General features: G+C 64.1%; 62 protein-coding genes, 1 tRNA gene and 1 pseudogene (1 of these 64 running past the window's edge). 38 read left to right on the forward strand and 26 right to left on the reverse strand.

Features of this window, described 5'->3' with window-relative positions:
- The 21 genes from sphantq_RS00005 (at window position 1) to sphantq_RS00105 (ending at window position 18601) form a co-directional block, all read left to right on the forward strand.
- On the forward strand, window positions 1-888 hold the full coding sequence (locus sphantq_RS00005; RefSeq protein ID WP_272799250.1) for a replication initiator protein A: 888 nt from the start codon (window positions 1-3) through the stop codon (window positions 886-888).
- Between the two features lie 208 nt (window positions 889-1096).
- Window positions 1097-1735 (forward strand): ParA family partition ATPase, encoded by a 639-nt coding sequence (gene parA / locus sphantq_RS00010; RefSeq protein ID WP_272799251.1) that lies wholly within the window; start codon window positions 1097-1099, stop codon window positions 1733-1735.
- Window positions 1732-1983: a hypothetical protein gene (locus sphantq_RS00015; protein ID WP_272799252.1), complete on the forward strand. Its 252-nt coding sequence runs from the start codon at window positions 1732-1734 to the stop codon at window positions 1981-1983. Before parA ends, sphantq_RS00015 begins: the two co-directional genes overlap by 4 nt.
- Window positions 1983-2501, forward strand: a complete 519-nt coding sequence (locus sphantq_RS00020; protein WP_272799253.1) for a DUF2840 domain-containing protein — start codon at window positions 1983-1985, stop codon at window positions 2499-2501. Before sphantq_RS00015 ends, sphantq_RS00020 begins: the two co-directional genes overlap by 1 nt.
- Complete coding sequence (locus sphantq_RS00025; protein WP_272799254.1) at window positions 2498-3043, forward strand: S26 family signal peptidase; 546 nt, start codon at window positions 2498-2500, stop codon at window positions 3041-3043. The genes sphantq_RS00020 and sphantq_RS00025 overlap by 4 nt, the downstream gene beginning before the upstream one ends.
- Window positions 3044-3088: 45 nt before the next feature.
- Complete coding sequence (locus tag sphantq_RS00030; RefSeq protein WP_272799255.1) at window positions 3089-3427, forward strand: DUF736 domain-containing protein; 339 nt, start codon at window positions 3089-3091, stop codon at window positions 3425-3427.
- 3 nt (window positions 3428-3430) lie between these two features.
- Window positions 3431-4195: a lytic transglycosylase domain-containing protein gene (locus tag sphantq_RS00035; RefSeq protein ID WP_272799256.1), complete on the forward strand. Its 765-nt coding sequence runs from the start codon at window positions 3431-3433 to the stop codon at window positions 4193-4195.
- Window positions 4196-4439: 244 nt separating this feature from the next.
- On the forward strand, window positions 4440-6179 hold the full coding sequence (locus sphantq_RS00040) for a relaxase/mobilization nuclease domain-containing protein (RefSeq protein ID WP_091740192.1): 1740 nt from the start codon (window positions 4440-4442) through the stop codon (window positions 6177-6179).
- A 25-nt stretch (window positions 6180-6204) separates the two neighbouring features.
- Window positions 6205-8193 carry a conjugal transfer protein TraG gene (locus sphantq_RS00045; RefSeq protein WP_091740194.1) on the forward strand — a complete coding sequence of 663 codons (1989 nt, stop codon included), beginning with the start codon at window positions 6205-6207 and terminating at the stop codon, window positions 8191-8193.
- 8 nt (window positions 8194-8201) lie between these two features.
- Window positions 8202-8636, forward strand: a complete 435-nt coding sequence (locus tag sphantq_RS00050) for a CopG family transcriptional regulator (RefSeq protein ID WP_091740197.1) — start codon at window positions 8202-8204, stop codon at window positions 8634-8636.
- 217 nt (window positions 8637-8853) lie between these two features.
- Window positions 8854-9789, forward strand: a complete 936-nt coding sequence (gene trbB, locus sphantq_RS00055; RefSeq protein WP_342666787.1) for a P-type conjugative transfer ATPase TrbB — start codon at window positions 8854-8856, stop codon at window positions 9787-9789.
- Complete coding sequence (locus tag sphantq_RS00060) at window positions 9786-10118, forward strand: TrbC/VirB2 family protein (protein WP_091740203.1); 333 nt, start codon at window positions 9786-9788, stop codon at window positions 10116-10118. Before trbB ends, sphantq_RS00060 begins: the two co-directional genes overlap by 4 nt.
- Window positions 10118-10399, forward strand: coding sequence for a VirB3 family type IV secretion system protein (locus sphantq_RS00065; RefSeq protein WP_091740206.1), 282 nt, complete (start codon window positions 10118-10120; stop codon window positions 10397-10399). Before sphantq_RS00060 ends, sphantq_RS00065 begins: the two co-directional genes overlap by 1 nt.
- A gap of 12 nt (window positions 10400-10411) precedes the next feature.
- Window positions 10412-12868 (forward strand): conjugal transfer protein TrbE, encoded by a 2457-nt coding sequence (gene trbE / locus sphantq_RS00070; RefSeq protein WP_091740209.1) that lies wholly within the window; start codon window positions 10412-10414, stop codon window positions 12866-12868.
- Window positions 12865-13641 carry a P-type conjugative transfer protein TrbJ gene (gene trbJ / locus sphantq_RS00075; protein ID WP_091740212.1) on the forward strand — a complete coding sequence of 259 codons (777 nt, stop codon included), beginning with the start codon at window positions 12865-12867 and terminating at the stop codon, window positions 13639-13641. The genes trbE and trbJ overlap by 4 nt, the downstream gene beginning before the upstream one ends.
- A 10-nt stretch (window positions 13642-13651) precedes the next feature.
- Window positions 13652-14041: a putative entry exclusion protein TrbK-alt gene (gene trbK-alt, locus sphantq_RS00080; protein WP_091740215.1), complete on the forward strand. Its 390-nt coding sequence runs from the start codon at window positions 13652-13654 to the stop codon at window positions 14039-14041.
- A gap of 4 nt (window positions 14042-14045) precedes the next feature.
- Window positions 14046-15410: a P-type conjugative transfer protein TrbL gene (trbL, locus tag sphantq_RS00085; RefSeq protein WP_091740218.1), complete on the forward strand. Its 1365-nt coding sequence runs from the start codon at window positions 14046-14048 to the stop codon at window positions 15408-15410.
- Window positions 15410-16093 carry a conjugal transfer protein TrbF gene (gene trbF, locus sphantq_RS00090; protein ID WP_272799257.1) on the forward strand — a complete coding sequence of 228 codons (684 nt, stop codon included), beginning with the start codon at window positions 15410-15412 and terminating at the stop codon, window positions 16091-16093. The genes trbL and trbF overlap by 1 nt, the downstream gene beginning before the upstream one ends.
- Window positions 16090-17139: a P-type conjugative transfer protein TrbG gene (gene trbG, locus sphantq_RS00095; protein WP_091740224.1), complete on the forward strand. Its 1050-nt coding sequence runs from the start codon at window positions 16090-16092 to the stop codon at window positions 17137-17139. The genes trbF and trbG overlap by 4 nt, the downstream gene beginning before the upstream one ends.
- The gene (locus sphantq_RS00100; RefSeq protein WP_272799258.1) at window positions 17136-18359 is read left to right on the forward strand and encodes a TrbI/VirB10 family protein; all 1224 of its coding nucleotides are present in this window, start codon (window positions 17136-17138) and stop codon (window positions 18357-18359) included. The genes trbG and sphantq_RS00100 overlap by 4 nt, the downstream gene beginning before the upstream one ends.
- 2 nt (window positions 18360-18361) lie before the next feature.
- Window positions 18362-18601: a DUF2274 domain-containing protein gene (locus sphantq_RS00105; RefSeq protein ID WP_091740231.1), complete on the forward strand. Its 240-nt coding sequence runs from the start codon at window positions 18362-18364 to the stop codon at window positions 18599-18601.
- Here sphantq_RS00105 and sphantq_RS00110 read toward each other — a convergent pair.
- The 3 genes from sphantq_RS00110 to sphantq_RS00120 all read right to left on the reverse strand — a co-directional run bounded on the left by sphantq_RS00110 (window position 18534) and on the right by sphantq_RS00120 (window position 20937).
- A complete protein-coding gene (locus sphantq_RS00110) occupies window positions 18534-19532 on the reverse strand; it encodes a LysR family transcriptional regulator (RefSeq protein WP_091740233.1) in 999 nt (332 codons plus the stop codon). The two genes, sphantq_RS00105 and sphantq_RS00110, sit on opposite strands and share 68 nt — an antisense overlap.
- A 199-nt stretch (window positions 19533-19731) precedes the next feature.
- Entirely contained in the window at window positions 19732-20223 is a 492-nt protein-coding gene (locus tag sphantq_RS00115; RefSeq protein ID WP_091740236.1) for a DoxX family protein, read from the reverse strand.
- A 99-nt stretch (window positions 20224-20322) separates the two neighbouring features.
- The gene (locus sphantq_RS00120; RefSeq protein WP_272799259.1) at window positions 20323-20937 is read right to left on the reverse strand and encodes a TetR/AcrR family transcriptional regulator; all 615 of its coding nucleotides are present in this window, start codon (window positions 20935-20937) and stop codon (window positions 20323-20325) included.
- Window positions 20938-21036: 99 nt separating this feature from the next.
- Between sphantq_RS00120 and sphantq_RS00125 the strand changes: the two genes are divergently transcribed.
- Genes sphantq_RS00125 through sphantq_RS00135 form a run of 3 tightly spaced genes read left to right on the forward strand, consistent with a single transcriptional unit; the run spans window position 21037 to window position 25208 of the window.
- Window positions 21037-22473, forward strand: coding sequence for an efflux transporter outer membrane subunit (locus sphantq_RS00125; RefSeq protein ID WP_272799260.1), 1437 nt, complete (start codon window positions 21037-21039; stop codon window positions 22471-22473).
- Window positions 22474-22476: 3 nt separating this feature from the next.
- On the forward strand, window positions 22477-23640 hold the full coding sequence (locus tag sphantq_RS00130) for an HlyD family secretion protein (RefSeq protein ID WP_091740245.1): 1164 nt from the start codon (window positions 22477-22479) through the stop codon (window positions 23638-23640).
- A gap of 20 nt (window positions 23641-23660) precedes the next feature.
- On the forward strand, window positions 23661-25208 hold the full coding sequence (locus sphantq_RS00135; RefSeq protein ID WP_272799261.1) for a DHA2 family efflux MFS transporter permease subunit: 1548 nt from the start codon (window positions 23661-23663) through the stop codon (window positions 25206-25208).
- Window positions 25209-25244: 36 nt separating this feature from the next.
- Here sphantq_RS00135 and sphantq_RS00140 read toward each other — a convergent pair whose 3' ends face one another.
- The 7 genes from sphantq_RS00140 to sphantq_RS00170 all read right to left on the reverse strand — a co-directional run bounded on the left by sphantq_RS00140 (window position 25245) and on the right by sphantq_RS00170 (window position 30033).
- Window positions 25245-25886 (reverse strand): DUF1109 domain-containing protein, encoded by a 642-nt coding sequence (locus sphantq_RS00140; protein ID WP_091742613.1) that lies wholly within the window; start codon window positions 25884-25886, stop codon window positions 25245-25247.
- Complete coding sequence (locus tag sphantq_RS00145) at window positions 25886-26419, reverse strand: sigma-70 family RNA polymerase sigma factor (RefSeq protein WP_272799262.1); 534 nt, start codon at window positions 26417-26419, stop codon at window positions 25886-25888. The genes sphantq_RS00140 and sphantq_RS00145 overlap by 1 nt, the downstream gene beginning before the upstream one ends.
- Window positions 26420-26524: 105 nt before the next feature.
- Window positions 26525-27322 carry an SDR family NAD(P)-dependent oxidoreductase gene (locus tag sphantq_RS00150; RefSeq protein WP_272799263.1) on the reverse strand — a complete coding sequence of 266 codons (798 nt, stop codon included), beginning with the start codon at window positions 27320-27322 and terminating at the stop codon, window positions 26525-26527.
- A 38-nt stretch (window positions 27323-27360) separates the two neighbouring features.
- Window positions 27361-28089, reverse strand: a complete 729-nt coding sequence (locus tag sphantq_RS00155; protein WP_091740255.1) for a cytochrome c biogenesis CcdA family protein — start codon at window positions 28087-28089, stop codon at window positions 27361-27363.
- A 7-nt stretch (window positions 28090-28096) separates the two neighbouring features.
- Window positions 28097-28513, reverse strand: a complete 417-nt coding sequence (locus sphantq_RS00160) for a thioredoxin family protein (protein WP_091740257.1) — start codon at window positions 28511-28513, stop codon at window positions 28097-28099.
- Window positions 28514-28625: 112 nt separating this feature from the next.
- Window positions 28626-29654: a DUF1611 domain-containing protein gene (locus sphantq_RS00165; protein ID WP_091740260.1), complete on the reverse strand. Its 1029-nt coding sequence runs from the start codon at window positions 29652-29654 to the stop codon at window positions 28626-28628.
- An 82-nt stretch (window positions 29655-29736) separates the two neighbouring features.
- Window positions 29737-30033: a hypothetical protein gene (locus tag sphantq_RS00170; protein ID WP_272800278.1), complete on the reverse strand. Its 297-nt coding sequence runs from the start codon at window positions 30031-30033 to the stop codon at window positions 29737-29739.
- A gap of 24 nt (window positions 30034-30057) precedes the next feature.
- On the opposite strand from sphantq_RS00170, the gene sphantq_RS00175 reads away from it, so the two are divergent.
- The 4 genes and pseudogenes from sphantq_RS00175 to sphantq_RS00190 all read left to right on the forward strand — a co-directional run.
- On the forward strand, window positions 30058-30417 hold the full coding sequence (locus sphantq_RS00175) for a MarR family winged helix-turn-helix transcriptional regulator (protein WP_272800265.1): 360 nt from the start codon (window positions 30058-30060) through the stop codon (window positions 30415-30417).
- Between the two features lie 2 nt (window positions 30418-30419).
- Window positions 30420-30875, forward strand: coding sequence for a DUF1772 domain-containing protein (locus sphantq_RS00180; RefSeq protein WP_218054348.1), 456 nt, complete (start codon window positions 30420-30422; stop codon window positions 30873-30875).
- Window positions 30876-31836: 961 nt separating this feature from the next.
- The gene (locus sphantq_RS00185) at window positions 31837-32088 is read left to right on the forward strand and encodes a helix-turn-helix transcriptional regulator (RefSeq protein WP_245620230.1); all 252 of its coding nucleotides are present in this window, start codon (window positions 31837-31839) and stop codon (window positions 32086-32088) included.
- Window positions 32089-32191: 103 nt separating this feature from the next.
- A pseudogene (locus sphantq_RS00190) lies at window positions 32192-32356 on the forward strand (JAB domain-containing protein); the annotation flags it as partial.
- A 224-nt stretch (window positions 32357-32580) separates the two neighbouring features.
- Here sphantq_RS00190 and sphantq_RS00195 read toward each other — a convergent pair.
- Window positions 32581-34011, reverse strand: coding sequence for a DEAD/DEAH box helicase (locus sphantq_RS00195; protein WP_066601627.1), 1431 nt, complete (start codon window positions 34009-34011; stop codon window positions 32581-32583).
- A 125-nt stretch (window positions 34012-34136) separates the two neighbouring features.
- Window positions 34137-34571: a hypothetical protein gene (locus sphantq_RS00200; RefSeq protein ID WP_272799264.1), complete on the reverse strand. Its 435-nt coding sequence runs from the start codon at window positions 34569-34571 to the stop codon at window positions 34137-34139.
- A gap of 78 nt (window positions 34572-34649) precedes the next feature.
- Between sphantq_RS00200 and sphantq_RS00205 the strand changes: the two genes are divergently transcribed.
- The 5 genes from sphantq_RS00205 (at window position 34650) to sphantq_RS00225 (ending at window position 38827) form a co-directional block, all read left to right on the forward strand.
- On the forward strand, window positions 34650-36089 hold the full coding sequence (locus tag sphantq_RS00205; RefSeq protein WP_272799265.1) for an FAD-binding oxidoreductase: 1440 nt from the start codon (window positions 34650-34652) through the stop codon (window positions 36087-36089).
- 135 nt (window positions 36090-36224) lie between these two features.
- Window positions 36225-37025, forward strand: coding sequence for a SapC family protein (locus sphantq_RS00210; protein WP_066601620.1), 801 nt, complete (start codon window positions 36225-36227; stop codon window positions 37023-37025).
- Window positions 37026-37343: 318 nt separating this feature from the next.
- A tRNA-Glu gene (locus tag sphantq_RS00215) sits at window positions 37344-37418 on the forward strand.
- 441 nt (window positions 37419-37859) lie between these two features.
- Window positions 37860-38486, forward strand: a complete 627-nt coding sequence (locus tag sphantq_RS00220; RefSeq protein WP_272799266.1) for a hypothetical protein — start codon at window positions 37860-37862, stop codon at window positions 38484-38486.
- Window positions 38487-38500: 14 nt separating this feature from the next.
- Complete coding sequence (locus sphantq_RS00225) at window positions 38501-38827, forward strand: hypothetical protein (protein ID WP_272799267.1); 327 nt, start codon at window positions 38501-38503, stop codon at window positions 38825-38827.
- Between the two features lie 29 nt (window positions 38828-38856).
- On the opposite strand, the gene sphantq_RS00230 is transcribed toward sphantq_RS00225, so the two are convergent.
- From sphantq_RS00230 to sphantq_RS00260, 8 genes are all read right to left on the reverse strand, one after another.
- On the reverse strand, window positions 38857-39033 hold the full coding sequence (locus sphantq_RS00230; RefSeq protein WP_272799268.1) for a hypothetical protein: 177 nt from the start codon (window positions 39031-39033) through the stop codon (window positions 38857-38859).
- 65 nt (window positions 39034-39098) lie between these two features.
- Window positions 39099-39281 carry a hypothetical protein gene (locus tag sphantq_RS00235; protein WP_272799269.1) on the reverse strand — a complete coding sequence of 61 codons (183 nt, stop codon included), beginning with the start codon at window positions 39279-39281 and terminating at the stop codon, window positions 39099-39101.
- Window positions 39278-39724 (reverse strand): hypothetical protein, encoded by a 447-nt coding sequence (locus tag sphantq_RS00240; RefSeq protein WP_272799270.1) that lies wholly within the window; start codon window positions 39722-39724, stop codon window positions 39278-39280. The genes sphantq_RS00235 and sphantq_RS00240 overlap by 4 nt, the downstream gene beginning before the upstream one ends.
- Entirely contained in the window at window positions 39724-40263 is a 540-nt protein-coding gene (locus sphantq_RS00245) for a hypothetical protein (RefSeq protein ID WP_272799271.1), read from the reverse strand. The genes sphantq_RS00240 and sphantq_RS00245 overlap by 1 nt, the downstream gene beginning before the upstream one ends.
- Window positions 40264-40352: 89 nt before the next feature.
- Window positions 40353-40739 carry a hypothetical protein gene (locus sphantq_RS00250; protein ID WP_272799272.1) on the reverse strand — a complete coding sequence of 129 codons (387 nt, stop codon included), beginning with the start codon at window positions 40737-40739 and terminating at the stop codon, window positions 40353-40355.
- A 149-nt stretch (window positions 40740-40888) separates the two neighbouring features.
- On the reverse strand, window positions 40889-43261 hold the full coding sequence (locus sphantq_RS00255) for an AAA family ATPase (RefSeq protein WP_272799273.1): 2373 nt from the start codon (window positions 43259-43261) through the stop codon (window positions 40889-40891).
- A 36-nt stretch (window positions 43262-43297) separates the two neighbouring features.
- Window positions 43298-43528: a helix-turn-helix domain-containing protein gene (locus tag sphantq_RS24345; protein ID WP_443021512.1), complete on the reverse strand. Its 231-nt coding sequence runs from the start codon at window positions 43526-43528 to the stop codon at window positions 43298-43300.
- Window positions 43529-43672: 144 nt separating this feature from the next.
- Complete coding sequence (locus tag sphantq_RS00260; protein ID WP_272799274.1) at window positions 43673-45037, reverse strand: site-specific integrase; 1365 nt, start codon at window positions 45035-45037, stop codon at window positions 43673-43675.
- A 350-nt stretch (window positions 45038-45387) separates the two neighbouring features.
- Here sphantq_RS00260 and sphantq_RS00265 point away from each other — a divergent pair, with 350 nt between their 5' ends.
- Entirely contained in the window at window positions 45388-46626 is a 1239-nt protein-coding gene (locus sphantq_RS00265; protein WP_272799275.1) for a tyrosine-type recombinase/integrase, read from the forward strand.
- Window positions 46627-46682: 56 nt separating this feature from the next.
- Here the strand turns inward: sphantq_RS00265 and sphantq_RS00270 are convergent, their stop codons facing one another.
- Window positions 46683-46886, reverse strand: coding sequence for a helix-turn-helix transcriptional regulator (locus tag sphantq_RS00270; protein WP_093082076.1), 204 nt, complete (start codon window positions 46884-46886; stop codon window positions 46683-46685).
- Window positions 46887-47310: 424 nt separating this feature from the next.
- On the opposite strand from sphantq_RS00270, the gene sphantq_RS00275 reads away from it, so the two are divergent.
- Both sphantq_RS00275 and sphantq_RS00280 read left to right on the forward strand, forming a co-directional pair.
- Entirely contained in the window at window positions 47311-47736 is a 426-nt protein-coding gene (locus sphantq_RS00275) for a type II toxin-antitoxin system RelE/ParE family toxin (RefSeq protein WP_272799276.1), read from the forward strand.
- Entirely contained in the window at window positions 47726-48046 is a 321-nt protein-coding gene (locus tag sphantq_RS00280) for a helix-turn-helix domain-containing protein (protein ID WP_009820704.1), read from the forward strand. Before sphantq_RS00275 ends, sphantq_RS00280 begins: the two co-directional genes overlap by 11 nt.
- Window positions 48047-48171: 125 nt before the next feature.
- Here the strand turns inward: sphantq_RS00280 and sphantq_RS00285 are convergent, their stop codons facing one another.
- The 3 genes from sphantq_RS00285 to istA all read right to left on the reverse strand — a co-directional run bounded on the left by sphantq_RS00285 (window position 48172) and on the right by istA (window position 51766).
- A complete protein-coding gene (locus sphantq_RS00285) occupies window positions 48172-49365 on the reverse strand; it encodes a hypothetical protein (protein ID WP_272799277.1) in 1194 nt (397 codons plus the stop codon).
- A gap of 171 nt (window positions 49366-49536) precedes the next feature.
- Window positions 49537-50265, reverse strand: coding sequence for an IS21-like element helper ATPase IstB (istB, locus tag sphantq_RS00290; protein ID WP_272798407.1), 729 nt, complete (start codon window positions 50263-50265; stop codon window positions 49537-49539).
- Window positions 50252-51766, reverse strand: a complete 1515-nt coding sequence (istA, locus tag sphantq_RS00295; protein ID WP_125999130.1) for an IS21 family transposase — start codon at window positions 51764-51766, stop codon at window positions 50252-50254. Before istA ends, istB begins: the two co-directional genes overlap by 14 nt.
- A 151-nt stretch (window positions 51767-51917) precedes the next feature.
- Between istA and sphantq_RS00300 the strand changes: the two genes are divergently transcribed.
- On the forward strand, window positions 51918-52730 hold the full coding sequence (locus sphantq_RS00300; protein WP_272799278.1) for a hypothetical protein: 813 nt from the start codon (window positions 51918-51920) through the stop codon (window positions 52728-52730).
- Between the two features lie 335 nt (window positions 52731-53065).
- Here sphantq_RS00300 and sphantq_RS00305 read toward each other — a convergent pair whose 3' ends face one another.
- Window positions 53066-54244, reverse strand: a complete 1179-nt coding sequence (locus tag sphantq_RS00305) for a tyrosine-type recombinase/integrase (protein ID WP_272799279.1) — start codon at window positions 54242-54244, stop codon at window positions 53066-53068.
- Window positions 54245-54632: 388 nt separating this feature from the next.
- On the opposite strand from sphantq_RS00305, the gene sphantq_RS00310 reads away from it, so the two are divergent.
- Window positions 54633-55346: a 2OG-Fe dioxygenase family protein gene (locus sphantq_RS00310; protein WP_272799280.1), complete on the forward strand. Its 714-nt coding sequence runs from the start codon at window positions 54633-54635 to the stop codon at window positions 55344-55346.
- Between the two features lie 17 nt (window positions 55347-55363).
- On the opposite strand, the gene gor is transcribed toward sphantq_RS00310, so the two are convergent.
- Window positions 55364-55457: the end of a glutathione-disulfide reductase gene (gene gor, locus sphantq_RS00315; RefSeq protein ID WP_066601613.1), read on the reverse strand. The gene runs 1253 nt beyond the window's last position; 94 of the gene's 1347 nt are visible here — the last part of the coding sequence; its start codon lies beyond the right edge, outside the window — the gene reads right to left on this strand; its stop codon occupies window positions 55364-55366.

Genomic DNA, 55457 nt, shown 5'->3' on the forward strand with positions numbered 1-55457 from the left:
GTGTCGTCCCACCCCCACCATCGCGAGGAGCGCGCGCAGCTCGATCTGTTCCGGGCGCTGCCCGGCGATCTCGCACCCCGCGACGCGCAGGACCTCATGGCCTATCCGTTCTTCTCGCTCGCCAAGTCGAAGCGCCTGGCGCCGATCGACTTCAAGGCGGGGTCGGTGAAGATCCGCGTCGAAGCCGTGCCCGAGCATGGCATGGCCACGATCTGGGACGCCGACGTCCTAATCTGGGCAGCTTCGCAGATCGTCGAAGCGCGCGATGTCGGCTTGCGACCGTCGCGCCTGATGGCGACCACACCTTATGAAATTCTGAACTTCATCGGCCGCGGCGTGTCGCTCCGCGACTACGACCGCCTCAAGGCCGCGCTCGACCGGCTGCAGTCGACCACGGTCGCGACCTCTATCCGCCAGCCGACAGAACGGCGGATGCACCGCTTCTCCTGGATCAACGAATGGAAGGAACGCGCCGATCACCGCGGCCGCCCGCTCGGCCTCGAGCTGATTGTCCCCGACTGGTTCTACGGCGCCGTGCTTGACGACGCGCTCGTGCTGACGATCGACCGCAAATACTTCGATCTCACCGGCGGCCTGGAGCGCTGGCTCTACCGTCTCGTGCGCAAGCACGGGGGCAAACAGGAGTTCGGCTGGAGTTTCGACTTCCCCCACCTCCACGCCAAATCCGGCAGCCTCTCGCCGCTCAAGCACTTCGCCTACGACCTGCGCGAGATCGTCCGCCGCCAGCCGCTGCCCGGCTATCGCCTGACCATCGAGCAATGCGTCGGCGGCCCCGAAATCCTGTCCTTCGTACCAACCGATCCCGACGCCCTCGGCATCCCGCGCCGCCGACGCCGCTCGACAACTCGCCCTGGGGATAAGCTGTGAATCATCTCGTGCTATCAGGGACCGGCACTATCGTGCCATCGGGGACCGGACTCTCGTGCTATCGGGGACCGAAATCGCCGATTCATCGCGCTGAATCAGCAGCTTGCGAGCCCCGTAACTTATCTAACCTAGATTCCTACGGAATCTTTCTAACGCGAACCCGTTTTTCGGCCGCTGTGGACGAGTCCCCGATCGCCGGGAGACCGTCATGATCATCGCGTTCCTCAACCAGAAGGGCGGCGTCGGCAAGACGACGCTGGCACTGCATCTCGCCGGCGAATGGGCGCGGGGCGGTAAGCGGGTCACGCTGATCGACGCCGATCCGCAAGGCTCGGCGCTGGACTGGTCGCAGCAACGCAGCCGGGAGGGATTGCAGCGGCTGTTCGGTGTCGTCGGCCTGGCGCGCGACACACTCCATCGCGAAGCGCCGGAGCTGGCGCGTGACGTCGATCACGTCGTCATCGACGGACCGCCGCGTGTCGCCGGTCTGATGCGCTCGGCGCTGCTCGCCGCCGACCTCGTGCTGATCCCAGTGCAGCCGTCACCGCTCGACGGTTGGGCGTCGGCCGAGATGCTTGCGCTGCTCAATGAAGCACGCATCTACCGCCCAGAGCTTGCCGCTCGCTTCGTGCTGAACCGCTGCGCGGCGCGCACCGTGCTCGCCCGCGAAACCGTCGAGACGCTCGCCGACCACGACCCGCCATTGCTCGCGACGACCATCGGTCAGCGCATCGTCTTCGCCGATGTCGTGCAGACCGGCCGGATCGCCGCGGAGCAGGACCAGGATTGTCCGGGTGCGCGCGAGATCACCGCGCTCGCGGCCGAAATCTTGAGGATCGGTGCATGAGCGAACGATCTCCCAAGCGTGGGTTCGCATCTCGGCCAGGCGATCCAGAAAACTGGATCAAGGCGCCCGATCGCCAGACACAGCGACCGCAATCCGCCGACGACTTCTCGGCTCGGCTGACCATCGACGTCACCGCCGACATGCGCGGCCGCATCAAGATTGCGGCCTTCCAGCGCGGCCAGACTGTCGCCGACATGCTCCGCACGCTGCTCGAACGCGAATTCCCACAATCCCAAGGAGACGACTGATGTCCGGCCTTGCTGCCGTATCCGCGCGCGCCGGCCGCGCACCTCCCGCGCCGCCTGCGGATCTCACCAAAGTCGAACTCGTCTGGATCGAGAAGCAAATCGAGCACTGGATTCGTTTCGGCCGCGAGGTCCGCGAACAGGTCCTCGACCGTCGCCGCCGTATCCTCTTCTTCCCTTCCGGCGCGGTCTTCGCGCTGGTGCGCTGGGCCGCGAACGAGCACGGCACCATGCTCTCCCGCCTCGACATTCTGCGCGCGGTGGGTCCTCGCGAACCCTGCCAGACAATCCCGACCGTGACGCCCGGCGGCGACATTCTGCTGCGCGTCGACGGCTGGCCGAGGGTGGAGCGCATGCTCCAGCTCATCGACGCGATCGAGGCCATCGGCATCGATCCGGCCGAGGTCGCGCCCGATTACTGGCGGCACGTTCACAATCGCCTGGCCGTCGGCGAGACGCCGCGCGCCTACACGACGCAGCGCCATCGCGCCTTTCTCCTGGCGCGGAGGATCGGCGCATGACCCGGCTTGGCTACGCCGTCACCACGACGGGCGCCGTGTCGTTGCTCGGCATCCTATCGATCGTTTCCTTCGCGCCGAAGCTGATCTGGAATGCGTCGGCCAGCACGCCGATCGGCCTCTATGCCATCGCGCCAAACCCGTCCCCCGAGGTCACCGATCTGGTCGCCGTGCGTGCGCCCGAGCCCCTCGCGAGCTTCCTCGCCGAGGGCGGTTATCTGCCGCGCGGCGTACCGCTTATCAAGCACGTCGCGGCGCTTCCTGGCCAACGCGTTTGCAGGACCGGCCTCGCCATCACTGTCGACGCCGTACCGATGGGCGACGCGCTCGACCGCGATCGTCGCGGCAATCCGCTGCCCGTCTGGCAGGGCTGCCGCGTCGTCGCCGAGGGCGAGCTATTCCTGATGAACTGGCAGGTCCGCGACAGCCTCGACGGCCGCTACTTCGGACCGCTTCCCGCCTCCGCCGTCATCGGCCGGGCCATTCCTCTCTACACCGACGAGGACGGCGATGGTCGCTTCGTCTGGCGCGCGACGACGCGGTGACGACGTGCCCGTTCCCAACCTCACCGCACATCAATGGAGGCAATCATGTCCCTGATCGGTCAATTTAGCCGCACCACGTCGGGCTATGCCGGGCGCATCAAAACGCTCGCTCTCGACGCCGACCTGGTGCTTGTGCCCGCCGAGCAATCCGACGCGGAGAACGCGCCGGATTATCGCGTTCATCTCGGATCGGATGAGGACGGTCCCGAAGTTGGAGCCGGCTGGAAGCGCACCGGCGAGAAGGCCGGCGAATACGTCTCGCTGCAACTCGACGATCCGACCTTCAGCCAACCGGTCCGCGCTAACCTGTTCCAGTCGGCCGACGACAAGTCCGCCTGGGGTCTGCACTGGAACCGCCCGCCCCGGCGCAGCGAGCGGGACTGAACGATGTCGGCCCGCCGCCATCGCGCTGTCGCCGGCCGGCATTCCACCGTCCGGCGCACAGCCTTCCTTCTCCTTTCCGGCCTGCTGACCGCCGCGCCGCTTTGCGCCGACGCGAATGCACAGACCGTGTCGGGCGAACGCCTCTCTCGCGTCGATCCCTACGCCGCCTTGATCGCCGAGGCTGCGCGACGATTTGGCGTTCCCGAACATTGGATTCGTGCGGTCATGCGCGTCGAAAGCGCCGGCGACATGCGCGCCATCTCATCGGCCGGCGCGATGGGCCTGATGCAGATCATGCCCGCGACCTGGGCAAATTTGCGCGCTCGACATGGTCTCGGCAACGACCCCTACGACCCGCGCGATAACATCATGGCGGGCGCGGCGTATCTGCGCGAGATGCACGATCGATACGGCTCGCCCGGCTTTCTGGCGGCCTACAACGCTGGTCCCGGCCGCTACGAGGAATATCGGGCGACCGGCCGCCCGTTGCCGGCCGAAACACGCGCCTATGTCGCCGCCCTCGCACCGATCATCGGCGGCGGCGATCTCGCTGCCCCCGTCACGGTGGCGACCGCCGATCCGCTCGCCTGGACCCGTGCGCCACTCTTCATCGTGCAGGTCGACAGCAGCGCGGGTGCAGTCCAGCGGCAGCGGGACGGCGATCCGGCCGCACCCTCTGCGCGGGAGTCCGCTCGCGATCCGGACCTGCCTGCACCGCGATCGGACGGCCTATTCGTGGCGCGGACTGATACTGCGGGGCCGCGATGAGTGGTTTCGCACTCCATGCGGCATTGTCGGGTTCTGGCGTGGAGTTGGCGTCAGAGGCGGGAAAAACAGGCAGCACAACCGAACGATGGCGAGATAAAAGCGCGCGATGTGCGGCCTGGCGCGGTCGTGTGTTTTCAGAGACTTATGGCGCATTTGCGCGAGGTGCGCCTGATCGGCGGAGCCTGCGCCATCGCGATTTCTGCAAGGATTTCCTCGGCTTTGCAAGATGTGCGGGGCCTCGACCATGAGCGGCGAGGACGATTTCCGCATCCGGCCTGGCCGCATCCGCTCGACCCGCGCCCAGCAGGCGCGGCCCTTCATCGCCCAGGCGCTGGCGGCCGCCCAGCGCGCCGGCGGCAGCGTCTCGCGCTCCGGCAAGATCAGCTCGGGCAACCGCTCGCGGTTCGGTCGAGGCCAGCGCGCAACGGTGCAGGCCAATCGTCTGCTCACCAGCCGATCGCGCAACACAGTGATCAAGACACGCGTCGTCCGGCACACCGCTCGGGCCGCGCCGCTCTCCGCCCACCTCAGCTATCTGCGGCGCGAGGGCGTCACCCGGGATGGAGAGAAGGCCCGGCTGTTCGGGCCGGAGACCGAGGACGCCGATCCCAAGGCCTTCGCGGAGCGGACCCAGGACGACCGGCATCACTTCCGGTTCATCGTCTCGCCCGAGGACGCGACGGAGATGTCCGACCTTAAAACCTATGCCCGCGACCTGATGGGGCAGATGGAGAAGGACCTGGCTACCCGCCTCGACTGGGTCTGCGTCGATCACTGGAACACGGATAATCCCCACGTCCACATCATCCTGCGCGGGCGCACCGATGACGGCCAGGACCTCGTGATCTCTCGCGACTACATCAAGGAAGGCATGCGCGCCCGCGCACAGGATCTCGTCACCCAAGAGCTGGGGCCGCGCACCGATCACGAGATACGCCGCAATCTGGAACGCCAGATCGAGGCCGAGCGCTGGACCAATCTCGATCGCCAACTCGCCCGGGACAGCTATCGCACCGGCGTCGTCGATCTGGCTCCGCACTCCGATCGCCAGCCCGACGAATTCCACGCGATGAAAGTCGGTCGGCTGCGAAAGCTGGAGACGCTCGGCCTCGCCGATCAGGTCGGCCCTGGCCAATGGGTCGTATCCGAGAATGCCGAGGCGACCCTGCGCGAGCTGGGCGAGCGTGGCGACATCATCAAGCGCATTCACCGGGGTCTGACCGAGCGCGGCATCGAGCGCGGTGCGGCCAGCTATGTGCTGGCCGGCGAGAGCATTGACGATCCTGTCGTCGGCCGGCTGGTCGATCGCGGTCTCGACGACGAGCTGAAGGGCACGACCTACGCCGTTGTCGATGGCACGGACGGACGCACCCATCACATCAAACTGCCCGACCTCGACGCTGCCGGCGACAGCGCGCCGGGCTCGATCGTGGAGCTGCGCAAGTTCGACGACGCGCGCGGCCAACGACGCGTCGCGATCGCCGTGCGCTCCGACCTCGACATCGAGCGGCAGGTCACCGCGACCGGCGCGACCTGGCTCGACCGGCAGGCAATCGCCCGCGATCCTGTCGCGCTCGGCGGCGGGGGCTTCGGCGCGGAGGTGCGCGAGGCGATGGAGAGGCGAGCCGAACATCTTATTGGTGAGGGTCTCGCCGAGCGGCAACCGCGCGGCGTCAGCTTCTCGCCCGGGCTGATCGACACACTGCGACAGCGCGAAGTGGAGGCCCTTGGGGAGAAGCTCGCGGCCGAGACCGGCCGCCAATTCACCAAGGCCGCCACAGGCGAATACGTGGCGGGCACCTATCGCCAGCGCTTCGCGCTCGCATCGGGCCGCTTCGCCATGATCGACGACGGCCTCGGCTTCCAGCTCGTGCCCTGGTCGCCGTCCCTCGAACGTCAGGTCGGTCAGCACGTCTCCGGCGTGTCGCGCGGCGCCGGCGGCGTCGACTGGAGCTTCGGCCGCAACCGCGGCCTCGGCATGTAGCCCAACCATGAAAGGAGTACCCGCCATGTCGGCGACCAAAATCCTCTGGGGCCAGATTCTCACCGTCTTCCTGATCGTGCTCATGACGACTTGGGCGGCGACGCAGTGGACGGCCTATCGGCTCGGCTTCCAACAGCAGCTCGGAGTTCCGTGGTTCGACCTGGCTGGCTGCCCGATTTACTATCCGCCCGCCATCTTCTGGTGGTGGTACTTCTATGATGCCTATGCGCCGCCGATCTTCATCGAAGGCGCCTATATCGCGGCGTCAGGCGGCTTCATCTCCATCGCCGTCGCGATCGGCATGTCCCTCTGGCGGGCGCGTGAGGCCAAGAATGCCGAGACGTTCGGTTCCGCCCGATGGGCCGATGCTCGCGAAGTGAGCGCCGCCGGCCTCTTGGGCGCGGATGGCGTCGTCCTCGGAAAATTTGAGCGCGACTATCTCCGCCATGACGGCCCCGAGCATGTGCTGTGCTTTGCACCCACGCGTTCCGGCAAGGGCGTCGGCCTGGTCGTGCCGTCGCTGCTCACCTGGCCCGGCTCAGCTATCGTCCATGACATCAAGGGGGAGAACTGGACACTCACCGCCGGCTATCGCGCACGGCATGGTCGCGTGCTGCTGTTCGATCCGACCAATACGAAATCGGCCGCCTACAATCCGCTGCTCGAGGTGCGTCGCGGCGAGTGGGAGGTCCGCGACGTGCAGAACATCGCCGACATCTTGGTCGATCCGGAAGGCTCGCTTGAAAAGCGAAATCACTGGGAGAAAACGAGCCATGCGCTGCTCGTCGGCGCGATCCTGCACGTGCTCTATGCCGAGGCCGACAAGACCCTGGCAGGCGTCGCTGCCTTCCTCTCCGATCCGAAGCGGCCGATCGAGTCGACGCTGGCCGCCATGATGAAGACAGCCCACCTTGGCGAGGCCGGCCCGCATCCGGTGATCGCCAGTGCTGCGCGCGAGCTGCTCAACAAATCGGACAACGAGCGGTCGGGCGTTCTGTCCACCGCGATGTCGTTCCTCGGTCTCTATCGTGACCCCGTCGTCGCCGAGGTCACCCGCCGCTGCGACTGGCGCATCGTCGATATCGTTGGCGGCAAGCATCCGACGACGCTCTACCTCGTGGTGCCGCCGTCCGATATCAACCGGACCAAGCCGCTGATCCGCCTGATCCTCAATCAGGTCGGTCGGCGGCTCACCGAGGATCTGCAGGCGAAGGGCAACCGTCATCGGTTGCTGCTGATGCTCGATGAGTTTCCAGCGCTCGGCCGCCTCGACTTCTTCGAGAGTGCCTTGGCATTCATGGCGGGCTACGGTCTCAAAGCCTTCCTCATCGCCCAGTCGCTGAACCAGATCGAGAAGGCTTACGGCCCGAACAACTCGATCCTCGATAACTGCCATGTGCGCGTCAGCTTCGCGACGAATGACGAGCGGACCGCCAAGCGTGTTTCAGACGCCCTCGGCACCGCGACAGAGCTGCGCGCGATGAAGAACTATGCCGGTCATCGCCTGTCGCCCTGGCTCGGTCACATGATGGTGTCGCGTTCGGAAACGGCCCGGCAACTGATGACGCCCGGCGAGATCATGCAACTTCCGCCATCGGACGAAATCGTCATGGTCGCCGGCACCCCGCCGATCCGCGCGAAAAAGGCGCGATACTATGAGGATCTCCGATTTCAGGAACGCATCGTAGCGCCACCGAACCTGGTGAAGCCGACAACGGCCCGACCGGACGACTGGAGTACGCTGCCCCTTCCAGCGACGCCGACCGTGTCGATCGCGACTGGCGGCGGGAGCGGGTCGGAGGATGAGGATACGACCGACTCCGAGCGCCGGCACCAGCCAGAACTGAGCCGCGCAAAGCCCGTCGAGCCTAAGCAACCCATCGAAAACGAATTTGAGATCGATCCCCGCGATGACGCCGATGAGGACGCCGCACGCCTCTCGCGCATGAACCAGACCATGCGCCAGGTCGCACGCCAGGCGTCGCTCGATCCCGGCGATGGCATCGAGCTTTAGGAGGCAGCATGGCAAAATCTCCCAAGAAGCAGCGGCTGTCGGTCTATCTCGAACCCGACGTCATGAGGACGCTCGCCGCACATGCCGCCCGGCGCGATCAATCCCTCTCGCTGATCGCAGAAGCCGGCATCGCCTCTTTCCTGTCGCCTGACGCTGCCGAACGGCAGGAGGCTGCGACGACGAAGCGGCTCGACCAGATCGACCGACGAATGGCGCGGATGGAGCGCGACCTTGGGATCGCCGTCGAAACGCTGGCCGTGTTCATCCGCTTCTGGTTGACGACGAACCCGCCGCTCCCCGAGCCTGCCCAGGCCGCGGCGCGCGCCAAAGCCGGCGAGCGCTACGAGGCGTTCGTCACCGCGCTCGGACGGCGACTCGCTCACGGGCCGAAACTTCGACAAGAGATTTCGGAGGACATCGCGCCCGCGCACGACGCGGATTAATCACGACAGCGTACACCGCAAGTATTCCGGCATTCCGCCGTTTACCTGTATTTGTACGCCACAGTACGACGACCACATTATGGTTGTTGTCAGGCCGTGATTTCTGCCTCCTCTACTCATCCCCGATCCAGGGCCGCATGTCGCGGACCTGCAAGAGAACGGGGACGACGTGGCGGCCACTCACCAGAAATCGGAGGCGATCCTTCGCGGCGCGCGCATGCTGCGCACGGCCCTCGGGCCGGCGATCGCTCGATTTCTGGAAGACCCCGCGATCGTCGAGGTGATGCTCAACCCCGATGGGCGGCTCTGGATCGACCAGCTTTCCGAAGGGCTTTCCGACACAGGCGAGCTGCTGTCGCCTTCGGACGGCGAGCGGATCATCCGTCTAGTCGCCCATCATGTCGGCGCTGAGGTTCATCCCGGCGCCCCGCGTGTCTCGGCCGAGCTGCCCGAGACGGGGGAGCGGTTCGAGGGGCTGTTGCCTCCCGTGGTGTCCGCGCCGGCCTTTGCAATCCGTAAGCCCGCCGTCGCGGTCTTCACGCTCGACGATTATGTCGCCGCCGGGATCATGGTTGCGGGTCAGGCCGAGACCTTGCGCCAGGCCGTAGCCGACCGGCGCAACATCCTCGTAGCCGGCGGCACCTCGACCGGGAAGACCACTCTCACCAACGCGCTGCTGGCCGAGATCTCGAAGACCTCGGACCGCGTCGTCCTGATCGAAGATACGCGCGAGCTGCAATGCGCCGCGCCCAATCTGGTCGCGATGCGGACCAAAGACGGCGTCGCCTCGCTCTCCGATCTTGTCCGCTCCTCGCTCCGCCTGCGCCCCGATCGCATCCCGATCGGCGAGGTGCGTGGGGCCGAGGCGCTCGATCTGTTGAAGGCCTGGGGCACCGGACACCCCGGCGGCGTCGGAACAATCCACGCCGGCACCGCCATCGGCGCGCTGCGTCGCATGGAGCAGCTCATCCAGGAAGCCGTCGTCACCGTCCCGCGCGCGCTGATCGCCGAGACGATCGACCTGGTCGCCGTGCTGTCCGGTCGCGGCGCGTCGCGCCGCCTCACCGAACTCGCCCGCATCGAGGGCCTCGGCCCCGACGGCGACTACCGCGTCACCCCCGCAAGCCAGCCCCTCACAGGAGACCCGTCATGATCCAGCATGCTTTGCGCATCCGCCGCCACATCGCCACGGCGGTGTCCGTCACCATCGTAACGCTGGCGCTCGCGCCGGCCGCCCACGCCTCCGGCTCGTCGATGCCGTGGGAGGCGCCGCTGCAATCGATCCTCGAATCGATCGAGGGACCGGTCGCCAAGATCATCGCTGTGATGATCATCATCATCACCGGCCTGACGCTGGCCTTCGGCGACACGTCGGGCGGCGCGCGTAAGCTGATCCAGATCGTCTTCGGCCTGTCGATCGCCTTCGCCGCGTCCAGCTTCTTCCTGTCCTTCTTCTCGTTTGGCGGCGGGGCGCTCGTCTGATGGCCGATGGCGTCGACCATGGCGGCGAGCTGCCGGGCTTCTCGGTTCCGGTGCATCGGGCGCTTACCGAGCACATCCTGCTCGGCGGCGCGCCGCGCTCGCTCGCCATCCTCAACGGCACATTGGCGGCCGCGCTGGGCCTGGGCCTTCGGCTCTGGCTGGTCGGTCTCGGCCTCTGGGCTGTCGGGCATTTCGCGGCCGTCTGGGCCGCCAAGCGTGATCCGCAGTTCGTCGACGTCGTGCGCAAGCATCTGCGCATCCCCGGCCACCTGTCGGTCTGATGAGCGGCGCCGATGATGAACCTCGCCGAATATCGCAACCGCAACACCCGGCTCGCCGACTTCCTGCCCTGGGTCGCTTTGGTCGGCGAAGGGATCGTGCTGAACAAGGACGGCAGCCTGCAGCGCACCGCGCGCTTCCGCGGCCCCGACCTCGACAGCGCCGTGCCGGCCGAGCTGGTCGCCGTCGCCGGCCGGCTCAACAACGCCTTTCGTCGCCTCGGCTCCGGCTGGGCGATCTTCGTCGAAGCGCAGCGCCATGGCGCGGCGACCTATCCGGCCAGCATGTTCGCCGACAGCGCCTCCGCCTTGGTCGACGCCGAACGCAAGGCCGACTTCGAGGAGGCCGGCGCGCATTTCGAGTCCAGCTACTTCCTGACCTTCCTCTATTTGCCGCCGGCCGAGGATGCCGCCCGCGCTGAGACCTGGCTCTACGAGGGCCGCGATCACGCCGGCGTCGATGCACACGAGATCCTGCGCGGCCTCGCCGACCGCACCGATCGCATCCTCCAGCTCATCGACGCCTTCATGCCGGAATGCGCCTGGCTCGATGACGGCGAGACGCTGACCTATCTGCATTCGACCGTCTCGACGAAGCGGCATCGCGTTCGCGTTCCCGAGACGCCGATGTATCTCGATGCGCTGCTGGCCGATCAGCCGCTCACCGGCGGGCTGGAGCCGCGCTTGGGCGATGCGCATGTCCGCATCCTCACCATTGTCGGCTTCCCGACCGCGACCACGCCCGGCATCCTCGACGAGCTGAACCGGCTGGCCTTTCCCTATCGCTGGTCCACGCGCGCCGTTCTGCTCGACAAGACCGACGCGACCAAGCTGCTGACCAAGATCAGGCGACAATGGTTCGCCAAGCGCAAGTCGATCGCCGCCATTCTGAAGGAAGTGATGACCAACGAGGCGTCGGCGCTGGTCGACACCGATGCTTCGAACAAGGCGGCCGATGCGGACATGGCGTTGCAGGAGCTGGGCGCGGACTATGCCGGCCAGGCCTATGTGACGGCGACGATCACTGTCTGGGATGATGACCCGCGCATCGCCGCCGAGAAGCTGCGGATGGTCGAGAAGGTGATCCAGGGCCGCGACTTCACCGCGATGCCCGAGACGATCAACGCGGTGGACGCCTGGCTCGGCTCGTTGCCCGGTCATGTCTACGCCAATGTCCGCCAGCCCCCGATCAACACATTGAATCTCGCCCACATGATCCCGCTGTCGGCGGTGTGGGCGGGACCGGAACGCGACGAGCATTTTGCAGCACCCCCACTGCTGTTCGGCAAGACCGAAGGCTCGACCCCGTTCCGGCTTTCCATCCATGTCGGCGATGTCGGCCATACGCTGATCGTCGGCCCGACCGGCGCCGGCAAGTCGGTGCTGCTGGCGCTCATGGCGCTGCAGTTCCGGCGCTATCCGCAATCCCAAGTCTTCGCCTTCGACTTCGGTGGCTCCATCCGCGCCGCCGCGCTCGCCATGCGCGGCGACTGGCACGATCTCGGCGGCGGCCTCACGGAGGGCTCAAAAGACAGCGTGTCGCTTCAGCCGCTCGCGCGCATCGACGATGTCGCCGAGCGCGCCTGGGCCTCCGATTGGCTGGTCGCGATCTTAGGACGCGAGAGCGTGCCGCTCACGCCCGAGGTTAAGGAGCACCTCTGGTCAGCGCTGTCATCGCTGGCGTCCGCGCCTATCAGCGAGCGGACGCTGACGGGTCTTTCCGTCCTGCTGCAGTCCAACGACCTGAAACAGGCGCTCCGACCCTATTGCGTCGGCGGTCCCTATGGCCGGTTGCTCGACGCCGAGGCCGAGCATCTGGGCGAAGCCAATGTTCAGGTCTTCGAGACCGAAGGGCTGATTGGCACTGGAGCCGCTGCCGCCGTGCTCGCCTATCTCTTCCACCGCATCGAGGACCGCTTGGACGGTCGCCCGACGCTACTGATCGTGGATGAAGGCTGGCTGGCGCTGGACGACGAGGGCTTCGCCGGTCAGCTCCGCGAGTGGCTGAAGACGCTGCGAAAGAAGAACGCCAGCGTCATCTTCGCCACGCAGTCGCTGTCGGACATCGATGGGTCGGCGATCGCGCCGGCCATCATCGAAAGTTGCCAGACCCGCATCCTGCTCCCGAACGAGCGGGCCATCGAGCCGCAGATCACGGCCATCTATCGCCGGTTCGGGCTCAACGATCGCCAGATCGAGATCCTCGCGCGGGCGATGCCCAAGCGCGACTATTACTGCCAGTCCCGGCGCGGCAACCGGCTGTTCGAGCTGGGCTTGTCGGACGTGGCGCTCGCGCTCTGCGCCGCCTCATCAAAGCAGCATCAGGCACTGATCGCCGAGGTCCACGCCCGCAGCGGCACTGACGGCTTCCTTGTCGAGTGGCTTGCCGAAAATCGGCTCGCTTGGGCCGCCGACCTCATCGCCGACCTCACCAACGTCATCCCCCAAACCGATCCGGAGGCACGCTCATGACCCGTACCGTTCGTTCCCGCTCGCGCGCGCTGCGCATGACCGCCGCGCTGCTGACGGTTTCCGTCGCCGCGATCCCGTTCATGGCCGCGCCCGCCCACGCGCAGTTTGGCGGGATCGTCTACGACCCCACCAACCACGCACAGAATCTCCTGACCGCCACGCGGGCGCTTCAGCAGATCAACAACCAGATCACGTCGCTTCAGAACGAGGCGACCGGTCTGATCAACCAGGCGCGTAACCTCACGAGCCTGCCATTCTCGTCGCTCCAGCATCTCCAGCAGTCCGTCCAGCGGACGCAACAGCTTTTGGGCGAAGCGCAGCGCATCGCCTACAATGTGCAGAACATCGACCAGGCGTTCCGCACCACCTACGGCAACGCGTCGATGTCCGCCTCGGACCAGCAGCTCGTGGCCGGCGCGCGCGAGCGTTGGCAGAATACCGTCGGGGGCCTGCAGGACGCGATGCGCGTCCAGGCCGGCGTCGTCGGCAACATCGACACGAACCGGACCCAGATGTCGGCGCTGGTCGGCCAGAGCCAGGGCGCGACCGGCGCGCTGCAGGCGACACAGGCCGGCAACCAGCTTCTCGCCCTGCAAGCGCAGCAACTCGCGGACCTGACGGCTGTGGTCGCCGCAAACGGTCGCGCGCAGAGCTTGACCGAGGCCGAGCGCGCGGCCGCGGCCGAGCAAGGTCGCGAGCAGCGCCGTCGCTTCCTGACGCCGGGCAGCGGCTACCAGCCGGGCAACGCCCGCATGTTCCCTAACGGCAACTGAGGGCGCGGCCATGGACGGCAAGATGCTCGCCCGGCTCGGCGCCGTCGTGTTCGTCGCGGTCGCGATCACTGCGACCGCGATCGAGATGAGCCGGAAAGAGGAAGCGCCCGAGGCGTGGCCGTCCGGCCGCGCTGCCGTGACCGCGGCCGACCCATTGCGCGACGCGCTGATCCGCTGCCAGACGCTCGGCGAAGCCGGTCCCCGCGACCCCGCCTGCTTGCGGGCTTGGGCCGAAAACCGCAACCGCTTCCTCGCGCCCGGCGCGCGACCTGCCGAGCGACTGCCGGACATGCCGCCGGCGCCGCGAAACGACCCCACTCCCCAACCGGGCCGTACCGATCAGCCGGCCTTGGAGCCCGCCGCGCCGATCGCGCCGCCGCAGCTCGACGAGGCGAGATAACATCATGGGCGGCACCGGCGTCATCGACCATTTCCTCGAGGTCTTCACCCGCTACATCGACAGCGGCTTCGGGTTGCTCAGCGGCGAAGTCGCCTTCATCGCCACCACCCTGATCGTCATCGACGTGACGCTGGCCGCACTCTTCTGGAGCTGGGGCGCCGACGACGACATCATGGCCCGCCTGGTGAAGAAGACGCTGTTTGTGGGCGTCTTCGCCTACATCATCGGCAACTGGAACAACCTCGCCCGGATCATCTTCGAAAGCTTCGCCGGGCTCGGCCTGAAAGCCAGCGGGACGAGCTTCACCACGGCTGATCTCATGCGCCCCGGCAAGGTCGCGCAGACCGGTCTCGACGCCGGACGGCCGCTGCTCGACTCGATTTCCAGTCTGATGGGCTATTGGTCGTTCTTCGAGAACTTCATCCAGATCGCCTGCATGTTCCTGGCCTGGGCGCTGGTGCTGCTCGCCTTCTTCATCCTCGCCATCCAGCTCTTCGTCACGCTCATCGAGTTCAAGCTGACGACGCTCGCTGGCTTCGTGCTGATCCCGTTCGGCCTGTTCGGCAAATCGGCCTTCATGGCCGAACGCGTGCTCGGCAACGTTATCTCTTCCGGCATCAAGGTTCTCGTCCTCGCCGTCATCATCGGCATCGGCTCGACCCTCTTCTCCGAGTTCACGTCCGGCTTCGGCGGGGCAACCCCCACCATCGACGAAGCGATGGCGATAGCGCTCGCCGCGCTGTCGCTGCTCGGCCTCGGCATCTTCGGTCCCGGCATCGCCAGTGGTCTCGTCTCCGGCGGCCCGCAGCTCAGCGCCGGCGCTGCGGTCGGCACCGGCATGGCCGCAGGCGGCATGGTGGCGCTCGGCGCTGGCGCCGTCGGCGCCGCCGCATCGGGTGGTGCTGCGTTGGCCGGTGGCGCCGCCGCCGCCGCTCGTGGCGGCGCTGCAGTCGCTGGCGGCGCATCCACCGCCTACAGCCTTGGCGCAGCCGGTCAGTCCGGCGCGTCCGGTGTGGCGTCCGGGCTCGGCGGGGTTGCCCGCGCTGGCGGCAGTGCTGCCGTCTCCCCCCTTCGCCGCGCCGCATCGCGTGCCGCCGAAAGCATGCGCTCGAGCTTCAACGCCGGCGGCAAAGCCGCGTTCGAGGCGACGGGCGGCACGTCCACCGCAGGCTCGATCGGCGGTGACGCGGCCGGTGACGGCACCGCTGCCGCCGCTTCCGCGACCGCGGGCGCTCCCCCGGCCTGGGCCCAGCGGATGCGCCGCTCCCAGCACATGACCCATGCCGTCCAGGCCACGGCCCACGCCGTCCGTACCGGCGACGCCCATGGCGGCGGCTCTTCTGTCAATCTTTCCGAAGGCGATCGCTGATGTTCAAACGACCAATCACCCATTACGGCAAAGCTTCCGAGCCGGAGACGCCCTATCAGCGGGCCGCCCAGGTCTGGGATGAACGCATCGGCGCCTCGCGTGTTCAGGCCAAGAACTGGCGGCTCATGGCGTTCGGTTCGCTGATCCTGTCGGCCGGCTTCGCGACCGCGCTCGTCGTGCAGTCGGCCCGCGGGACGATCGTGCCGTGGGTGGTGCAGGTCGACCGGCTCGGTCAGGCGCAGGCGGTTGCGCCCGCAGAGGCCGACTACCGGCCGACCGATCCGCAAATCGCCTTCCACCTCGCGCGTTTCATCGAGCAGGTTCGCTCGATTCCGGCCGACGCGATCATCGTGCGCCAGAATTGGCTGCGCGCCTATGATTTCACGACCGATCGCGGCGCCATGGCCCTGAACGATTACGCTCGGTCCAACGACCCGTTTGCGAAGGTCGGCCGCCAGCAGATCGCCGTCGATGTCTCCAGCGTCATTCGCGCGTCCCCCGACAGCTTCCGCGTCGCCTGGGTCGAGCGCCGCTATGAGAACGGCCAGCTCGCCGAGACCACGCGCTGGACCGCGATCCTGACGATCGTGGTGCAGATCCCGCGCAACGCCGACCGGCTCAGGGCGAACCCGCTCGGCATCTATGTCAACGCCGTCAACTGGTCACGGGAGCTTGGGCAATGAAGCCGTATTTCCGTAAAGCCGGAAACCCGGCTTCACACATTTCAACGATCCCGGCTCTGCGACGAAGCGCATTGCCGCTCCTGATGCTGGCGACGTCCGCGGTCGCCGGCTGCGCCACCAGCACTCCGCCGCCGGAGATTTCGTACGATGCCGCTGCTCCGGCGGTACAGACTGTGCCCCCCCCGGGGCCAGTCACCGTGGTCGAAATCCCGCGGCCGCTCCCCCTGCCCGGGCAGATGCAGCGCGTCGAACCCTCTCGATCCACGCCGGAGCCGACCGACCCGACGGCGCGCGTCAGCCAGGCCAATGCTGCTGCGCGCATGGAGCCGGTGCGCGACGGCTTCATCAACTCGATGCAGGTCTATCCGTTCACCCAGGGCGCGCTCTACCAAGTCTACACCGCCGTCGGACAGATCACCGACATCGCGTTGCAGCCGGGCGAGCAACTCGTCGGCTCGGGTCCGGTCGCCGCCGGCGATACGGTGCGCTGGATCATTGGCGACACGCAGAGCGGCGCCGGGCCGACCCTGCAGGTCCACATCCTGGTCAAGCCGACCCGGCCAGACCTGATGACCAACCTCATCATCAACACCAACCTGCGCACCTACCATATGGAACTCCGCTCGACCGAGCGCACCTACATGGCCTCGGTCTCGTGGCAGTACCCGCAGGATCAGCTCATCGCGCTGCGCCGGCAGAACAGCCAAGCCGAGGTCGCACAGCCCGTCGCATCGGGCGTCGACCTCGCCAACGTTAACTTCCGTTACGCAATCGACGGGGACCGGGCGCCATGGCGGCCGCTGCGCGCCTTCGACGACGGCCACCAGGTCTTCATCGAATTTCCGCGCGGCATCGGCCAGGGCGAGCTGCCGCCACTGTTCGTCGTCGGCTCCGAGGGCAACGTCTCGGAGTTGGTGAACTACCGGGTACGCGGCCACTACATGATCGTCGATCGACTCTTTGCCGCCGCCGAGCTGCGCATGGGGCCCGGCGATCGCCAGAAGCGCGTCCGCATCGTGCGCACCGATGGGAGCCCGACGTCGTGAGCGAGACCGAGCCGAGGAAAGAGGAAGAACTGGACGAGGAGGCGCGGCCGCTGACCGGGGACCCCGTCGGTCCGGCGCCGATGCGGCTTCGCGCAGAGCCGCCGCGCGTCACCCGCCTGTCGCGAAAGGTGCTGGCAGGCCTTGGCCTGATGGCCAGCGTCGGGATCGGCGGCGCGCTTATCTACTCCCTTCAGACGCCCGACGGCGGTCGGCCAAACGAGGAGCTCTACTCGACCGAGAACCGCGCGACGGCCGACGGCATCGCCGGCCTGCCACGTGACTATTCCGGCGTGCCTCAGCTCGGACCTCCGCTGCCGGGTGATCTCGGTCGGCCGATGCTGACCGCACAGAACAGAGGCCAGCCTGTTCCCGCGCCCGGCGTGGCCGCTCCCGGCCCGGGTTCCAGCCCAGAAGAGCAGAGGCGCATTCAGGAGCTTGAAGCGGCGCGCACGGCGCGTTTGTTCGCCGCCACCGAAACAATGACAGCGTCCGCACTACCGTCCCAGGCGACGCCTGCCACGCAACCGGCACCCGATCTCGCCGGTCTTGGCTTGGCCTCCTCGCCGGCGACGCCCACGCCACAGGACCGGCAGAACGCGTTCCTCAATGCGGCCGCCGGCCGACGCACCGCCGCTCCCGATCGCGTCGCCGCGCCGGCGTCGCTAAACATTTTGCAGGCCGGAGCCGTGATTTCCGCCGCACTGATCACGGGGATCCGTTCGGACCTTCCCGGTCAGATAACCGCCCAGGTTACCGAGAACATCTACGACAGCCCTACGGGCCGCATCCTGCTGGTGCCGCAAGGGACACGGGTCATCGGTGAGTACGATAGCAACGTTCAGTCGGGGCAAAGCCGCGTGCTCTTGGTCTGGTGCCGACTGATTTTCCCGAACGGCCGGTCGATCGTCCTCGACCGTCAACCGGGTGCTGACGCTGAAGGCTTCGCAGGCCTGCAGGACCGTGTCGATTATCACTGGTGGGACCTTGCCAAGGCAGCGGGGCTTTCAACGCTGCTCGGCGTCGGCGCGGAGCTTGCCGTCGATGATGACGATCGTTTGATTCAAGCGATCCGCAACGGCGGCCAGGATACGATCAATGATGCTGGGCAGCAGATGGTTCGGAGACAGCTCAACATTGCACCCACGCTGACCATCCGGCCGGGGTCCCCGGTGCACGTTCTCGTCACGCGCGACCTCCTGCTCGAGCCATATGGAGGGTGATCATGGCAAAGCTGAAGCTGTCCGGCATCCCGAACCAAAAGCCGGTCAAGGTCACCGTCGAACTACCCGCCGCCCTGCATAGGGAGTTGGTCGCCTATGCTGAAATTCTTGGACGAGAAGCGGGCCAGGCGATCGGTGATCCCTCCGTGCTGATCGCACCCATGGTTCAACGCTTCATAGAAACAGATCGGGGATTTGCGCGGGCACGCCGGGAGGAGCGAGGAGCGCCATCAGTGGCATAAGGATTCCAACGGCCGTTCGCCGTGCTGACGCGGCTGCGATTTTCACCGCGCGCGCGACGCTCATCAATCGCTTCAACGCCGGATTTGAGTTTCTCGCAGACCAGATGGCGCTCGACTCAAGTACGCCCGTTTCGCCGGCGACCCTGCAGGCGACTACGCCCTGCTGCTTGGTATCGACAAATGAAGTCTCGACCAGAGTGAGTCCGTATCCAATGGCGACGAGGTTCATGAGTGTCTCGCGCCCGACTTGCTGAATACGGACATCGGGCTGAAATCCGAACTCAGCCAATCGCCTAACCAGAAAATTGTGGATCTCTGCCCCGGGACCGCCAGCGCTGACGATGAAAGTCTCATGACGAACCTCGTCCCAAGTAATCTCATCTCTACCGGCCAACGGGTGCTCGGAAGGCATGGCTATGAACACGCTCTCCTTCCAGAGCATCTCAGCGAGGTAGCCAGGCGCAGCCTCAACGCCGGTGAGAAACAAGATGTCCAAGTGCCCTGTCGCCAAGCAGTGGAGGCACTCTTGGGGCGTCGCTTCGTGAATGACGACCTCGACATTCGGATGTTTGTCTCGAAACGCCGCTAGCATCTCGCGCAGATGGCCCGAATTCAGGGAGGCGAGGATCCCAACGTGAATCACCCCCCGTTCGCCCCGGTCCGCTGAAGCGGCTAGCTGCATGGCACGATCCAGATAATTGACGCCCCGCGCAGCCTCCGACAGAAACCGGGCTCCAGCTCGGGTCAGCCGGATGCCGGCAGGCGTCCTGTCGAACACAGCGAATCCCAGGCGGCGCTCCAGCAACTGCACGCGCCTCGTAATCGATGACTGGGACGCACCCAGCACCTCTGCAGCCCTGCGAAAGCTTCCTTGCTCTGCGGCGACAATCAGATTTCGCAGGTACCTAAGGTCGAGTCCGAGATCGGGCATGATCCCCCTGGCATCGCATTGTCCCAAATGATCGGCGTTTCATCTACCTAGTCCTGGCATCGCGCCACGCCGAAGGGCACGTCGTTCGATCTGGGTTCTGGTCGGAGAGGCTAGCCGCATGAAATCTCAGTGCGTGACTGATTGGGGTAAGGTGCGGCGTAACCCTCCGACGCTGACCGCACCCCCGAGGTCCGGATCGTCAGCTGCCGCGAAAACGCGACCATCGGCGTTGGAGATAGTTGTCGACCGACCACGGCCCGGCACCCGCGATCGAGAGAGCCACAAGACCGGCGATATAGAGAAGATCGGTCTCGTAGCCCGGCTGTCCGAAATGCGCGCCACTGGCGTCGTAGGACATGAGCTTGATCGAGCTGAAGCCGTTCGGGAGGTGCACGGTGAAGATCGCGACGAGCAGTACCACGATCATGGGAACGGTTGCGAGTGGCACAAAGGCGCCGGCGATGATCATGAGGCCGCCGATGATCTCGACCGCGACGGTTCCCCAGCTCAGCAGTTCCGGGAACGGCATCCCGATGGAATGCAGGATGCCGGCGAAATTCTCAGGGCCCCGCGCGAGCTTGGCGTAGCCGTGGGCGAAGAAGCCATATCCAAGGATGAGGCGCAGCGGGAGCGCATACCAGCCTTGCGGCAACGGCAGCGGGGAGACCGCGTATTTCTGAAGCAATGACATTGGGGGTCCTAACTAACGCGTGGGCGCCCTTGTGATTACGTGGCAAGCTTGGCGGCGGTTACACCTCACGATCCAATCGACGCATCCGTCCTGCCGGCGCTATTCGCTCCTGCCCGGCGTCCCGGCGCCGTAAAGGCGCAGGAAGGCGTCCACGGCTGTGGCGGCCGCATCCTTGGGCGTGAACCACGGATCGGCGCCGAAGAGCAGCGGTTCGACCACGCCCGATTCAAGAAGCCCCTTCAGATGGGCCGCCAAGATCTGCGGGTCCGCCGGGCGCAATACTTCCCGACCCTGGAGCTCGACGAGATAGTCCCTGACCTGGCTCCAGGCGCTCTCGGGTCCGATCTTGAACAGCATCGCGCCAAGCTGTGAATTCCCTCCCTCGGCGATTGCGGCCCGCAGGATTGCGATGGCGTCGGATGACGTCAGCAGGGTCAGCTCGGCCTCCCCAAAGCGTCGCAGCACCGAGGCGACGTCCGGGTCCGAGGGGTCCAGCAGCCCGATCGCCTCCTGGCCCTGATCATCCAGCGCCGACACCATGGCCGCGGCGAAGAGCTCCTCTTTGGATTTGAAGTAGCTGTAGAGCGTGGCCTTGGACCCGCCGACCCGCGCGGCGATCGCGGCCATGCTGGCCCGCTGATAGCCCACCTCGCGAAAAACTTGGAGCGCGGCGCCCAGGATCGCCTGGCGTCGCCCGTCTGTCTTTACCCTCATGCCGGCTCCTTTCCTAAACCAGCCTGTACAGTTTTCCATTGCGAAGCAAGTCGGCCGCCATTACCAGACCGTACAGTCTACTTATAAGGGGGGTGGCCAATGAGACGTTCCGATCGGTCGGGCCGAGCGATCAGCTTCGGCGCCCTAGCCGGAGCCCTAGTGTTGAGCGGCTGCGCCATGCTTCCGGAAAGGGGAGATCTTCCATCGCTTGTCTCGCCAGACAGTCTGGCCAGCGCCAGCAGCCTCGCGGCGCCGCAAGCCGACTGGCCCTCCGATCGCTGGTGGGCCGCCTACGGCGATCCGCAGTTGTCCGGCCTGATCGAGGAGGGCTTGGCCGGGGCCGCCGATCTGCGAATCGCCCAGGCACGGTTCCAGCGCGCCGAGGCGATGGTACGCCAGTCGCGGAGCCGGCTCCTGCCCGCCTTGAACGCCAGCGCCGAATCCGGCGCGACCAAGCAGAGCTATAACTTCCTTATCCCTGGCGACGTCCTGCCGCAGGACTGGCCCGACTACGGCCAGGCCGCGCTCCGTCTCGATTGGGAGCTGGATTTCTGGGGCAAGAATCGCTCGGCCCTGGCGGCCGCGAGATCGGACAGCGCGGCGGCGGGAGCCGAGGCCGCAGCGGCGCGTCTCGCCGTCTCCTCGGGCATCGCTCAGGCCTACGCCGACCTCGCCGCGCTTTACGCCGAACACGACGCCCTCAGCGACGCGGTCCGAATCCGGGGCAGGACGTTCGACCTCATGGTGCGGCGCAAAGCCCAGGGCCTTGAGAACGACGGCGCCGTGGAGCGCGCGCGTTCGGCGCTGGCCACGACCCAGGGCGACTTGGCCGGCCTGGATGAGATGCTGGCGCTGACGCGCAATCGCATCGCCGTCCTGCTGGGCGCCGGTCCGGATCGCGGCGCCGCCATCAGCCGTCCCGCGGCCCTGGTCGACATGGCGTTTGGCCTGCCGGCGAACCTGCCGGCCGACCTGATCGGCCGCCGGCCCGACATCATCGCCGCGCGGCTCCGCAGCGAGGCCGCGGCCAGCCGCATCACTCAAGCGCGCGCCGCCTACTATCCCAACATCAATCTCGCCGGACTGATCGGCCTTCAGGCCCTCGGCGTCGAGAATGTGTTCAAGTCGGGGTCCGAGTTCGGCACGGTCGGCCCTGCCATCACCCTGCCGATCTTCGACGGGGGACGACTGGACGGGGGCTATCGCGCGTCCGAAGCCGACTACCGCGCCGCGGTGGCGCAGTATGACGGCGCCTTGGCCCAGGCTCTGCGGGACGTGGCCGACGCGACGGCCAGCGATCGGGCGCTGGGGCGCAGGCTCGAGCACGGCCTGGAGGCCGAACGGGCCGCGACCGCCGCCTGGACCGTCGCCAACAACCGCTATCGCGGCGGCCTGGCCACCTATCTCGACGTGCTCGCCGCCGAAGACGCGCTCGTCTCCGCGCGCCGGGCCGTCGCCGTCCTGAAAACTCGTGCCTTCGCCCTGGATGTCGCGCTCGTCCGCGCGCTGGGCGGCGGCTTCCGCTCTGAGGGTTAAGCCATGACCAACTCCACCCCCGACATCGATCACCCCCACACCCCCGTCGCAGACGGCCCCGGGCTCGACGATCTGCGCGTCAAGCGCACCCGACAACGGCTGTTCGTCGGCCTGGCCGCCACGGTCGCGGTGCTCGGCGCGGGCTATTTCGCCTACGGCGCCGTGATCGCCTCGAACCATGTGGAGACCGATAACGCCTATGTGGGCGCGAACGTCGCCCAGGTGACGCCGCTGATCGGCGGGCCGGTTCGCGAGGTGCTCGTCGACGATACCGTGGCGGTCAAGCGTGGCGACGTCCTCGTCCGGCTGGACGATACGGACGCAACGCTCGCCCTGGCCCGGGCCGAGGCCGAGCTGGCGGCGACCGAACGCCGTGTCCGCGGCCTGATCGCCAACGACAGCGGTCTTGGCGCGCAGATCACCGCCCGGGGCGCCGACCAGGCGCGGGCCGCCGCGCAGTTCGCGGCCGCCCGCGGCGATCTGGACCGGGCGCGGGTGGATCTTCAACGACGCGAGGCGCTGGTCACGTCGGGCTCGGTTTCGGAGGAGGAACTCACCGCTGCACGAAATGCGCACAGCACCGCGCTTGCGAACTACCAGGCCGCCGACGCGGCGCGCGCCCAGGCGGCGGCGAACCGGACGTCGGCCATCGGCAGCCGCAATGCGAACCGGGCTCTGATCGAAACCAGGGCCGGAGCCGACAACCCCGAAGTCCTCGCCGCGCGGGCCGCGCGCGATCAGGCCCGGGTCGATCTCGAGCGCACAGTTCTGCGCGCGCCCGTCGACGGGATCGTCTCCCGACGTCAGGTCCAGGTCGGCCAGCGCGTGCAAGCCGGCGCCATGCTGATGATCATCGTGCCGATCCAGGCCGCCTATGTGGACGCCAACTTCAAGGAAGGGCAGCTCAAGAAGGTGAGGCCCGGACAACGGGTCACGCTCACCTCCGATCTCTACGGGGAGAGCGTCGAGTATCACGGTACGGTCGTCGGCTTCTCCGGCGGCACGGGCGCGGCCTTCGCCGTGGTGCCCGCCCAGAACGCCACCGGGAACTGGATCAAGGTCGTCCAACGCCTGCCGGTGAGAATCCGACTCGATCCGAGGCAGCTCGCCGAACATCCCTTGCGCGTGGGCCTGTCGATGACCGTCGACATCGACGTCTCCAACTGATCAGCCGGGAGCGTCCTTCCATGGCCGAAGCCATCGCCCAACACGAAGATGAAGCTCACCGGCCCCTGACCGGCATGAAGCTCGCGATCGCCGCGACCTTGCTCGGCCTGGGCAATTTCCTCGTCATCCTCGACACGACCATCGCCAATGTGTCGATCCCGAACATCGCCGGCGGCCTTGGGGTGTCGGTCTCGCAAGCGACTTGGGTCATCACCTCCTACGCCGTGGCCGAAGCGATCATGGTGCCGCTCACCGGGTGGCTGGCGCGGCGGTTTGGCGGGCAACGGGTGTTCATCACCAGCTTCCTCGCCTTCGGCGTTCTCTCGCTGCTTTGCGGCCTGTCGAGCACCCTGGGCATGCTCATCGCCTCCCGGGTCCTCCTCGGCCTCGCCGGCGGCACGCTCATTCCCCTGTCCCTGACCCTGCTGCTGCGCGTCTTCCCGCGCGAGAAGGCCACGGTGGCCACGATCATCTGGGCGATGACGACCACGATCGCCCCGATCGCCGGCCCGATCCTGGGCGGCCTCCTGTCCGACAACATCGGATGGGAATGGATCTTCTATATCAAGATCCCCTTTGCGATCGCCGGCGGGCTCGGGCTGCTCTACATCTTCCGCGGCCGGGTCGAGGCGGTCATCAAGGCCCGGATCGACATCGTCGGGCTCGGGCTGCTCGTCGTCTGGGTCGGGGCCCTGCAGATCATGCTCGACGAGGGCCGCAACCACGACTGGTTCGCGGCCGCGGAAATCCGGCTCCTGGCGGCCGTCGCCGCAGTCGGCTTCGTGGCCTTCCTCATCTGGGAGCTGACGGAGAAGCACCCCATCGTCAATCTGCGGGTCTTCCGCCATCGCGGGTTCGTGGCGGCCTCGATCACCTATTGCGTGGCCTTCGGCACCTTCTTCGCCACGGTCGTCATCATCCCGCTCTGGCTCCAGTCGAACATGGGCTACACGGCCACCTGGGCGGGCTACGCCACCGGGATCATGGGCGTGCTGGCCATCATCGCCTCGCCGATCATCGGCAAGGCGGTCGAGACGATCGACGCTCGGCTGATCGTGTCGATCGGCGTCCTAGGGCTGGGCCTAGTCTCGGTGTGGCGGATGGGCTTCACGCCCGACATGGCCTTCATCCAGATGGCGGGGCCCATGCTGCTCACCGGCTTCTTCCTGATGATGTTCATCATTCCGGTCACGGGCCTTTGCATGGCGAGCGTGGATCCGGACGAGCAGGAGGACTCCGCCGGCATTTCCAACTTCATGCGCGTGCTGGGCGGCGCGTTCGCCACCTCCCTGGTTCAAACCGGCTGGACGAACGCGGCCCGGCACAATCAGGCCGAGCTGACCGGGGCGATGACGCAGGGACAGGCCACGCTCGATGGCATGATGGCCAGCGGCGCCCCGCCGGAGGCGGCGAGGACCCTGCTGGCCGGCCTCCTCGAAGGGCAGAGCTATATGCTGGCGACGCTCAATGTGTTCGCTGCGATCGCCATCTGCTTTGCGTTCGCGGCGACGCTGATCTGGTTCGTTCCCAAACCCAAGGGACCGATCAACACCTCCGGCGGGCACTGACCCGCCGCTCCCCTGGGGCTATGCTCGCGAGGTCAGCTACCAGCGCAGGAGCCGCGGCCCCAGCAGCGCGCCCAGAGCCGCCGCCACGGCGATCCCCAGGGTGTACCAGGTGAGCACGAAGATGGCGGACACCTCGGGACAGTGCAGGCAATAGATGGTCGCGGCCCATGCGCCGGCGCTGAGGCCGGCGATCGCTCCGGCCGCCCGCAGGTGAGCGGGGGCGAGCTTGCGGAAGGACCAGAGCAAGCCGGCGAAGATCGGCGCGGCGAGCGTCAGCACGATCCAGGGACAGGAGGTCCAGCTGCGGCCAAGCCACATCGCCAGCCATTCCGACGACGGCGTGCGGGCGAGCTCGCCGACCCCGATCCCGACCAGGACCAGCACCGGCGCGGCGAGCAGCCAGAGCCCCTGCAAGGGCGCGGGCGCCGGCCGCGCCAGGCGGATGATCGCATAGCTTGCGCCCAGCGCGAGCGAGAGGGTGTAGGTCCACTTCATCCAGAAGGAGAAGCCGTGCATGGCCAGGCGCAGATCCGGACGGATTCCGAGCGTCACGGCGATCAGGAGCATCGCCACAAGCCCGCCGGCCGCCAAGCCGACTGCGATGCGTCTGGGGACCGCGTGACGCGGCACCCGAGACACGTTCTGGCTGAGCGAATCGATAAGCTGTTCGGTCTTCATCATCCTTGGCCTTTGATCCGGGCGGCGAGCGCCTTGAGGCCCCGATGCACCGAGATCTTCACATCCGACTCGCCAATGCCGGCACCGGAGGCGGCCTCGGCGATACTCTTGCCCTCGACATGGGTGTCGCGGATCGCGCGCGCCTGTTTGGGAGACAGGGTCGCGAGCAGGCGATCGACGTCCACACGCGCGCCGGCGGCGTCTTCGAAGCCCTCGGCCATCAGGATGGACTCGACGTCCTCGATCGCCACCGTCTGGCGATGACGCCGATAGTGGTCGATCGTCCGATACCGCGCGATCGCATAGAGCCAGGCGGTGAAGGGACGGCTGCGATCGAAGGTCTCTCGACGGGTGTGCACGGTGATGAGGGTGTCCTGTACGAGGTCTTCGACATCTTCGGCCCGCGCCAGACGCCGTCTATAGAAGGCGGTGAGGAGCGGCACGAGCGCGCGCAGCAGCAGGCCATGCGCGAGCGCATCGCCGTCAAGGCTGCCGATCATCAGCGCTTTGAGCTCGGCCTCGCTCGTCGCCATCCTCATTCCGGTCAGTCTTACGTCGCTTCCGCTCTATCCGTTACAGGGGTTGGGCTCGACTTCATATTCGGCTGCAGGGTTCGCGCGGCGACGTCCCACGCGGCCTCACAGGGCCGAGTGGTCGCGCGCTCCGTCTTCCATGGCGGCTTTGATCGGCCGCAGGGCTTCATCGACAGCCTGGGGGTCGGTCCGGTTTTGCTTCACCATCTCGAGCCGGGCCGGGCCGCCACGCACAACCTCCAGGCGGTCCTGGGTCATCGCCTCGACTATCTCCCGGGCCACATCCGACGGTGTTTCGCGACCGCCGTCCCGTCCCATTCCGGACGTCGCCATCATCGGCGTCTCGGTCGCCGTCGGATAGACCGTCAGGACACGGACCCCCTCCCCGTCCAGTTCCCGGCGAAGCACCTCGCCGAAGTGAGCGATGCCGGCCTTGACCGCGGCATAGGGCGAATAGAACGCCATGCCGACAAGCGCGATGCCCGAGCTGACGTTCACCACCAGGCCGTCGCCGCTCTCCTTCAGCAGGGACAGCGCCGCCCGCGTGAGGAGGATCGGACCCGTCAGGTTCACCTCGACCATCTGGCGGATCTCGTCCTCCGTGATGGCTTCGAGCCGGCCAGCGCGCACGCCGCCGGCGTTGTTGACGAGAACGTCGAGCCCGCCGAGCGATTCCGCCGCCAATTCGAGCGTTCGGGCCCGGCCTTCGGACGTGGTCACGTCGGCTGACAGGCCGCGGATGGGGCCTTGGCCTTCCAGCTGCCGTAGGGCTTGATCGACGGCCCCCTGCCGGCGACCAGTGATGCCGACGATGGCTCCGGCGATGAGCAGTTCGCGGGCGATCTCGAGCCCGATGCCGCTCGATCCGCCGGTGACGAGGGCGCGCTTGCCGTTGAGATTCATTTCGTCGGCTCCTTTAGGGTGTTGCGGGCCCAAGGGCCCTAGATCGCGGTCGACCAGGTGACGACGCGCTCAGGCAGATGATCCAGCGCGAAGGCTTCGATCTTCCGATCGATCCCCGTGAGGATGAAGACGCCGATGATGAGCAGCAGGGCGCCCAGCACGGTCTTTCCGCGTCCGCCGGCTGTCATCATCCGGCCGCGCCACCGCGAGAGGGCGCCTCGCGCCGCGAAGGCGATCACGAGCAGGACCGTCGAGATGCCGAGGCCGAACGCGACCATGACCAGGGCCACCTCGCCCAGATCCTTGCCCTCGGCAGCGAGCGCGACCGCCGCGCCGAGGGTCGGTCCCACACAGGGCGCCCAGACGATGCCCAGCAGGGCCCCGACCGCCGCCTGGCCCCAAAGCCCGGCCCTGTCGTCAAGCGCCGCCTGATGGGAGCTGGCCCAGGCGGCGAGCGGGGTCGCGACGCGGGCCAGCAGGTCCTGAAGCCAGGGCACGAGCAGTACCACGCCCGCCAGGCAGAGGATGACCGCGCCGGCGGCGCGAACCACAAGCGTATCGATCCCCAGCGCCTGCCCGAAGGCGGCCACGACGAAGCCGGTGACGGTGAAGGCGACGACCAGGCCCGCCGCCAACGCCAGCGGCGCGAAGCGGTGCCGCTGGGCCGCCGAGGACAGGACGATCGGCACCAGCGGGAGGACGCAGGGCGAAAGGATGGTCAGCGCGCCCGCCACATAGGCGAGCGCGGGATTGAGCGCAGAAGCCATCCGCAGGTCAGCTGATCGCGCTGCGGATCACGGCGGAAACCTTGCCTTCGTCCGTCTCGTGCGCGATCCGGTCGGTCTCGCGCGCGCCGCGGAAAGCGATCAGGGTCGATTGCTGGGTCGCGCCGAACCTTTGCCACAGCGGCCGCTGGGTGTCGAAGTCGATGCGGAACACGACCATGTCGCGATAGGCGGGGGCGGCCGTAACGCTGGCGATCGTCCTGGCCTGGGCGCGGCAGACCGGGCACCACGGCGCATGGACCCAGACCAGGATCGGCTTGCCCGCTCTCTGGGCCGCGTCGAAGGCCGCCTGATTGTACGGCTGCACGGTCGGCGCGACCTGGGCGGCCGCAGGAGCGGCGGCGACGACCGCCGGAACGGCGGCGGCGAGAGCGGCGAAAACGGCGAACGAAGACGAGTGGCGCATAAGGCCTCCAAGGAGTTGTCGTCTCCCTCCTACGGATCGGCGCGGCCGCCGGTTACACCCGGCAAGGCGAAGACCCGAAAACAGGCCTGCACAAGACCCCGGCGTTAGCCGGTCATTCCAGACAGCTCTCGACGAGACGGTCGAAAGCCGGCCCGCCCCGCATCGGGTCGGCCACCGGCAGGCGCAGGCGCTGGCTGTCGAGAGCCATCAGCCGCGCCGCCTCGTCCGGCTTCAGCGCGTGAGTGTTGTAGGCGACGCCGCCGCAGCGGATCGCCGGGTTGGTGCGCCGGCCGAGCAGAACCGTCGCTTCGATGATGTCCTGGATGCTCGGCAGCTCATATCCCGGGACGCCGAGCACGTGGGTGCGACCGGGCTCGTGGCAGACCACGAAGACATCGGGCTGGCTGCCGTGGAGCAGGCTGAGCGACACCCCGCCATAGGCCGGATGCAGAATGGACCCCTGTCCTTCGATGACGTCCCAATGATCGGCCGCCGCATCGGGCGACAAAATCTCGGCGGCCCCCGCCGCGAAATCGGCGATGACGGCGTCCATCGGTATGCCGCCGCCCGCGATCATGATGCCCGTCTGTCCGGTCGCCCGGAACTCGGCCGCCACCCCCTTTTCGGCAAAGGCCCGGGCGAGCGCCAGCGCCGCGTACTTCTTCCCCAGGGCACAGTCGGTGCCGACGGTGAGCAGCCGCTTTCCCGTTCTCTTGCGCCCAGTGCCGGTCGGGATCGACGGCGGCGGGTTGCGCACATCGATGAGGCGCCGACCACACTCCGCGGCGGTCTCGGCCAGGCCCGGGATGTCGGTGAGCCGCTGATGCATGCCGCTGATGATGTCCAGGCCGGCGCGCAGCGCCTCGATCAGCGACGCCCGCCAGTTCGGCGGGATCACGCCGCCGCTGTTGGCGACGCCGATCACCATCGCCCGCGCGCCGAGCGCCACGGCCTCGGAGGGCGTCATCTGCGGCAGTCCGGTGGAGACGGCGGCGCCGTCCAGAACGAACTCGCCGACGCATTTGTCACCCGCCCAGTCGCGCAGGCCCAACGCGGTCTTTGCGTAGCCGCGCTCGGTCGTATCGCCCAGGAACAACAGATAGGGGTGCGGCAGCGTCAGATCAGCTGTTTGCGCGGACATGGTCGTTCATCTCCTCAAGGATCGTTTGCGTCCGACATCACCTAGGCCCGCGGTGCGCAGCCGCTTGGCGGGTCCTCTGGGGTTAGGCCGCCGCCAGACGGCGGACGGCGTCAGCCCGCATGGCCAGCACGAAACAGCCGGCGGAGAGCAGGGCCGCCGGGACAGCCACGACGACGATGGCGTGGCCCAGCATCGCCTCGCCGCCCAAGGCCTGGCTGACCAGGGCGATGGCGGCGGGTCCCGTCGCAGCAGCGAGGGCGGTCGTGAGCACATAGGTGGCGATCCCGCGCCCACGGATCTCGTTGGGCAGGTTGAGGGTGAGCGCGACAACGCCGATCGTGGGGACGAGGCCGGCGCAGACCAGATCGAAGGCCAGCAAGACGGCGTAGGTCGGGACATCGGCCTGACCAGCGCGCGCTGGCAGGTGCTGGGGGCCTTGGCGGAGCACGGCGCGCCGCGGACCGTGTCGCAGATCGCGCGGGCCATGGGCCTGACCCGCCAGTCGGTGCAGCGGGTCGCCGACGACCTGCGCGGTGCCGGCCTGATCGTCCTCCTGACCAACCCCGACCACGCGCGATCCAAACTCATGTCCATGACCCCCGCCGGGCAGGACGCCTATGCCGAGGCCCTGCGCAGGCAGGCCCCCTGGGTCGCGGGGCTGGCGGCCGGCCTATCCGCGCAGGACGTGGCCGCGGCGATCCGCGTCCTGTCGACCGTCGCCGGCCGGCTCGACGCCGATCCTTCAACCCTTCCGGAGCAATGACCATGACCGCGCTGATCCTGCTGCTGCCGATCGTCCTCAGCGCTGTCTTCGCGGGCGCCGCGCTGTACATCAATGTGGCCGAACAGCCGGCCCGACTGGGATTGGACGACCGAGCCCTCCTCCAGCAGTGGGTCCCGAGCTACAAGCGCGGCACGCTGACGCAGAGCAATCTGGCCCTGGCCTCGGGCGCGGCGGGCGCGCTGGCCTTCTGGCTTGACCCGAACGGGCTGTGGCTGGCGGGCGCCGTGCTGATCGTCGCCAACTGGCCCTTCACCTTCGCCGCCATCAGGCCGATCACCCGCCGGCTCGAGACCGCCTCCGCCGATCAGGCCGGGCGCGACACCCGCAGCGCCATCCGGCGGTGGGGCGTGCTCCACGCCATTCGCACCGGCCTGGGGTTCGCCAGCCTCGCCGCCTACGCCGTGGCGAGCGCCAGGACGTGGCCCTCCGGCCTCTGAACGTCAGGCCGCGACCAACCGGAAGTAGTCCGCCACGCCCCCGACGGTCTCCGAGACCTTGGCAGGGTCTCGTAAAAGTCGAAATGGCAGCCTTCGGACCAGTGCAGGGCTTTCGGAGCGCCGCGCCGGGCGCAGGTCCAGCGGGCCTTGGTCGCGCGAGCGCCTCTAACCTTGGACCGAGCAGGACTCGGCTGGTCCTTGCGGCGCCGGCGCAGCTGTCCAGTCGATCCGAGCTGGCCCTTGCGCGGGCCCGTCGCGCGCTAAGCTTCCGGCGTCAAAAAAGGCGTCGGCACTTTCCTCGCGGCTGGCGGCAAAGCTCGCATCCGAACGCGCGTCTGGGATTCATATGACCTCATTCAGTTCGGGGCAGCGCACGCTGGAGAACGCGTCCCGCCGGCCCTTGCGAAACGCCCGAGTTCCATCGCTTGTCTCGAAATTATAGCCGAAGGTCACTTCGTCTCCAGCGCGGGGAGGGCTGCCACCGGGTGAGCATCGACAGCAGCGGGCCGGTCGGCGGGCGTTGTCGCGAGTATACGCCAGACAATTTCGGCTGACCCCAGCATAGGCAAGGGTTGGCCAAATTGGGTCCGCCATTGTCTGTCTAGCTCGACTTCTTCGGGCGTCATTTGGGTGTTTGTCATGGCCCGGAGAAAGCCTTTTGCGAAGACTCGGTTCCGGCCGCGAATGGCTAACGCGGGGTCCCGCCCCATCGAGTAGCGGGATCCGGCGCGGGGCGGCGGTTCGGTTGTGATGCAGCGCAGTAAACTCCGCCTATGTGGCCTCTATGATATCCGTTCCCCCGACGCCTGCCGGAACCGCCTTTCGCGCCGGTGAATGGCGCAGCATGTATGTCCGTGCGGAAGCGTGAGGCTCCGGTCCCGGGGGCTTAAATATAGACCCGAAGCGATCCTCGACAGCCTACCGCGATGATCAACTCAAACGCGGCGACACGGCCTTGATCGTGCTGCCGGAGGAGGCGGTAGTGCCAGATAGCAAATTCCTTACACCTGACGAGGTGGCTGAACGCTACCGGGGCGGTGTTTCGGTTGGGACGCTTCGAAATTGGCGCGCGATGCGTCTCGGCCCGTCCTTCGTCAAAATTGGCAAGGCCGTGCTCTACCCCCTCCACGAGCTTGATGCGTGGGATGAAAAGAATAAGGTGCAGTGTCGTGCATCCAGGGGACTCGACGAGCACAGGGGTGATCAGGTGTGATGGTCACGTTCGGGCATGATCAACCGCTCCCAGTCTCCGGCACCAGTCCTCGTCCGATTTCAATTTATTGCATAACAATCAATGCCATAGAATACTGCAAGGCATGGTGCATAACCACCCGTCGGGTGATCCGTCGCCCAGCCGGCAGGATATCGACATCACGCGGCAGATCGTGGAGGCGGGCAAGCGGCTGGGCATCAGCGTGCATGACCATATCATCATGGCGGCGAGCGGTCATGCCAGTTTGCGGGCGCAGGGGTTGTTGTGATTATGGCTGGCGGCGAATGCGCGTGGATGGGGTGGATCGCGTCCGCTTCTGGCCGATTTACGACCGGCAACTCGCTGCCCGCGACCTCTCAATTATCGCCTGATCCTGGGGATTTCCCGATTTTGCTGCGGAAGGCACACATCCGCGAAGCCTATGGCGTCGCCGTGTAGCACCTCCATCCGCAGCCTTTATCCATCATCCCAGCCGTCGCCGGGATGACGCGCCTATTGGGTGAAGCCGAAGTTCAGGAATTCTGGGACCGGGCCGTTCCAGCCATCGTCCGGGCCGTCATCGGCTTGGTCGTTGCGGCGGCGCGGCGGCGCGGCAGATGTGGTGCGATCAGGGCGCGAATCGCGGGAGCGGTCTTCACGCTGACCATTGTCGCGCGGGCGATCCTCACGGGCCTTTTCTTCACGCGGCGTCGGCTGTTCAATCTCCGCGCTAGGCCTTTCCTCGACCGGCGCGGGGCGTGCGCCGCGACCGCGACCGCGCGGCGCGCGGGCGAGTTCGTCCCTGACGGGTTCGGCAGATGCGACGACATCGGCGGCGCCAACGACCTCGATCTTCGTGCCGATCAGCTTCTGGATATTGTCGATCGCCTCGGCGTCCGCTTCGGTGACGAAGGTGTAGGCGACGCCGCTGGCGCCCGCGCGGCCGGTGCGGCCGATGCGGTGGACATAATCGTCCGGGTGCCAGGGCGCGTCATAGTTGAACACATGGCTGACGCCCTTGATGTCCAGTCCGCGCGCCGCGACGTCCGATGCGACCAGGATGTTGACGGTGCCGGCGCGGAAGCGTTCCAGTTCGGCGATGCGCGACCCCTGGTCGATGTCCCCATGGATTTCGCCCGACTTGAAGCCGTCGCGTTGCAGGCTCTTGTTCAAGTCCCGCACCGTGGTCTTGCGGTTGCAGAAGATGACCGCGCTGGTGACGTCCGCTTCCCGCAGCATTTTGGAGAGCGTGTCGCGCTTCTTGCGCGAATCGACCTTCACCAGACGCTGGGTGATGTTGGTCGAGGCGCTGGCGGGGCGCGCGACTTCGATCGACTTGGGATTGGACAGGAATTTGTCGGCCAGCTTCTTGATGACCGGCGGCATCGTCGCGGAGAACAGCAAAGTCTGGCGCTGCGCAGGCAGCTTGGTGCAGATTTCCTCGATATCGGGGATGAAGCCCATGTCGAGCATCCGGTCGGCTTCGTCGATGACCAGTAGCGAACAGCCGTTCAGCATGATCTTGCCGCGACCGAACAGGTCCATCAGGCGACCCGGCGTCGCGATCAGCACGTCAACGCCCTTTTCGAGCGCGGCGAGCTGGTCCCCCATCGACACGCCACCGATCAGCAGCGCCATCGAAAGCTTGTGATATTTGCCGTATTTCTCGAAATTCTCGGCCACCTGCGCGGCGAGTTCGCGCGTCGGCTCCAGGATCAGCGAACGGGGCATCCGCGCACGGCTGCGGCCATGGGCCAGGATGTCGATCATCGGCAGCACGAAGCTGGCGGTCTTTCCCGTCCCCGTTTGGGCGATACCGATAATGTCGCGCATCATCAGGACGGAGGGGATCGCCTGCGCCTGAATGGGGGTGGGCGTGTCGTAACCGGATTCGGTTACGGCCCTGAGCAATTCGTCGGAAAGGCCGAGATCGGCAAAAGTCATTCAATGGTCCGGGAACAGGAGGCTTATCCGTCCTGCGCGGATGCGAGACGGAAATCGGCCGCGCATTGCGGAAATATCGGCCTCTTGTCAAGAAAATCGCGCGGTTGCCGGGCTGTGGCGACCGATCAATCCTCCTCGTCGACCGGGATAAGGCGACGAAAACTGTCGATTGCGCAACTCAGGCCGCTGCGCGCCTGCAATTCGTCACGGCCCGAACAGAGCGATCCGTCATCGTCCGGTTCGACATAGAAGCCGGAATAGAAACCCACTGAGTCGCATCCCTTTTCCAGCCGCGCCCGATAGCGGTGATTGTCCGCCAGAATGAGGTCCACGCCATTGTCCACGACGATGCTGCCGCCGCGAATCGAGCGCAGCGCGACGCAGCGCGGCCCCTTTTTTTCCTGCCATCGCTCACGCGCATCGGGCGCGATCCGGGCAGGCGCGCGCCCCTTGCGCACCATCGGCACGCGAATGATGACGCGCTGCTGGATGGACAATTGCGCCCATTGGACCGGATCACCGGTCGATGCGGACAGCAGCAGCAATATGGAATGAACCAAGACGGACCCCTTATATGGGAAGCGATGCTATCGGGTGGTGGTTGAACCGTCGATGAATTCCGGGGATAGGTGCGTCCCATGATTGGACAAGATATGATCGATCGATTCATCGCCCTGCTCGGCCCCAAGGGGGTGGTCACCGATCCCGACGAAATCGCCCCCTGGGTCAGCGACTGGCGCGGCCGTTATCATGGCGCGGCGGCCGCGATCCTGGCGCCCGCCTCCACGCAGGAGGTCGCCGCCACCGTCGCGCTGGCCGCGGAACTGGGCGTGGCGCTGGTGCCGCAGGGGGGCAATACGTCGATGGTCGGCGGCGCGACGCCACCGGCGGACGGATCGGCTCTGATCCTGTCGCTGCGGCGAATGAACCACATTCGCAGCCTGTCTCGGCAAGATAATCTGGCGGTGTGCGAGGCGGGCGTAATCCTGAGCGTGTTGCACGACGCGGCCGAGGAACAGGGCCGGCGGTTTCCGCTGAGCCTGGGGGCCAAGGGGTCGGCGACCATCGGCGGACTGGTGTCGACCAATGCGGGCGGCACGCAGGTCTTGCGCCACGGCACGATGCGCGCGCTGGTGGAGGGGATCGAGGCGGTGCTGCCCGACGGCAGCATCTTCGATGGGCTGGATGCACTCAAAAAGGATAATCGCGGCTACGATATCAAACAGTTGTTGATCGGGGCGGAAGGCACGCTGGGCGTCGTCACCGCCGCGGCGCTGCGGCTCGCGCCCGCCATCGCCGCGCGGGCTGTGGGATGGGTCGGGGTCGCCTCGCCCGCCGACGCGCTGGCGCTGCTGCGGCTGACCGAAACCCTGTTGGGCGACAGCGTCGAGGGGTTTGAGGTGATCGCCGACGAGACGCTGGGGTTCGTGCTGGGGCACATCCCCGGCACAAGATCGCCGATCGAGACGCGCACGCCCTGGCATGTGCTGATCGAGGTCGACCATGCCGACCTGTCTGAGCCGGGTCCGTCGGAGCGGTTGGAAGCGGCGCTGGCCGAGGCGTTCGAACGGGGCATCGCCGTCGACGCGGCGCTCGCCGCCAACGAGGCGCAGGCCGACGCTTTCTGGCGCATTCGCGAATCATTGTCGGAATCGGAAAAGGCGCAAGGGCCGGCGCTGCAATATGACATCAGCGTGCCGGTGGCGAAGATGCCCGCCTTCATGATCGATGCGGCGGCGGCGGCGGAAGCGCGCTTCCCCGGCACCACGGCTTCCTCCTTCGGCCATCTGGGCGACGGGAACGTCCATTTCCATGTGCGCGCGCCCAAGGGGACGGGCGACGGCCCGGCCTGGATCGCGACCCAGGGCCAGGCGATCAACGGCTTCGTCCATGATGCGGTGGTCGCGGCGGGCGGCTCCATTTCGGCCGAACATGGCATCGGCCAGATGAAGCGCGCGGAACTGGGCCGCCTAGCCAGCCCGGCGCGGATCGGCGCGTTGCGCGCGATCAAGGCGGCGTTCGATCCCAAGGGCCTGTTCAATCCGGGCAAGCTCATTCCGCTGCCCGGCGAAGGCTGACGGCGGCAAGCTGAACACGCGCCGCCGACAAACCGATTGCCACCAACCGGCAAGGCCATTATCGCCCTGCCCCAATATTCAGCCCGCGGCGCGCGCATAAAAGGCGGCCGCAAATTGACAGAATGGACCCGGACCATGGCCAGCGCGCCCGCCAACACCCTGCCCATCTTCTACAATGATCTCCTGCCGCTGAGCAGCGTGGACCATCTCGATTATCGCACCCGCCAGATCGATTCGGCGCCGTTCCTGACGACGCAGCACGCCGTTCCGCTGACGATCGACGAATTCGTCCCGGCCCAGCGCTTCGCCCCGATCATCTTTTCGGCCGGCGCCGATTCCGTGCCGCTGCTGCTGATGGGCCTCAATGAAGGTGTGAACGTCTTTGTCGATGACGAAGGCAAGCTGCGCGGCCCCGCCTATGTTCCGGCCTATGTCCGCCGCTATCCCTGGATGCTGGCCAAGCTGCGTCCCGACAGCGACGACCTCTCGCTCTGCTTCGATCCCACCAGTCCGGCGATCGGCGCGTTCGACGAAGGCCAGTCGCTGTTCGAAGACGGCAAGCCCAGCGAGCAGACTCAGGGCGTGATGAAATTCTGCGAGGATTTCGAACAGGCCGCGGCCCGCACCGGCCAGTTCGTCCGCGACCTGCAGGAACTCGACCTGCTGATGGACGGCGAAGTCGCGATCCAGACCCCGGTCGCCGACCAACCCTTCGTCTACCGCGGTTTCCGCATGATCAACGAGGAAAAGCTGCGCGACCTGCGCGGCGACCAGCTGCGCAAGATCAACCAGAACGGCATGTTGCCCCTGATCCACGCGCACCTCTTCTCGCTCCAACTGATGCGTGAAATCTTCGAGGCGCAGGTGAGCCAGGGCAAGGGCCCGATCGCCATGCCCGCCACCGCGGAGCCGACGCAGGAGCCGGTCGGGGCCTGAACGAGAAATTAACCCGAAAGGGTTTGAAAAATTGATGGAAAGGGCATCGCATCCCCTCTTGTAAGGCGATGCGACCTGCCCTATCTATCAATCATGCGATGCACCTGCCCCCCTTTCGGGTGTATCGTATGGGCGCCTCCCCCTTTGGAGGCGTCTCCTCCCTGAACCTTGGCCACCCCATGCTTTGCATGGGGTGGTTTTTTATGTGGGGATTAGTCTGTGCTTCGGATGAGGGGATGGACGCCCTGCAGTTTCGCTTGACGCCATGGATGCGCCTGCCTAAAGGCCAGCCCCTGCCGACCGCCAAGAGCGGTCCATGGCCCCTTCGTCTAGCGGTTAGGACGCGGCCCTCTCACGGCTGAAACACGGGTTCGATTCCCGTAGGGGTCACCAGTTAGATCAATGGGTTAGCGAACCCTTGGGCAAAACCATCAAATAACCGTCGAATAAAGCGTCTGTGGGCATGCGCGAACTTGGACGGATATTGATGTCCGATTAGCCTCCTTCCGGCCAATGCTTAGCGCCCGCCTTACGCATCGCGTTAACGAGATCGAAGACGGCCTGCCCGGCCCCCAACGGTTCAATTCCCCAGCCTTTGCACGTTGGGCATTCTGTTGGAGCCGGATTTCCGTAATCTGTCTGGACAGCGTAGCCCGACGACGCTGGCCGGTGATATTTGCCATCTCCGCCACAGTCTGTGCATTCCTGAAACAACGCCTCTCCCATTTTCGTCTCCGTGTTGAGTCGTGATGTGGGAGTATGCAGCAAACGGAAATCTACTGGACACGAAAGTCGCGCGAGGGCAGCAATTGCTTCGAGCAAAAGGGGTAAGGTATGATGAAGCGGATTGCGGCGTGCGCCGCGTTACTAATCGCAGGCGTGCATCCAGCTTGGGCAAAAGAACCCAAAGTTAGCCAGCAGGAGCTAATGCTGAGACGGCCACCTTCTGCGATTGAACCACTTATCAAGGTAGCTGGTGACCGCCTCGACCCATCGATCGAAATTAGTTCATACGGCGCTAGTGCGATTACAAATAAAGGACTTCTTGTAAGCACTACCACTGAAAATAGCTTCATGCGCGCCTTCATAGATAAAAAGGACGGAAAGGTAAGCACTCAAATATATCACATTGAAAATTACTCGGGTGAATGGAAATATTTCAATTCTGCTACCTATGAAGCTCCAGAAGGCATTAAGGAAGTCTCGGCCAATCGGGTAGGAAGCGACGTGAATTGTTATCGCTGGGGCTGCTCATTCACCGAAGAAGTCGTCTTTCCGGTAGATTTTGCGATTCTTGAAAAAGCCGCCGCAGCTTTCGATCCCGCAAACCCTTTGAATGGACTGCGCTATCGCCTGTTTGCCAAATCGGGTGATCGCGTGGACGAGGCTATACCGATCAATGAGATCGTCGCGTTCGTTGCCGTTGTGAACCGCGCTCGCGGTGACGGTATTGCAAAATAGATTCGGTCGAGCAAATGAAAGATCAACGTGATGTGTTCGAGAAGATGGGAGTGGAGGCGGTTCGGCTTGCGTTAAAAAACGGAAAATTGAACTGGGAGGTTTCCGAGCAAGCCGTGCCATGGCTCGCACAGAAGGATCATGAACGAAATTTGGAAAACTCTGTTAACGCCGAAAAGCAGTTGGAAATTGCTCGCTCCGCATCTGAAGCCGCCTGGGCAGCGGTCACGCAAGCGGCTGTCGCCAATAGCCGTGCCCAAACTGCTAACATTATCGCGACACTAGCCATGATCGCAGCCGTTGTGACGATTGCTATTTCCATAATCACTGCGCTCCTAAAATAGCTGGGCAAACCAAAAGGGTGGACCGGGCGTCACAAATCCAAATCACTCGGCAAAAACCCCGTAAAAATCTTCGCCATTGCCGGGTCGGTGGTGACCATTTTGCGGCAACAAGCCCACCATTCTTCCATCCCGGCCCGTTCGTTTTCGGTAGAGCGACTGGCGATGTTGGCGATTGTGTGTTCAACGTAGGCAGCGGTGGCCACCATTTCAGCGTGCCATGGCGTTGAAGTCCCGGTCGTGGGCTCCAGAGTGCCTACGCGCCGCGCCAATGTCATGGCTTTTCAGCCCAAGCAGGATCGATCAAGCGGCGCACGATGACGTGAGCATCCAACGGAATACCGGCACGCAACCGAGCTTCGGCAATATCTTCGTCCGCTTCTACGGTGAGGCGATGCCAATGGACGGGCTGTGCGTTACGGGATTCCAGCTTCTCCAGCCGTTCGGTCAATTTCATGTCGTAAGCCTTTCTTCAAGGGCAGCTATGCGCTGTTCTAAGTCAGCCGTTTCCACAGCCTTGCGATGCAGTTCCAAGACATCGCCCAACGCCTTGCCCTCGGCTGGGCTAATCTCCCCTTCGGACACAGCGGCGGCTACGGAGGCCAGCGCAGGCGCATGGTCGGCGGCAGTGGTGACGGGCGGCAGATCGATGGTGACTGGCCTATCGCGGCGGGCGGGAGCAATTCGGTCGAGGCACAATCGTAGGGCTGTGATGTCCCCGCCTAACGCCAGCTTCAACGCTGTAGCGGACAGTGCCTCGGCTTGCCCCTCCATCAAGGCCTCAACCGCCAGTGTCGCCTTATGGCGTGCCCCACGGGGGCGACCGGGATTGCCCGGCCCGAACCGCCCCTGAGTGTCGCGCCCCGTAGGTAGGCCGTTGTTTCGGGCGTCGGTGGACATCAGCCGTCCAGCGCAGTCCAGATTGTTCGGCCATTCATGCCATCGTCCAGCCACGCGAAACCGGGCTTATCGAACAGCGGCAGTTTGGCATGGCGCAATCGAGTAACTTGCCCATGGCCATCAGCCCAGACGCCATTGCCCTCATAGCCGCGAGCGACGATTTCGGCGGACTCGAACATAAGTCCGGCCTTGGATAGACGCGCGTCGCTGGCGTCCAGTTGGCGGACGATTTCGGCATAGCGGCGCGTGAGAGCGGGGATTTCGTCGCGGATGACAGCGGCGAGGGCATTGCGCTCGGCAAGGGCGGCTTCTCGCTCCGCATCGAGCTTGGCTTTTTGCTCAGAGGCACGGATTTCGTCCACGCGGGCGGCAAGCGCTGAGCGGGCGGTTGCGAGCCGCTTGGCGCGGAATTGCAACCCGTCCAGCGCATCCTTGGCCTTGGCCGCCGCTTTGCCGTCAATCAACGGATCGAGCGCATCCGCCTCGGCCTCTGCAATGTCGCCAATCAGCGCCGTCGCAGCTTCATCCAAAGCGGCCAAAACGTCAGCAGCGCCAACGCTATCACCGGCACCCCGGAGGACTTGAGAAATTCGACCATCTAGATCGCCGTTGGCTTCCAGAACCGCGCTCATCGTGTCGCCTCCTTACCATTCAACCGGGCAATCATCGCCTGCCGCGCCTCACGGGCCAGCAACGCCGACGTTGCCCCGATGGCGTCCATGACCGGCATGGCGGCGGCATGGCGCGCCTGCCCGGCCTGCGCGTCCGCAAACAGTGCATCGGCCATCCGCGCTGGGCGACCGTTAAGCCGGGCAATCATTTCTTCGCGCGCAACGGCGGAAGCACCGGCTGGAGTAGATGCCCACGCACAGGCATCGGAGATGGAAGTCGCGGAGTCCATGAAGGACATAGAGGTTCGCACGCCATACCCCGCTCGCAATGCGCCTCGCGAGTCCTTAGCATCATGCTCGGAAACCTCCCGACCAAGCGCATCAACAAAAACATATTTCTTCACTATACTTCCTTTCTTCGGTTGGAACGAACCATTTATACACTAAATCAATGTCAGTAGTAAGGTGCGACATTCCCGTTGACTTAAGAAATTCATCTATAGCGCTGCCATAATCGTTTCAGCCGATGCTATCGCCAACGTCATCGGCGCGCCTAATCATTCCAGCCAATGACATCGCCATCGGCATCCAGTTCGTCGTCATCCGCGAAGATGACAGCCCCCTCCTGAAAGGGCGCGGCGGCCTCATGGGCCGCGCCTGATATATATTTATATATAGAGTGTGTGTGCGGGGTCGTTCGGGCCGGTGATAGGGGTCGTTCGGGATCAGTGTTCGGGGCGGGTTCGGGAAGGCGTTCGGGAAGTTCGGGAACCTCGCGAATAACGCTCACGTCGCGACTTTTCGCCACATTTCGGACGGTGACCACTTCGATCTTTCCGAGTGAAAAAAGGCGGTCCATGGCGCGTTTTAGGGCTGGCTTTTTGAAACCCTTGGCCAGTGCCATCCCCGAAAACTGTGCGGGTGCGTAATTCGGCCCCGGAGAAGGCCCTACAGCCCTCGCGTCGCCCTCTTTGGCGCGTTGTCGCAGGCAGGCGAGGAAGGCGGCATTTTCACCCGCTACGGCGATGGCGGCAGCAAGTTCGGCCCGTTGGTCGGTTGGCAAGTCCTCTTCATGGACGAAGGCCCACTTGTGCCAGCGAAAAGATATTTGAGAGCGCGCAGGACCGTAATTCGCCTTGCTATTCGTTAGCGTTCGGGCATCGGAATCAAGGACGACACCATCGTTGTCGGTTACAAAGCCCATGTAGAGCCGCGAGCGGACTTGGTTTTCCCACGCGGTCGAGCCTGAAAACTCCTGCCCAGCCTTGTTCGGATGCCCGAGAAGCAACACCGCTCCACCAATTTTCTGAGCAAGCCTGTTCATCAGACTGACGAAGGCAGCGACTTGAGCGCGGATATTCTCGTTCCCCGCGAAAAGATGCGCTACGTTGTCCAACACAATAAACTGTGCGCCGACTTCGGCGGCAGTTGCCTCCAGTCGCTCGTAGGCCTTGCCTACGATCATGTTCCCCTCTTGCGCGAACGTGGCCATTTCATTGGCGATTTCGCCCGCAAGGGAAAGTAGATGCAGGTTACCGGACAAGTCAGACAGCGACACGCCTAGCGCCTCGCAGATCGCCTTCTGGCGACGATGCAGTTCGTCGGCGTCATCCTCGCACGTCACATAGATCGCGACGGCCTGTCGCGTCTCTACACCGAGAAAAGGCAGGCCAACGGCGACGCAAGTTGCTATTTGTTGCGAAGCCAGCGACTTGCCAACCGAACCCACGCCGGTCAGATAGCTGCACTGGAGCCATGGCATGATGCCTTTGACCGCCCATTCGCGGGGTGGCGCGACGATGCCATCCCACGCTGCCGGATCAATTAGTGCTGGCGGCAAAGCCGGGCCTGCAAGAGCGTCTGGCTGGCCATATTTCCTCTGCGCGCTGGATACCGCGCGGGGTATGTCATCATACCGTGCCTGCCAGCGCTCATCGCGGGTCTGGTCGCTGGCGTTCATCAGATCGCGGAGATGACGAACTGCCCCGCCCGGATGCAATCCGCCGCCCACAAGTCTAGCCGCCAGACGCACATTAGCCTCGTGGTAATTTTCGCCGCTCAGAACGCCGCGCACCAAGCCTTCCCTGTCGGCAACATCCTCCAAAGGCGGCAGCAGCGGCGGCGGCAGCTTCGCAACATCCTCCAACAGTTCTAGTGCCTCGGTGAGGTCAATTTCCGCGTCAGGGTTGACCTGCTCGGCACGGCACAGCCTAGGCGCGGATTTAAGGTGCCATGACCCCGCCCAGCGGATAGGGTGGACGAGCGGCACATTGCTTGCGTCAGCGCCCGTATAGGCCGTCGCCAATGCGCGCAACCGCTTAAGTTGTGCGTGATCTTCGGGCCAGCGCGTTGGCTCGTTAAGCCGCCAATAGGCGTGCAGTTTAGGCTCAATCTCACCTGTTTCTGGATTCATCCATTCGCCGCCTGACGCCGCAACAAGCGTGGGGGGGCCGATGACGCGCGCCAGTTTTTCGAGGGCAGCGCGAGGATTTTTGTCCAACTCGATCGACAGGACCAGCCCATTGGCTAAATCGGTCTCCCTCGCCCCGCGCGGTGCTTTGAACGTCGCTACGGGCGGACAGAAAACGGGCCTCTTAGGCGCAGCCGCAGCGCGGGCGGCTATGGCGAGGGCAATTTTGAGAAGTGTAGCACGGTCGTCATCGTCACTAAGTTCAACGGCCCTAATCTCAAACACTGTAGCGTCATCATTAAAGGCGCGTGCCGATGCGAACGTGCCAGCATCGGCATATCTAAAAAGAACATCAATATACCGTCGCATCTCTTCGGCGTCCGGCACTAGACTTCCACCCTCAGAAATGGTATCAAAATACCCGTCGCTTTTCTTCCTTTTCGCGACTTCTTTCGGTTGGGAAACTTGGGCGGCTTCTTCGGTGGAGGCCGCCCCATTTTCTTCGGAAAACGTCATCGCGACGTGACTCCTTCATCTTGGTGAGCCATGTTCTTAGGCTCCGGTACGAGCCAAGGCCTCTACGTCTTCACGGCGGAACATTGTACGTCGCGTCAACTTAATAGGCTGCAATGCTCCCTTCTTCGCGAGAGCATAAATTGTTGACCTGCTGACGCCACCCAACACTTGGCGAGTAGCGGAAATATCGAGAAGAGCGGGCACTGAGACTTGCACAAGAAAACTCCTTACATCAAACGATGTCAGGAATACTACGCGAATATCCACAATCGCGCAAGTCTCTCGGCGAACGCAATATAGCCATTCTGTTCTAGCGTGTCAACTCTTATGATAGCCGCAGAAAACTGCCGTTTTTTGACTGATTTGCTGCGAATCCGTCGTCGTCATCGACTTGTAAGACCAAAAAAGATTTCAGCGTAAGTTTGCGATTCGAATCATATTTCCACCACCGGCAGGCATCAAAGGCACGACGGCAGCCGCCGCCATTTCTTCCAGCCCACCTGCGATCCACCGCCCATAGTGCCTTTCGATCATCGCCGTCGATGTATCATGAAGCGCGGCCACCAGCCGAATAGGCAATCCTGCCCGTATGCCGCGCACGATGGACGAATGGCGCAAGGCGTAGGGTACAACTTCAGCCGCAAGCCCTACTTCGCGACGGATCGCAGCCCAATGCCGTACAATCTCAACAGGAACGCCCCAAGGTCCGCGTTCGGTCTTGTGCCAAGCGATGCCACCGCGCTGCTCGAACCGCCAGCGCTCTAATAGAAACGTATCGGCTGGGCGGCCGGTCGTTGCGGACAGCAGGGCATCAAGCACGTCGCGCCCGACCGGCACTGGCGTATAGGAAGATTTGCCGCCGCCACGGCCCTTACGCGACGTGGGGACCATGATCCTGCCCGCTGCTCGCTGAACATCGCTGACGCGGATTCGCGTGACCTGAGAGAAGCGCGCGCCTGTTGCGGCCAGCACGATAATCAGGCGATGAAAATCACCTTCCAGCCCTTTTGCCGCGTCCACGGCACCAGCGGCGGCAATGATTGAGCCTACTACAGCATCAGCAAGGATTTGACTATCGCGCGCCACAGCCTCGCTATGGTCAGCATTGTTGCCGTCTGCCTTCAATCCATGTTGGATCACGCTAGGGAGCGTCACGGGCAACTTCCGGCGATGTGCGCTCACAGCAGAGTTCAGCGCCGCTTTCAGATCATTAATTAGCCGCTGCCGCGTCGCGCCCTTCAAATCCGCAGGAAGGCCGTCACGCCACGTTTGCAAAGCTGCCTCGTGCAAATCATGGAGAGCAATGTCAGCAAGAGGCGCGGCAGGGACTGCCTTACGGTTCCCCCTTACCTCCCTTCCCAGCACATAACGTTCCAGTCTATGTGTGGCATCCGACCGCACGATACGGCCTTTGTGCTCACTTTCGCGTTTATCCCGTCTAGCCATGTATGCCAGCACCGCCGTCCGCACCGTCTCAACCGGACCATCTGCAACAGCCTTGGCTTCGCGTCGCGCCGCCTCGACCCGCTCGCGTGCCGCCTTTACCGCGTTAGAATAGGCCAAAGTTCCTTCCGCCAAAGCGTCATCCGCCGTCCCCAGCCGCTCCTGCCGATAGCCCGCCCCGTTCCGCCACCGCACCAGCCACACGCCGCCCCGCTTGCCCTTGCGGTAGCCAAGGTGCGTTTCTGGATCGATCCCACGCCAGTGCAGTCCCACAGCTAACTTTTCGCGGGCGTTGCGGGTCGTCAGAGGGGCTTCAGAAAGTGTCTTCGCCACGGCGTTTCCAAACTTGTCAAATATGCGTCAAATATACACGCGCGCACATTGAGCGACAAGGGGCGACATAATCCGGCATTAATCCACGGTTTTCGTGCATTTCGGCGAACATCAGCGAACAGCAAAAGGATATTTTATCCGCCCTCTCACGGCTGAAACACGGGTTCGATTCCCGTAGGGGTCACCAAAATCCTCTCCCAGAGGGTTTCAGGACGTGCCGGGAACGGCGGAATTCTGCGGTTTTTCATGGTATAGGTATCCCATACGGAGCGGTCTCGGACCACCGGATACCAGCAACTTGATGGTATGTCTGATGGTAGCGCGGCCCTCCTCGAAAAGGAGATACCATCATGGCGCTCACTGCCGCTGCGATCAAAAACGCCAAGGGCAAAGCCAAGCCCTATAAACTCACCGATAGCGATGGCCTTTTCCTATATGTGGCACCCAATGGTGGGCGCTATTGGCGGATGAACTATCGCCACCTTGGCAAACAAAAGACGCTGGCCTTCGGGATTTATCCCGACATCGGTCTTGCCGACGCCCGCGAGCAGCGTGACGCCGCCCGCAAGGTACTGGCGAAGGGTAACGATCCCGCCGAAAAGATCAGACTGGATCGGATTGCCGCGACCATGGCCGCGTCCAACAGCTTTAAAGCAGTTGCCGACGAATGGCTGGTGAAAGTCGAGCGTGAAGGCCGCTCTTCCGTCACGATGAAGAAGCTGCGTTGGCTGCTGGCCTTTATCAATGCGTCGCTAGGCAAACGCCCAGTCACCGCCATCACCGCGCAGGAGGTTTTGACCATGCTGCGCAAAATGGAGGGCAAGGGCCGCTACGAGACGGCCAAGCGCCTGCGCAGCACCTGCAGCCAGATATTCCGCTACGCCATCGCCACGGCGCGCGCGGAGCGTGACGTGGCAGCGGACCTGCGCGGGGCGCTGATCGCACCCAAGCCAGTTCACCGCGCCGCGATCACCAGCGCGGATAATGCGGGCGGACTGTTGCGCGCCATTGAGGCGTTCGAGGGCTTTGCAAACACCAAAGCAGCGCTGCAACTGCTTCCCCATGTGTTTGTGCGCCCAGGTGAGCTACGTCATGCCGAATGGACCGACTTCGATTTTGACAAGGCGCTGTGGACCATCCCGGCGCACAAGACGAAGATGCGCCGCGCCCATACCATCCCCCTCTCCCGGCAGGCGTTGGCAATCCTCGAAACCATCGAGCATGACGCGGACTATAGCGCCTACCTTTTTCCGTCGCTCCGCTCGGTGGACCGGCCCATGTCGGAGAACACTATCAACGCCGCCTTGCGGCGCATGGGTTTCGCACAGGACGAAATGACCGGTCACGGCTTCCGGGCGATGGCGGCCACGCTGCTCAACGAAATGGGACTATGGCATCCTGACGCGATCGAGCGGCAGCTTGCCCATTGCGACAACAACGCCGTGCGTCGCGCATACACGCGGGGCGAATACTGGGACGAGCGGGTCCGCATGATGCAGCACTGGTCCGACCATCTCGACGTCTTGCGCGACGGGCATAAGGTCGTAACCGGCAAGTTCAGTAAGGCGAAAATCCAAGCCGCCCGATGACAGACCATCGAAGTTGCCGTGCCCATGCCTGCAACAGGCGGGGCACGGCAACAAGATCAAACGCCCAACTCCTCCCGATAGCTTACCGGATCGGCAATCCAGCGGTTGATGGCGGACTCGCGCCAGCCAGCGCCGTGGACGCTGATCTTCACTTGGCGCGGGAAAGTGCCTTCGCCCATCTTGCGATAAAGCGTCGTGCGGGAGAGCCCTGTGCGGGCGAGGACGGTTTTCAGGCGAATGATACGATCACTGTTGGTCATGGGGCAGTCTCTTCAAATCAGGATGTTGCACGCGCCCCCGGCCACGAGCATTGGATGCCTTGCCGTCCCGGACAAGAGTGTACCGGGCGTGCTGGCAGCTACGCTTTCATGGATCGGTGAACGCTGGCGGCAATTGGCGGTCAGCGGCGGAAGACGGCGGAATTTGGCGTAGGCTTCTCACTGATAGCGATCAGCGAAGATTTTTTCCCAGCCTGTACCAAAGTTTCATGTCAAGCCTTCGCATCCGCCCCGTTTCAGGGGACAGCCAGCAGGCGTTAGGTCGAGTCGTTCATTGGAGGCTCCTTTGAAAGGACCACCGTCGGTAGCGTCGTGAAGCAAATTCATGCTCACCCCCAGCCTATGCGCTGTCAAGAAGGCCGAACCCGTGTCGTTCCTTCCCATCCATGTTGAACTATAACGCTCAGTGTTATATACAACGTCAGAAAGCAGGAGAACCGCCATCGCGCGCATCTTCAAAAATGGTTGGTTCGAGCGCTTCGCGCGAAAAGAGCGGATTGCCGATGCCTCGCTTCGTGAAGCCGTGCAGCGCGCAGAAAGCGGCTTGGTGGATGCCGATCTTGGCGGCGGCGTCATCAAGCAGCGGGTCGCGCGTACCGGACAAGGCAAGTCGGGCGGCTATCGCACGCTGATCCTGTTCCGGCAGGGTGACAGGGCGATATTCGCTTTCGGATTCGCTAAGAGTGCGCAGGCGAACATATCGAAGGCGGACCTGGCCTTGCTCCGCAACGCGGCGAGCGAGGCGCTGGAATGGAACGTCGGGGAATTGGACCGACTGGTAGCTTTGGGAACGCTGGTGGAGATAGACGATGGGAACGGTGATGAAGGATAAAGGCTATCGCAGCGAGATTGCAGGCGCGATCCACGAAATGATGAGCGACGCCCATGACGCGGGCGTGGTGTCGCGCGCGACGCTGCGTACGTTCGATGAAGCGTGCCTTGCCCCCGCCCCCGCGCTGGCAGGCGATGAAATCCGGGCGATCCGCGAGCGCGAGCATGTCTCGCAGCCGGTGTTCGCCGCCTATCTCAACGTGTCGCGCAACCTCGTGTCCGATTGGGAGCGAGGGGTTAAGCGTCCTGGTGGCCCCGCTCTACGCCTGCTGTCGATCATTCAACGTAAGGGATTGCAGGCGGTCGCGTAGGTGTCCCTATCGGAAAAACCTGTTTGTTGCATATGTGGTCGATTGCTGACCGACCGGTTTAAAGGTCGAGTACTGCTAAAGCTGCCTTTCGATGAAACCGGTAAGGCGATCAGCGCCCGCTTGGCTCAGTCAGTACTATCCTCCAGTTTAATGCTGGCTTCAAAGACGTCCGAGAAGAATGCTCCAATAGCCTCATCTGGATTATCTAGGTTCATCAACGCTGTACGATTCTTGATGTGGTAGAAAGGTGCTGGACGACCAGAGGCTGGGACGTCCGTTCGCTCAATCAAGAGGCCGTGCGTGACGAGAATTTCCTTCAACGCAGGCCAGTTCTCATCATCGAGAATGCGGCGTGCACCTTTTTCATCACCATCCTTGATCCAGTAAGGTTTGTAACGAGCGACCCGTGCCAGCAAATCGAACAAACCAAAATCACGGAAGGCGTCCGAGAGGCTTTGCCCTGACCTGAAAATTGATGCATTAAATTGATGCTGCAGCCAGTGGCCGATTTCCTCAGGGTCATAGGTTGTTCTGTGCGGCAGTGACACGACAGTTGGCGTTGGGATAGACGGATGCGGCATAGTAGATCCATCGGCTATCAGCGAATAAATCGCGCACGGAGCGTCAAAGTGCAAGGCTCGCATATCCGCCCCTGCCGCTGACAATTGATTGATAGTTGTATTTTGGAGATGCAGATGGGTGACGGTTTCTGTCAAAAAAACCTCGTCTATCGAGACGTTCCGAAGCACAGGAACTTCAGATGGCGTGAACACGCAACATGCACTGAGAACGAGAGATGCAATATTCTGCCTGGCCCGGTCTTGTTCTCCCAAACTATTAAAATTTTCTAAAGCCCGCCTGATGAAATTTTCGGAATCGTCGCCGCTTGCTGAACGAAAAACTTCAGAGAAAGATTCGAGAAAATCAGCCCCGAAAATATTTCGCCTAACGAACTTGGGTATTTCTCCCTGCGAGATAGAACGAATTGTAACACGAGCAAGGAAATAGTTGTAGACTTGTTCATGGGCAAAGTTCTTATAGCCGCGCCGATCGTCATCCTTGAGAAACGCGAGGACGCCAGATCGGTTTTTCAAAATTCCGCTCAAGCTAGCTGGCACAATATCTTCCGCTGAAATCTCTGCCAGCCACGTAAGAGTATCCGAAGGAATCGCGTTGGACTGGTTCTCGGCTAAATCTCGCGCAACCTCCTCCATCACCCGAATGACGAATTCGGCGCGGCTTTCTGAGGTGGTGACAGCCTCTATATCTTTGCCAAACTTCTGCGCTTCTCGGTCTATCATCGCAGTTATGAGTGTCAATCGGCGTGCAAACGGGACCCCTTATCGGCGCGCAAAAGGGACCCCCTGTCAGGATGGCGGAGCGTTGATGTGACGGGCTTCCTTGCGCTGCGCGCGGCGTAGGGAGGGCGTAGCCCGACCGGAGGCGCGCGCAGCGCAAAACATCTTCTAATTGATCGGTGCTGGGGGGGATCAGCTGCGGTTTTTGAAGCGCCAGCTGTCATTGCCGGTCTCGACGATGTCGCAATGATGGGTGACGCGGTCGAGGAGCGCGGTGGTCATCTTGGGATCGCCGAACACGGTGGGCCACTCGCCAAAGGCGAGGTTGGTGGTGATGATGACGCTGGTCTGCTCATAGAGTTTGCTGATCAGGTGGAACAGCAGCTGGCCGCCTGATCGGGCGAACGGCAGATAGCCCAGTTCATCGAGCACGATCAGATCGAGGCGGGATAGCTGGGCGGCGAGAGCGCCACTCTTGCCGATCCTGGCCTCCTCTTCGAGGCGGGTCACCAGATCGACCGTGTTGAAGTAGCGGCCTCGGGCGCCGGAGCGCACTACATTGGCGGTGATGGCGATGGCCAGATGGGTCTTTCCTGTGCCTGTGCCGCCGACCAGGACGATATTGCGCCGTGCGGGCAGGAACGCGCCGCTGTGCAATGAACGCACAAGCCCCTCGTTGATCGGGGTACCCTCGAACCGGAAGGCATCGATGTCCTTTACGACTGGCAGCCTGGCAGCGGCCATCCGGTATCGGATCGACGCGGCATGACGATGCGTCGCCTCCGCTCGCAGGAGATCGGTCAGTATCTCCATGGTGGTGCGCTGGCGCTGAAGGCCGGTGGTGACGGCATCGTCGAACGCGCCCGCCATGCCCTTGAGTCCAAGCCCGCGCATGGCCTCGATCATATCATGCCGCTGCATCGAAGGTCCTCAGCTGGTCGTAACGGGCACAGTCGGCGATCGGGGGATGGCGCAGAGCGCTATCCTCGGAGGTGATGATCGTCAGAGGACGCGGCGGTTCCCGGCGTCGTGCCAGGATGTTGAGGATCAGGTCGTCGCTTGCCGTGCCCGTCGCCAGTGCCTCACGCACAGCGGCTTCGACAGGCTCCAGGCCATCGGTCAGTACGGCCGACAACACACGGACGAACCGGCGATCGGCATCGTCGCCATTACCCAGCTTGCGGCGCAGGCGGGCAAGCGCCGGTGGCAGATCCCAGTCCTGGAAGGGGGCACCGTTCCGCAGCGCGCCAGGCTTGCGGGCCAGCACTGGCAGATAATGCCAGGGGTCATAGATCGTGCGGTTGCGCCCAAAGTAGCGAGGATGTTCAGCGACAACCTCTTCGCCGCAGCGAACGACGATGCGATCGGCATAGGCGCGGACCTGCACCGTGCGTCGTGCCACCGTCGATAGCACCGAGTAGCGATTGCGGTCGAAGCTGATCAGGCAGGTGCCGGTCACAGCATGCTCGCTCTCATTGAAGCCGTCGAACGGTCCCAGCATCGGCTGCAGCGCAGATCGTTCGATCTCCAGCATCTGCGCCACGGTCAGCTCTCCCTGTTCGGGATGGGGCTGCCGTTCCGCCCAGCGCCGACACTCGGCCTCCAGCCAGCCATTGAGCTCTTCGAGACTGGCGAACCGCAACCGGGGCTGGAAGAAGCGACCCCGGATCGTCTGCACCTGGTTCTCGACCTGACCCTTCTCCCATCCCGCCGCAGGCGAGCAGGCCGTGGGCTCGACCATATAATGGTCGGTCATGATCAGGAACCGCCGGTTGAAGACGCGTTCCTTGCCGGTGAACACGCTCGTCACAGCCGTCTTCATATTATCGTAGATGCCGCGCCCTGGCACGCCGCCGAAGAAAGCAAAGCCGCGCGCATGCGCGTCGAACAGCATCTCCTGGCTCTCACGAGGATAAGCCCGGACATAGACCGCGCGTGAGGCACACAGTCGCATATGCGCGACCTTCACCCGCATCGGTGCCCCGGCGATCTCAACATCTTCATGGCTCCAGTCGAACTGGTAGGCCTCGCCTGGCCTGAACATCAGCGGGATGAAGGCCGTGACACCATCGCCGGCATCTTTGCGCCGCTCGATCTTCCAGCGCGTCGTATAGCGCCGCACCGCATCGTAAGAACCCTCAAAGCCTTCGCGCACCAGCAGGTCATGGATCCGCGTCATCCGCAGCCGGTCACGCCTGCCGCGCAGCTCGTTCTCTTCCAGCAGCGTGTTCAGGCGCTCCTGAAACGGACCGATCCTGGGCAGCGGCTGAACCTTGCGCTGATAATCAAAGGCGCCCTCCGGCGCTCGGACCGCTTTGCGGATGACCTTCCGCGACACATGCAGATCCCGTGCGATCGCCTTGATCGCCTTGCCTCCGGCATACTCGCGCCGGATCCGTAAAACTGTCTCCAAAACCAACATCCCGATCTCGCCGCCTGAAAATCCAGCCGGCTGCTTAAACCATCGAAATGAGGGGTCCCTTTTAGACGCCGATCACCCCGCTAACGGGGTCCTTTTTGCACGCCGATCCACACCGGAAGGGGAGCTGTCCGAAAGTGAGTTCATGTCTGTCATGACGGCGAGTTCGGACCCCAATGCTTTCGCTGCGACGATATCGGAGATTGGAGAAAGGAATCTTCTTGCCGCTCTCGCCCAGCGTATGGATGAGTCGGTAGATCGACTGCCCGTATCGAACGCCGCTATTTTGCTGCCAGCTATGTTTGCGATCGGTCAGAAGCTGGCCGTGACACGGACGGCTGATCCGTTCAATTCACCGTGGGTTTCAGCTTGGAGAGCGGTTAGCTGGTTCCTGAGGAATATCCCTGCAAGCGAACGGGGCCACCTGGCCGTCGAGGCACTCAAATCATCCGGAGCTCTGTCAATGGGGGCCATAATCATTCATCTCAGCGATCCGGATGACGCCAAAGAGAATGATCGCGAAAATTTCGATCCAACTCTCGATATTGATGGCGTCAATGCGATGAAGGCGGAATGGCTGAGGCAAATCTCGAACCTCGCAGCCGATCCTGATGCCATGCTCGCGCATGGCGATCTTACAAGCCTGCTCTATCGGTGGCGCGACTATACCCGTACCCCGGATCTTCCGGCTAAATGGGTACAGCAAGTTGTCTCCACTGACGCGCGCTTTGCTGTTCTGATTGACCGTCTGATGTCCCGAGGCAGATCATCAGGCTGGGGGGACCGTGTGTCCGCGCCTTATGATAGCTTCAGTAAGGAAACCATCGAAGAACTATTCGGTCTCGAAACCGCACGTGAGAGAGCGAGTGCTATCGAACTAGATGGTCTTCCCCAAGATCAAGCTCATGCCATGAGGACGCTGCTGCGATTTCTCGACGGATGGCGGGACGGCAACGAGCGCGTGTAGCCCAGTGCCGGGTGCGGAGAATGAGCCCGAATAAGGTCGTTGGCGTCCTCTCTCCAAAGCGGACATTGGACCGGGTCGGGAAAGACGGTTTTTTCACCTAGCGGTTCTCCAGACCGGACTGAGACCAATGTCCCATCCTCAGCCAAAAGCTGACAGGTAATCCGGGTCGCGCCATCCAGATAAAAAATGGCTTCCGACGATCACCGAAAGTCGGAAGCCATCTTGCCCTTGGAAACGCCTTTCCACGGACGGGTCGCGTATAGCTCCGTAGAGGTCGGCAAAGATTTAGTCGATCTGCCAATTTTACTTTTTTGAGGAAAAAGACCGGCTACAGGTCATTCAGCCAATCTCCGCGAAGAATTGCTCTTCGAAGGCCATTGCTCGAGATATTCAGCCCAACGCGCCATAAGGCTTCGGCGCTTGTCGAAAAAATCTGTGCGACGGTACGCTGCCTCAACCTTGTTCGAAAGCTTGTGGGCCAGCGCCTTGTCCGCCACTTCTTTGGGGAAGCCGGTCCGCTCAGCGGTCCAGTCGGTGAAAGCTGATCTGAAACCATGCACGGTCACCCCTTTGATACCATCGTCCCTGAGTAGTTTGGTCATGGTCATATCGCTGATCGGCTTTTCGCCATCGTTGCTGAAGACCAGACCAGTGTCGCTGCTTCGCTGGTTCCACCGATTGCGCAGTAATGCGACTACCGCCGGTGACAACGGCACAATATGGGTGTCGCCCGCTTTCATTCGCTCTCCCGGTATGGTCCAGACAGCCTTCTCAAGATCGAACTCGCTCCAGACCGCGAAGCGCGTCTCATTTGAACGCACGGCATTGTAGATCGTGAAGCGCAGCGCATCGCGCCCGGTCGTCGATGCTGACGTCGCCAGCCGGTGCATAAGCGAGGGGACGTCGGCATATGGCATGGCTTCCAGGTGCCCGGCCTTTTCCGCCTGACGCGGAAGTCCCTTCCGGACCGAACGAAGGGATAGCTCTTCTGGAAGCCAGCCTTTGATGTGCGCGAAATCCAGAACGGCTCCAATACGCTGCAGGATGCGGCGGGCAGTGTCCGGTATGTCCAACCAAATCGGAGACAGCACTTCCACAACAGTAGGGCTGTCTACCTCGTTGATGGGCCGGGCGCCGATCAACGGAAAGACGTGGTTCTCGAGGCTTGCGATCCAGCTTGCGTGCCGCTGGTTCTTCCAGCCTTCTTTCATCGCTTCGTAGCAGTCCCGCGCGGCCGTCTCAAAACTAGGCACGACTTTTCGAGATCTGCGTTTCTCCGCTACAGGATCGACGCCTAAACGCACCTGACGGCGCAGTGCCATCGCGGCATCACGCGCTTCAGCAAGTGACACGTCGAAGGTCGAACCCAAGCCGTAGTCGCGACGACGCCCATCCTTCTGCATCCGCAGAATCCAAGATCGCGCGCCACTTGGTTTGACGACCAAGCATAATCCCCTACCATCGACATGACGGCCCGGCTGGGCGTTCTTCACTTTCAAAGCTGTCAGAGCCATCGGTTCTAATTCCCGCCTGAAATGGTCCCACAATCGATCCCACACATTGATGGGATTTCAGGCAAATCAGAGCGACCGACCGCGAACATGCTACAAGACAAATCTCTGAAATTACAGGGGACTTAGGAACGTCCTGAACCTGCCTGAGATTTAAGTTATACGCCCGTAGGGGTCACCAAATCCTCTCCCAAAGGACCGGCCTATGTCGGAGAACGCCATCAACGCCTTGCGGCGCATGGGCTTCGCGCAGGATGAATGACCGGCCACGGTTTCCGGGCGATGGCGGCATGATCCCGACGATCGCCTGAGTGTTAGTCATTGGACACACAACCCATCCTGCGGAAACTGGCCCTGTCGCTCGTCTCTTGCTTCCATTAAGGAAGCAAAGATGAGCGACACGGACAGCCTATGCCCGATAGACGAAGCCCTGACACAGGATGGCTATGCCCGCCTGTCCGGCGCGACGCTATTCGACCGGCTGGATATCGCCGAACCCGACTGGTCGGCCTTCGCGGCCAGTTGGAACGATCTTGGCCCCGACCTCTTCATGGCCGATGGCGGCCGCTACCGCCGCCGCCGTCACGCCGCTTTCGCGCTGGAACGGGGCCGCTTCACCCGCAGGCCGCACCAGCCCCATTATCAAAGCCGCGATTACAACCCGCTCAATGGCGACGTGCAACGCTGGTTCGATCCCGTCGAAGCGGCGACGGTCGCCAACCCCGTCTGCGACGCGATCTTCGCCTTCGCCGCCGACCATTTCGATCCGGCGCGCCAAGGCGACTGGCACATCGAAATGCATCAATTCCGCATCGAAACGAAACCGAGCGAAAGCGGCCGGCCCACCCCGGAAGGGATGCATAGGGACGGCGTGGACCATGTGCTGGTTATGCTGGTCGATCGCCGCAACGTCCGCGAAGGCGTGACGCGCATCGGCGCGCCCGACGGCACGCCGCTGGGCGAGTTTACCCTGACGGAAGCGGGCGACACGATGCTGATCGACGACCACAGCATCCTGCACGGCGTCACCGAAATCCACGCGCTGGACTCGGCGAAACCGGCCTGGCGCGACGCGCTGGTCGTGACGTTTGTGGCCGAACGCTAACCCAAGCCGTTCGTAACCTACTTCAACAACACCAGTTCTTCCGCCATGCTAGGATGCAGCGCCACGGTATCGTCGAAATCCTGCTTGGTCAGCCCGGCCTTCACCGCGATC

This window comes from Sphingobium sp. AntQ-1 (assembly GCF_028538045.1).
GTDB classification, from domain to species: domain Bacteria; phylum Pseudomonadota; class Alphaproteobacteria; order Sphingomonadales; family Sphingomonadaceae; genus Sphingobium; species Sphingobium cupriresistens.

Bases quoted from the DNA above. Each gene is read 5' to 3' on its own strand.
- parA (WP_272799251.1), top strand. From the start codon at position 1,097: ATGATCATCGCGTTCCTCAACCAGAAGGGCGGCGTCGGCAAGACGACG.
- sphantq_RS00015 (WP_272799252.1), top strand. From the start codon at position 1,732: ATGAGCGAACGATCTCCCAAGCGTGGGTTCGCATCTCGGCCAGGCGAT.
- sphantq_RS00020 (WP_272799253.1), top strand. From the start codon at position 1,983: ATGTCCGGCCTTGCTGCCGTATCCGCGCGCGCCGGCCGCGCACCTCCC.
- sphantq_RS00025 (WP_272799254.1), top strand. From the start codon at position 2,498: ATGACCCGGCTTGGCTACGCCGTCACCACGACGGGCGCCGTGTCGTTG.
- sphantq_RS00030 (WP_272799255.1), top strand. From the start codon at position 3,089: ATGTCCCTGATCGGTCAATTTAGCCGCACCACGTCGGGCTATGCCGGG.
- sphantq_RS00035 (WP_272799256.1), top strand. From the start codon at position 3,431: ATGTCGGCCCGCCGCCATCGCGCTGTCGCCGGCCGGCATTCCACCGTC.
- sphantq_RS00040 (WP_091740192.1), top strand. From the start codon at position 4,440: ATGAGCGGCGAGGACGATTTCCGCATCCGGCCTGGCCGCATCCGCTCG.
- sphantq_RS00045 (WP_091740194.1), top strand. From the start codon at position 6,205: ATGTCGGCGACCAAAATCCTCTGGGGCCAGATTCTCACCGTCTTCCTG.
- sphantq_RS00050 (WP_091740197.1), top strand. From the start codon at position 8,202: ATGGCAAAATCTCCCAAGAAGCAGCGGCTGTCGGTCTATCTCGAACCC.
- trbB (WP_342666787.1), top strand. From the start codon at position 8,854: ATGCTGCGCACGGCCCTCGGGCCGGCGATCGCTCGATTTCTGGAAGAC.
- sphantq_RS00060 (WP_091740203.1), top strand. From the start codon at position 9,786: ATGATCCAGCATGCTTTGCGCATCCGCCGCCACATCGCCACGGCGGTG.
- sphantq_RS00065 (WP_091740206.1), top strand. From the start codon at position 10,118: ATGGCCGATGGCGTCGACCATGGCGGCGAGCTGCCGGGCTTCTCGGTT.
- trbE (WP_091740209.1), top strand. From the start codon at position 10,412: ATGATGAACCTCGCCGAATATCGCAACCGCAACACCCGGCTCGCCGAC.
- trbJ (WP_091740212.1), top strand. From the start codon at position 12,865: ATGACCCGTACCGTTCGTTCCCGCTCGCGCGCGCTGCGCATGACCGCC.
- trbK-alt (WP_091740215.1), top strand. From the start codon at position 13,652: ATGGACGGCAAGATGCTCGCCCGGCTCGGCGCCGTCGTGTTCGTCGCG.
- trbL (WP_091740218.1), top strand. From the start codon at position 14,046: ATGGGCGGCACCGGCGTCATCGACCATTTCCTCGAGGTCTTCACCCGC.
- trbF (WP_272799257.1), top strand. From the start codon at position 15,410: ATGTTCAAACGACCAATCACCCATTACGGCAAAGCTTCCGAGCCGGAG.
- trbG (WP_091740224.1), top strand. From the start codon at position 16,090: ATGAAGCCGTATTTCCGTAAAGCCGGAAACCCGGCTTCACACATTTCA.
- sphantq_RS00105 (WP_091740231.1), top strand. From the start codon at position 18,362: ATGGCAAAGCTGAAGCTGTCCGGCATCCCGAACCAAAAGCCGGTCAAG.
- sphantq_RS00110 (WP_091740233.1), bottom strand. From the start codon at position 19,532: ATGCCCGATCTCGGACTCGACCTTAGGTACCTGCGAAATCTGATTGTC.
- sphantq_RS00115 (WP_091740236.1), bottom strand. From the start codon at position 20,223: ATGTCATTGCTTCAGAAATACGCGGTCTCCCCGCTGCCGTTGCCGCAA.
- sphantq_RS00120 (WP_272799259.1), bottom strand. From the start codon at position 20,937: ATGAGGGTAAAGACAGACGGGCGACGCCAGGCGATCCTGGGCGCCGCG.
- sphantq_RS00125 (WP_272799260.1), top strand. From the start codon at position 21,037: ATGAGACGTTCCGATCGGTCGGGCCGAGCGATCAGCTTCGGCGCCCTA.
- sphantq_RS00130 (WP_091740245.1), top strand. From the start codon at position 22,477: ATGACCAACTCCACCCCCGACATCGATCACCCCCACACCCCCGTCGCA.
- sphantq_RS00135 (WP_272799261.1), top strand. From the start codon at position 23,661: ATGGCCGAAGCCATCGCCCAACACGAAGATGAAGCTCACCGGCCCCTG.
- sphantq_RS00140 (WP_091742613.1), bottom strand. From the start codon at position 25,886: ATGAAGACCGAACAGCTTATCGATTCGCTCAGCCAGAACGTGTCTCGG.
- sphantq_RS00145 (WP_272799262.1), bottom strand. From the start codon at position 26,419: ATGGCGACGAGCGAGGCCGAGCTCAAAGCGCTGATGATCGGCAGCCTT.
- sphantq_RS00150 (WP_272799263.1), bottom strand. From the start codon at position 27,322: ATGAATCTCAACGGCAAGCGCGCCCTCGTCACCGGCGGATCGAGCGGC.
- sphantq_RS00155 (WP_091740255.1), bottom strand. From the start codon at position 28,089: ATGGCTTCTGCGCTCAATCCCGCGCTCGCCTATGTGGCGGGCGCGCTG.
- sphantq_RS00160 (WP_091740257.1), bottom strand. From the start codon at position 28,513: ATGCGCCACTCGTCTTCGTTCGCCGTTTTCGCCGCTCTCGCCGCCGCC.
- sphantq_RS00165 (WP_091740260.1), bottom strand. From the start codon at position 29,654: ATGTCCGCGCAAACAGCTGATCTGACGCTGCCGCACCCCTATCTGTTG.
- sphantq_RS00180 (WP_218054348.1), top strand. From the start codon at position 30,420: ATGACCGCGCTGATCCTGCTGCTGCCGATCGTCCTCAGCGCTGTCTTC.
- sphantq_RS00195 (WP_066601627.1), bottom strand. From the start codon at position 34,011: ATGACTTTTGCCGATCTCGGCCTTTCCGACGAATTGCTCAGGGCCGTA.
- sphantq_RS00205 (WP_272799265.1), top strand. From the start codon at position 34,650: ATGATTGGACAAGATATGATCGATCGATTCATCGCCCTGCTCGGCCCC.
- sphantq_RS00210 (WP_066601620.1), top strand. From the start codon at position 36,225: ATGGCCAGCGCGCCCGCCAACACCCTGCCCATCTTCTACAATGATCTC.
- sphantq_RS00220 (WP_272799266.1), top strand. From the start codon at position 37,860: ATGATGAAGCGGATTGCGGCGTGCGCCGCGTTACTAATCGCAGGCGTG.
- sphantq_RS00225 (WP_272799267.1), top strand. From the start codon at position 38,501: ATGAAAGATCAACGTGATGTGTTCGAGAAGATGGGAGTGGAGGCGGTT.
- sphantq_RS00230 (WP_272799268.1), bottom strand. From the start codon at position 39,033: ATGGTGGCCACCGCTGCCTACGTTGAACACACAATCGCCAACATCGCC.
- sphantq_RS00235 (WP_272799269.1), bottom strand. From the start codon at position 39,281: ATGAAATTGACCGAACGGCTGGAGAAGCTGGAATCCCGTAACGCACAG.
- sphantq_RS00240 (WP_272799270.1), bottom strand. From the start codon at position 39,724: ATGTCCACCGACGCCCGAAACAACGGCCTACCTACGGGGCGCGACACT.
- sphantq_RS00255 (WP_272799273.1), bottom strand. From the start codon at position 43,261: ATGACGTTTTCCGAAGAAAATGGGGCGGCCTCCACCGAAGAAGCCGCC.
- sphantq_RS00265 (WP_272799275.1), top strand. From the start codon at position 45,388: ATGGCGCTCACTGCCGCTGCGATCAAAAACGCCAAGGGCAAAGCCAAG.
- sphantq_RS00270 (WP_093082076.1), bottom strand. From the start codon at position 46,886: ATGACCAACAGTGATCGTATCATTCGCCTGAAAACCGTCCTCGCCCGC.
- sphantq_RS00280 (WP_009820704.1), top strand. From the start codon at position 47,726: ATGAAGGATAAAGGCTATCGCAGCGAGATTGCAGGCGCGATCCACGAA.
- istB (WP_272798407.1), bottom strand. From the start codon at position 50,265: ATGCAGCGGCATGATATGATCGAGGCCATGCGCGGGCTTGGACTCAAG.
- istA (WP_125999130.1), bottom strand. From the start codon at position 51,766: ATGTTGGTTTTGGAGACAGTTTTACGGATCCGGCGCGAGTATGCCGGA.
- sphantq_RS00300 (WP_272799278.1), top strand. From the start codon at position 51,918: ATGACGGCGAGTTCGGACCCCAATGCTTTCGCTGCGACGATATCGGAG.
- sphantq_RS00305 (WP_272799279.1), bottom strand. From the start codon at position 54,244: ATGGCTCTGACAGCTTTGAAAGTGAAGAACGCCCAGCCGGGCCGTCAT.
- sphantq_RS00310 (WP_272799280.1), top strand. From the start codon at position 54,633: ATGAGCGACACGGACAGCCTATGCCCGATAGACGAAGCCCTGACACAG.